We start from the raw sequence: 57,671 nt of genomic DNA, 5'->3' as shown, positions 1-57,671 counted from the left end.
GTGCTAACGCATTTACATATTCTTTTTTGTTGTAGAATGCAGGAAAGCTAGTTACTTTCATCTGAGGAAAATATTGTTTTCTCACCTCTTCTGCTAGTACATCTATAGTCTCTGTAGTAGCCATAGCAAATTGAGGATATAGAGGTATCATTAATACATCATCTATTCCTTTGTCCTTTAATTCCTGAAGTCCTGTTTTGATAGATGGTTCTCCATAGCGCATTGCTAGTGCTACAGGGATATCTACTTTAGCCTGTACTTTCTTTTGTTGGCGTTCTGAGATTACGATAAGAGGCGAACCTTCTTCCCACCATATTTTAGAGTAAGCTTCGGCAGATTTCTTAGGTCTTGTATTTAATATAATTCCTTTTACTAATAGATAACGCAGGATGTAAGGCATGTCGATTACTCTTTCATCCATTAGGAATTCACCTAAATATGGTTTTACATCTTTTGCTGTTGGGCTCTTTGGAGAACCTAGGTTTACTAATAATATACCTTGCATGAGTTTAGTTATTTGTGTTAAGGGACATTAGATATTTCTTTGGTGTAGTACCAAACTTCTTTTTAAAGGCTGCAATGAAGTGACTCGCCGAACTGTATCCGATCTTTAGTCCTACTTCGTTTACATTGTAGTTGCCATTATCTAGAAGTTTGCGTGCGTATTCCATCTTATAGTCGAATAAGAAACTGAATACAGAATCTCCATATATCTGTTTAAAGCCCAGTTTTAATTTTTTAATATTAATGCCTACTGTGTCTGCTAACTCCTGTAGCGTAGGTGGTTCTGCCATTTTACTAATAATAATGTCCTTAGCTTTCTTAATCTTTACTACATCGTCTTCATCAGATAAGAAAGGGCAGTTTTCTATGTTTTGGTCTTCGTTTTGATTAAATAGAAGACTTAATAGCTCATATGTTTTACCAGTATAATATAACTTCTTAATGGTTGGGTTCATATAGAAGTTAAACAGTTGGTTAAGAACTATAGCCATAGAAGGAGTGATGTCTTCTTCAGAGTAGTACTTCTTATCTCTGTTTTCTCCCATCAAGAAACCGATGAACTCAGCTTCTGTTGAGAATAAAGCGTGAAACTTTTTGATTGAGATAAGGATGCTTATGATCCAAGTATTAGGAGTTATCTCCAGATGAACGGGAAGTTGTTTTTGAGGATTGTATAGAATTAAGAACTTTTCTTCATTTAAAGGAAGAGAGTAGGCTCCTTCACTAAATAAGAATTTAGCCGAACCTTTTAATCCAAAGTAAAACTGAATAACATCAGTTCCCATTTCTCTTTGAAAAGTGATATTCTCATTAAGGTTATTCTCGAACCTTAACATCGAAAAGTTATCGTCAATTATAATTTCTTCCGTTGGACTCATAGCGTTATTTTTTGGTTCACATGGTTAAACTTATTTGGTTACTTTTTATTTAGAATTATTCTATATAAGCCATCTCTTAACCCTTGTGATTGTTGCAAATGTACTGTATTATAATGAAATGCAATGCTTTTTTTTTGAGAAATCATCTAGCGATATAAATAGTCCTTCTAGCGTTACTTTTGTCAATTCTTTAATCTTAAATTTGTTTACTTTTTTGAATTAACTCTGTGTATGGACAAAATAGATAAGACTAAACCTGCAACTTTTTATGCGGTAGGATTAAGTTATAAGAAAGCGGATGCTGAGATGCGAGGTAAGTTTAGTCTAAGTGATGAGGCCAAAGACAATCTATTAACTCAAGCTAAAAATGAGGGAATAGAAAGTTTGATTGTTATATCTACATGTAACAGAACTGAGATATTTGGTTTCGCACAACACCCTTTTGAGCTTATTAAGCTTCTTTGTGATAATAGTAATGGTACAGTGGATGATTTCCGCAATGTAGCCTATGTATATAAGACTAGAGAAGCTATCGAACATTTATTTAGAGTGGGTACAGGACTAGATAGTCAGATCTTAGGAGACTTTGAGATTATTAGTCAGATTAAGAATGCATTCTACTTAGCAAAAGAGAAAGGGTTGACTTCTAACTATTTTGAAAGACTTGTAAATGCTGTTATCCAGGCTAGTAAACGTATCAAGAATGAGACTGAGCTTAGTTCAGGGGCTACTTCTGTATCGTTTGCGTCTGTGCAGTATATTATGGATCACGTGGAGGATATCTCTAATAAGAATATCTTGTTGTTCGGAACTGGTAAAATAGGTAGAAATACATGTGAGAACCTAGTGAAGCACACTAAGAATGATCATATCACACTTATTAACCGTACTAAAGAAAGAGCTTTAGAAGTAGCAGGTAAGTTTAACCTTATTGTAAAAGATTATGCTGACTTGCAAACAGAGATACGCAAATCAGATGTACTTATCGTAGCGACAGGGGCACAGAAACCAACTGTTGATAAAGCACTTTTAAACCTTAATAAACCTCTAGTAATATTAGATTTATCTATTCCTAAGAATGTTAGTGAGAATGTAACTGAAATAGAAGGAGTGGAGTTAATCCATTTAGATTACTTGTCTCAAATGACTGATAAGACAATTGAGAGAAGAAGAGAGTTTATCCCTCAAGCAGAAGAAATCATTGAAGAAATTATGTCTGAGTTTATTGCTTGGACTAAAATGAGAAAGTTCGCACCTACTATACATGCTTTAAAAACTAAGTTAGAGCAGATAAAAGATGGAGAATTAGACTATCATAAGAAGAAATATGATAATTTTGATTCAGAGCAGGCTGAGTTAATCAGTATGCGCATCATACAAAAGATCACTACACAGTTTGCAAATCATCTTCGTCATGAAGATACTGTAGTGGATCAAAGTATAGAATGGATAGAAAAAGTGTTTCATATAGAATCAAATTAAAATGGATAGAATAATTCGTATTGGTACACGTGATAGTGAACTAGCAATGTGGCAAGCAAAGACTGTAGAACAATCTCTTCAGAAATTAGGATATAAAACAGAGTTAGTACCTGTAAAATCAACAGGAGACTTAGTGTTAGATAAGCCGCTTTATGAAATGGGTATCACAGGAATCTTTACTAAGACTCTAGATGTGGCAATGATTAAAAAAGAGGTAGATATCGCAGTGCATTCGATGAAAGATGTACCAACGGCTCTACCACAAGGTATTGTACAAGGAGCTGTTCTTAAGCGTGCTAATACAGTTGATATCTTATTACATAAAGGAGATACTTCATTTATGTCTGAAGACGCTGAAGCTGTAGTGGCTACAGGAAGTTTAAGACGTAAAGCACAGTGGTTAAACCGCTTCCCTAAACATACAACAGTGGACCTACGAGGAAATGTAAATACTCGTATGGAGAAACTTGAAAACAGCGACTGGAAAGGAGCAATCTTCGCTTCTGCTGGTTTAGATCGTATTAAAAAGAAACCATCTAATTTTATTAATCTTGACTGGATGATACCTGCACCTGCACAGGGAGCTATGGTAGTAGTAGTTAATGCTGATGATAACTTCGCATTAGACGCAGTAGCTCAGTTAAACGATTATGAAACAGAGATGACTACATATATCGAAAGACAATTCTTAAGAACACTTGAAGGAGGATGTACTGCACCTATTGGAGCATTAGCTACATATAATGATCACGACGATACTATTAACTTTAAAGGGGTATTGTTCTCTTTAGATGGTAAAGAGAAGTTTGAAGTGACTAAGGTAGTTGATATTGCAGAGTGGAAGAAGCTTGGTTTCTTCGCCGCTAAAGAAATTCTTGAGAACGGTGGTAGTGAATTAATGGAAACACTACGCCAACAATTAAAAAAATAAAATGTCTTTTAGTCCAACTGTTTTATCGACACGTAAGATTAAAGCGAGTGTGTTAGACGCTGTAGCTTTAGGGGAGGTGAAATTATTAGAGCAAGACTATATCTTGACAGAACACTTAGTATTTGATTTAGACGCAGTATATGACTATGTACTGTTTACAAGTCAGAATGCTGTAAAGAGTGTCATTAGTCAGGGATATAGAGATACTCTTAGTAATAAACCAGCTTTATGTGTAGGGATAAAGACAAAGGAGTTACTTGAAGAGAATGGTTGGGAAGTAGTTGCTTGGGCACATTATGCTAAAGAGCTGGCACCAATTATTATTCAAGACTTTAAAGACAAAGAGATAACATTCTTTAGCGGAAGTATCAGAAGAGACTTATTACCAGATGCATTTAGAGCGAATGGAGTTGTCTTTAATGAGTTTACAGTATATCAGACTGTACTTAATCCGATAAAGAATGAACAAAAGATAGAAGGATTGTGCTTTTACAGCCCTTCGGCTATAGAGAGTTATCTTCAGCAGAACAGCATTACTACAGAAGTGTGCTTCTGTATAGGAGAAACTACAGCAGAACCATTAAAAGGAGTTACACAGAATATTGTAATTGCGAAGCAACCTACTGTGGAGGCTACATTACAAGCTTGTGTGGATTATTATAAATAGAGTCAGCTAAAAATTGACGTACTAAAATCGAAAAGAAATGATTAAAAATGATTTATTCTTAAGAGCGTTAAAAGGTGAAACAGTAGAGAGACCACCTGTATGGATGATGCGTCAAGCAGGTAGATATTTACCAGAGTTTCGCGAATTAAGAGATAAGTATGATTTTTTTACACGTTGTAGAATGCCTGAAATCGCAGCTGAGATTACAGTACAACCTATTCGTATCGTAAAACCAGATGCTGCTATTTTATTCTCAGATATTTTAGTTGTACCTCAAGCTATGAACATTGATGTAGAAATGAGACCAGGAGTAGGACCATGGGTGCCTAATCCTATTCGTTCTGCTAAAGATGTAGAGCAAGTTATCGTACCTAATATCGAAGAGACATTAGGATACGTAATGGATGCTATTAAAGTAACGAAAGAAATGCTAAACGATGAAGTGCCATTGATCGGTTTTGCAGGTTCTCCTTGGACTATCTTTTGTTATGCAGTAGAAGGGAAAGGTTCTAAGAGCTTTGACTTAGCGAAAGGAATGTGTTTCTCTGATCCTATTGCAGCACACTCATTATTACAAAAAATTACAGATACTACTATTTTATACCTTAAAGAGAAGGTAAAAGCAGGAGTAAATGCTGTTCAAATATTTGACTCTTGGGGAGGAATGTTGTCTCCAACAGACTATCAAGAGTTCTCTTGGCAATATATCAACCAGATTGTAGAAGCATTAGCAGATATCACTCCAGTTATCGTATTCGGTAAAGGATGTTGGTTTGCATTGCCAGAAATGGCTAAATCAAAAGCTTCTGCATTAGGAGTAGATTGGACTTGTAGCCCACAAAACGCTCGTTTATTTACAGGAGGAAACATTACATTACAAGGTAACTTTGACCCAAGCCGTCTAATGTCTCCAATCCCAACTATCAAAAAGATGGTACATGAGATGATCGATTCATTCGGTAAGGATAAGTATATCGTTAACTTAGGTCACGGTATTTTACCTCATATTCCAGTAGATCACGCAAAAGCGTTTATCGAAGCAGTGAAAGAATACGAACACAAGTAAAATATTGACAGAAAGGCCTGCCGAATTATAACGTAGGCTTTTCTGTTTTTTTATATCATTTGGCCCATGTTAAACAAAGGAACAAAGAGTGAAGAAGATAGACGTATAGATTCTATCGTACAAAAGTTATCTTCTATAGGATTTACTCCAGAAGATGCATTATTCATAGAAAGTTTAGACGAAGAACTAAAGAAAATAGGACTTAATTATCAAGAACTATTAGCTATATCTGCAGAAGAATTACCTCTTCATATTCGTCGTTTTAACTTTGGATGGGATCACATGGAACAGTTCACAGATATTTTAGTGAAATGGTCAGCTACAGAACCATCATTTAAAGCAAAAGCAAAAGTACTATACCAGTTTATACAGAATGAGAGCAAAGCATTCTCATTTGATATTATGACTAAGATTAGTCGTTTATAATATATCCTTATATCGTCTATGGTAAGAAAAGGCTTGTTCATTCTATACAGCTGTATTAACCTATTAACAGTCTATGCAGTGTACACCTCTTTTTATTCTCAGAATAGAAGCGAGCATGTAGTGATGAATATACTTGCCTATTATCTTGCCCCTATATTCTTCTTGATTTATACCACAATAGCATATTTGCTGTTATTTATAATCAATAGAGTAGAGAAGACGACAAATACTTATCAGTTTAGTACGCTTACTAAGCTCGTAGGAATATCCTTAATTATTGCAGTCATACTTTATAGCCTTAGACCTTATTGGTAGACCTGTTGCTATTAAATTCACTTCAGTAGTATCAATTAATTATGAAAGAAAAGTTTTATCAATATATACAACAACTTCAAGATACCATTACTAAGGGACTTGAAGATATAGACGGAAAAGCAAAATTCCAACAAGACTTATGGGAACGCCCAGAAGGAGGAGGTGGTCGTACACGTGTTATCGAGAATGGTGATGTGTTCGAAAAAGGAGGAGTAAATATCTCTGCTGTACACGGACCACTACCAGTAGCAATGCAAAAGTACTTTAATGTAGGTGACGTAGATTTTTATGCTTGCGGACTTTCGCTTGTTCTTCATCCTGCTAACCCGATGGTACCGACAGTACATGCTAACTGGCGTTACTTCGAGATGTATGACAAAGAAGGAACAGTAGTTCGTTCTTGGTTTGGAGGTGGACAAGACTTAACTCCTTATTACCTATTTGATGAGGATGCTACTCATTTCCATACCGTGTGTAAAACAGCTTGTGATAAGCACAATGCTAACTTCTACCCACAGTATAAAAAACAGTGTGATGAATACTTCTGGAATGCACATAGAGACGAAGGGCGAGGTATTGGTGGACTATTCTTTGACCGTTTAGAAGCGACAGAAGAGATGTCTATGGAACAGTGGTACAACTTCGTAACAGAAGTAGGTAATAGCTTCTTAGATGCGTATTTACCTATTGTAGAGAGAAGAAAAGAGCTGCCTTATGGTGAAGCACATCGTACATGGCAAGAGATAAGAAGAGGTAGATACGTAGAGTTTAACCTTGTACATGATAAGGGAACTCTTTTTGGTCTAAAGACTAATGGACGTATGGAGTCTATCCTGATGAGCTTACCACCACACGTACAGTGGGTATATGACCATCACCCAGAAGAGGGTAGCTGGGAAGAGAAGCTGCTAAAGGTGTTAGCGAAACCAGTTGATTGGGTGAAATAGTTTACAGTTTACAGTTTCGTGCGTTAATAATAGACACGTAGTCTGTTACGTATAATATAATACAGTCACGGATTACAAATCCGCGACAACAGTAGAGACGTAATACTTTACGTCTACCACAATACATTACAATGATCGTGCGGACAACGATTGCGCGGATTTGTAATCCGTGCGTTATAACATATAAAACAATAATAATTATGTTTCCATTACAAAGAGGTAGAAGATTAAGAACAAATGAGTCTATTCGTAGTCTGGTAAGAGAGACTATTGTGACTCCACAAGATTTTATGTTCCCTATGTTTATAGCAGAAGGAACTAATATACAAGAAGCAATTCCTTCGATGCCAGGTATGTTCAGACGTTCTGTAGACTTGACAGTAAAGGAAGTAAAAGAATTGTACGCATTAGGTATTCGCGCAGTGAATATCTATGTAAAAGTAAGTGACCATTTAAAAGACAATGCAGGTACAGAAGCATGGAATCCTAACGGATTAATGCAGACAGCTATCAAAGCTATTAAAGATGCTTGTCCTCAGATGATCGTGATGCCAGACGTAGCTTTAGATCCTTATTCTATCTACGGACACGATGGTATTATTGAGAATGGAGTAGTAGTAAATGATCCAACTGTAGATGCACTTACTAAGATGAGTGTATCTCATGCAGAGGCAGGAGCAGACTTCGTAGCACCAAGTGATATGATGGATGGGCGTATCTTGCGTATGCGTGAGGCGTTAGATCAGTCAGGATTCACTAATGTAGGTATTATGAGTTATTCGGCTAAGTACGCATCTGCATTTTACGGACCATTCCGTGATGCATTAGATAGCGCACCAAGAGCTGATGTAGAGATCCCTAAAGACAAAAAGACTTACCAAATGGATTATGCTAACCGCATCGAAGCTGTGAAAGAAGCTTTATACGATGTAGAAGAAGGTGCAGATATCCTTATGGTAAAACCTGGTATGGCTTACTTAGATATCGTACGCGAAGTGAAAGACGCAGTGAATGTGCCTGTAGCTGTGTACCAAGTATCAGGTGAATACGCGATGGTAAAAGCAGCTTCAGAAAGAGGATGGCTTGACCACGATCAGATCATGATGGAACAATTAACGTGTATTAAACGTGCTGGAGCAAGTATTATTTCAACATACTTCGCTAAAGAAGCTGCGTTGTTATTGAATAAGTAATCGTTTAGTCGTTATATAAAGAAGCTCGAAGGTATGACTTTCGAGCTTTTTGTTTTTCGTATAAATATAATTGTCTATATCTTTGCAGCATACAGATTTAGTCAAGCCTCTTTCTTTTTATAGAAATGTAACTAAATAGAAGAAATTAAAAGAAGCTCAACCATTGGTTGGGCTTTTTTGTTTTAAATACCCTTTTATAGTAAACTACTTTACTATAACTACCTTATCTTTATTCTGTAAAATATATAGAGATGCCAAACTTTAAAAACAAAACTTATCGGCTAAGTGAGTTTATCGAGATAGTAAAGAATAAACAAGAGCGATCAGAGCAGTACAACCCATTGTACAACTACGCTATTTATGCTGTAGAAGCTGAGGTGACGGGTGACTTAGAGATATACGTAGGTGATCCCGTAGAGGTTACTGATAGCGATGAAGAGATCTATCCAGAGTACGCTTTGACTCATGATATGTGGTATTTCTGCTCAGATGAGAATATACAGGATGTAGTAGATTTGGCTCTCAGTCAAAGAGCAGATATTAGTATAAAACAATTAGTAGAGGCTTTAGGCTATTACTTAGAGCACGATGATTTTATGGATTTTTAATAGCAAATTAGAGATGAAGATAAATTGTTTTACATGGAGTGTATTGTTGCTGTTTTTGCCTTTTGTAGTTATGGGGCAAGTAAGCAAGGCTGAATTAGAAGCTTTCTCACATATCAAAAAGGAAGTACCCCAATTAAAAGAGACTGTACTTTCTCCTAAGGGTCAAATGATGGGACAGAAGGTCTTGTTAGAGATGTATTTCTTTAATATAGGTAGTCGATTAAGTAATATAGAGAGTAGTGCTTTTCCTGTAAATGCACAGGAGTTAATGCCTTTAAATTTAAAAGGAGTAAAGCAAATCGATTTAGAACTTAAGGTTCCACTTATGATAACTGAAGAAGAAATGACTACACATAAGTGGAAGTATAATTTTAATACTCAGGGCAATCTTGTGAATGTTTATCATACAGCTGATTTAGAGGAGGTGGAGCAGGGAGAGTCTGAGAGTATTGTAAGCTTTGTTTATAAAGACAATCTTTTGGTAGAAATAGATAAGTCTACTTTGAAACAGCCTGTCTATATCGGTAAAGACCACGTACTGTTAGACCTGACCACTTTTGCAGAAGATGGAGAAGAGATTAGCTATTTGGTGTATTGGGAATTTGATGACGATGGTAATATAGTGAAGAGAAGAATTAGTGGAGATATGCGTATGAGTATAGAGAATAAGTACGAGAATAGATATGCTAGTATCTACGATGCTAAATCCCAAACTTTAAATGGATATAATGTATATACTAGCTATAGTCAAGAAGGAAGTTACAGTAGTAAGAAGTTTACAAATAATAAACAGATCCCATTCGAAGTAATCGATGGTTATGAATATCCCGATTCAGCTACAGCTTGTTTTAGTGTGGAACAAAAAGACAATACTGTTCTAATTACTCAATTGCAATATGGAGTTAAGATTAAGGAATACAAGTTTGTTCTTAATGACAAGAAAAATATTCAAGAGATAGTAATCTCTAGTCTTGAACAGACGGTAACTGACACTTATAATGCCACAGTAGATATGAATTATAAGTACACTTACACGTATTATTAGCATTAAGAGTGCTTTTGTCCGATTATTACACTATTTCGCCTGATTTGTATATCATTTAGTTCAGATTGATTTTCTATTTTTGGAAAAACAAATAAACAACAACAATGAGCAAACTAATAAAATCAGGATTATTATTCCTTATAGCTATTAGCTCTATCGCTTGTGGAGGTAAAGATGCTAAAAGTGAATCTACTCCTAGTGGAGAAGAAATGACAGTAACTAGCGAAGCAGATAAAATAGCACAAGGAGAGAAGATATTTACAGGTAAAGGTAATTGTACTACTTGTCATATGGCAGATAAGAAACTTATTGGGCCAAGTATCCAAGATATCGTGAAAGGATATGATGCTAAAGGTGGTGATCTAACGGCTTTCTTAAGAGCTAAAGCCGATCCTATCATTGAGCCAGCCCAATTCCCAATGATGGAAGCTAACCTTAATATTACGAAGAAGCTAACTCCTTTAGAGATGGAGGCTCTTATTCTGTATATGCGTAGTCTATAGTAGTATTAATTTACTAAACATATATTGTAACAAGCTATCAAGATTCTCTTGGTAGCTTTTTTTATTGGTGCATAATGAGAATAAGTGCTTATTCGACTATCATCAACAGAAAAGTAGATATTTTTTTGATTTTCACCCTTTTTTTAAGGGTGATTTAGTCTCTATAGAACTCTTTTTCTACTCTTTTTGATTTAAAAGGTACTTAATCTGGCTGTTTTTGGCCTGTTTTTCAAAAAAAGTGAGTCACTTTTTTTAATCTCATTTTAGGATTTTTTCAATATAACTAATTGAATAATATGCTCTTGTGTGTTTTTGGTTTGTTTTATTGATTTACATACACATACCTTCAATGCCACTATTTACGGGTGTTGAGAGCAAATCCTTTTACAGTTCTCTTAGGATTCTCCCATTTTGCTCTTAATGAGGGCTGTTTTGTAAGAGAACTATAGAAGTATCGTAAAAGGATCATAGAGTAAAAGATATCCACTATGACAACTGTTTATTTTAAACGTCTTTGAAGGCTGATTGGGAGAGAGTGTAGATGCTGATATTGCTTAAGATTGGCAAAAATATTGTGTGATAAGTATTCTTATAAGATGATTTTTTAGAAATGAAAAGTCTATTGTTAAAAGAGGAGTATGAATACTGATGTCCGATAAACACTGGCTATTTAGAAGCATTCTAAGATTTTATAAGAAGTATAATTAGTAACTTTACTACACAAATTTAAACTAACAACTCAATGGACTTCATATATCAGGATCCGTATCCAATTCAGAAAGATGATACGACTTATAAAAAGATTTCTTCAGAATACGTAAAAGTTGAAAAACTAGGAGATCGCGAGATATTAGTAGTTGATCCTAAAGGAATTGAAATATTAGCGGAAGCTGCTATGACAGATGTATCTTTCATGTTAAGAACATCTCACTTAGAAAAATTAAAAGCAATACTAGACGATCCGGAAGCGACAGATAACGATCGTTTTGTAGCATATAACTTATTGCAGAATGCTGCAGTAGCTATCGATGGTCAGTTGCCTTCTTGTCAAGATACAGGTACTGCTATCGTGGTAGCAAAAAAAGGAGAGAACGTATACACTGGATCTAATGATGCAGAAAGTTTATCTAAAGGTATCTTCGAAACTTACCAAAAGAAAAACTTACGTTATTCTCAAATCGTTCCTATCAGTATGTTCGAAGAGAAAAACTCTGGGTCGAACTTACCTGCACAGATTGACATCTATGCTACGCAAGGAGCGAAATATGAGTTCTTATTCTTAGCTAAAGGTGGAGGGTCTGCTAACAAGACTTTCTTATACCAAAAAACAAAAGCCCTGTTAAATGAAAAGAACTTAACAGAGTTTATCAAAGAGAAAATCATGGATTTAGGTACTGCTGCATGTCCTCCATATCACTTAGCTTTAGTGATTGGTGGTACATCTGCTGAGGCTAACTTAGCAGCGGTGAAGAAAGCATCTGCAGGGTACTATGATAATCTTCCTACTTCAGGTAGTATCGGTGGACAAGCGTTCCGCGATCTAGAGTGGGAGAAAAAACTACAATTAATCTGCCAAGAGTCTAATATCGGTGCACAGTTCGGAGGTAAATACTTTACTCACGATGTACGTGTAATCCGTCTTCCTCGTCACGCTGCTTCATGTCCGGTAGGATTAGGAGTATCATGTTCGGCAGATAGAAATATCAAAGCTAAAATTACAGCAGAAGGTTTATTCGTAGAGCAGTTAGAGACTAACCCAGCTCGTTTATTACCAGCAGTAGCTCCTCACTTAGAAGAGCCTGTAGTAATCGACTTAGATCAACCTATGGCAGCTCAATTAGCTGAGTTAACTAAGCATCCTATCAAAACTCGTGTAATGTTAAACGGAACTGTTATCGTGGCGCGCGACATCGCTCACGCTAAGATCCAAGAGATGTTAGACAATGGACAAGAGATGCCTGAGTACTTTAAAAATCACCCAGTGTATTACGCAGGACCAGCTAAGACTCCAGAAGGTATGCCTTCAGGAAGTTTCGGACCTACTACTGCTGGACGTATGGATCCATACGTGGACGCATTCCAAGCGGTAGGTGGAAGTATGATTATGCTTGCTAAAGGTAACCGTAGTCAAGCTGTAACTGATGCATGTAAGAAACACGGTGGTTTCTATTTAGGTTCTATCGGAGGACCAGCTGCTATCCTAGCGAAAGAGAATATCTTAAGCGTTGAGGTGGTTGACTTCCCAGAATTAGGAATGGAAGCTGTACGTAAGATTAAGGTTAAGGATTTCCCTGCATTCATTATCACTGATGATAAAGGAAATGACTTCTTCCAAAATTTATAATACCAGAATAAACTAACAATTTATAGACGACAAGAAAAAGCCGTTGTTCATCAGAGCAACGGCTTTTTTAATGAAGAATTAGGAATGAGTGCCTTCAGTATGATGTAGGTATTGTATATCCACAACGGTAGGGACATAGTACTTTATGCTTAGCAATCTATGTGTGTTGTATTTAGGTATGCATTCAATTATTGAAGATATGTGTTATGACGTATTTTACATAAAATATGTATACAATGTGCGTCTTCTTGAAGATAGAGAGGAGATTATCTTATAAGTTAATACCGAAATCCATAGATTACTTACAATAGCATCTTGTTAATCATAAAATATATTTATTGTTTTTTGTATTTAATTAATAAATAGAGGCTTATTATAATCAAGATAGCAGAAAGAGCAAATGAAACACCAGGTAAATAAGGCAGATTATCACCTTGTGTGAATAAGTAAAAACCATATGTGAACACAGGTGGTGCTATTATTGTTGTTACCCCATTTAGGCTACCTAATACACCTTGTAATTCTCCTTGATGTTGTTGGTCTAAAGACTTGGATAACATGGACTGGAAAGCTGTCTGCTGAATACTACCAAGTAAGTAGAGGGTCATTCCTATCCATAATTGTATTGTTGAAGTACAATAACTCAATAGCATAAGCCCACTTAAACTAGTTAATAACCCTATATAGATTAATCTCTGATCAGATAACTTGTTTGATAAGAATTGTAGTAGGTAGGCTTGTACTAAGAATCCTATAATCCCTATAATAGTCAGTGATATTCCTACTTGCTGCTTGCTCCAATTGAATTCTAGCATTGTATAGAATGACCAAGTACTCTCCATACTATGTGAAGAAGCAGATAACAGAAAGAAAACCACTAATAGGATAGCAACGGTCTTAAAACGCTTGATACTCTTTAAAGATTGTAAAGGTGAGAAATCAGTTAGTGTGAGGCGTTGACTGGACAAAGTATGATTGGTTTCTGGAAAGAAGAAATAGCCATAGATTACATTTAGTAGACCTAGTACACTTGCAAAGTAGAATGGGTATGTCATCTGATATTCTCCTAGTAACCCTCCGACTAATGGGCCTATAATAAAACCAATATTAAAAGCGGCATTGAGATAACCGAAGTATTTTGTTCTATTGCCTTCTTCTGTAATGTCTGTGATAGCTGCTGAAGCTACGGCAAAGGTTGCTCCTGTAATACCAGCTAATAATCGACTAATAAATAGCAACCAATATGTATGTGCTATAGCCATGATAAAACAATCTATCGAAAAGCCTAATAGTGAGAGTAATAATACGCGTCTACGCCCATAACGATCACTAATAATCCCTAAAATAGGAGCAAAGATAAATTGCATAAAGGCATAGGCAAGTGTAAGTAAACCACCATACTTGGCAGCAGTACTTAAATCAGCTTGTAATACTTTCTCTAGTAATTCTGGTAGTACTGGGAAGATAATGCCAAATCCAGCACTATCTAATATAATGGTTATCGTAATGAATATTACGATATTGTTTGTTTTCTGTAAAGTCATAAATTAATACAATAAAATAACTGTACCCATAAGATTGGGTACTATAAAAAGTGAAGTTCCCTTGCGTGTACAAGCAAACTGGGATTCGAGATGTTATTTTATTATTGCTGCATAATGCACAAAGGTAATATGTAATAGGTTTATAATCAAAATATAAGTCTGTTTTTATACAAATACCAATTTGGTAAGAATAGTGTAGATGTGATTTATATCTATGAAAATTACTACCTTGCCTTATCATTGTGAATTACCATGAACGACTTATTATCATATATATACAATAATCCATCGGGCCTTACCAAAGGGAAGGGAGGGGATGAACTATTCTTAGCGAAGTACAGTGAGATACAGAAAAATACAGATGCTCCATGTTTCTTTTGGGGAAATGTGAAGAACCCATTTATTATGGCTCGATGCTTAATCACTTTGTCTAATGTGGTAAAGTCGAGTTTTAATCTATCTCCTACTGATTTAGCGAAACTAAAAGATCCTATCGCTACTGCTGGTGATGGTAGAGTGCGCTTTGAGGGATTTTCTCATTGTGCTGGAGTATATGCTCGAGTAGATGTATTACCTGATGGTTTGGATGGTGAGTTTTTAGAGAATGGTACTACTAATGTAGACTTTAATCAGTCCATGCTGACTGCCTTGAATAGTATTAAACAGAAAGAGAATGTGTTACTTTCTATCGGGCAGAAAGAAGTGAGTATTCAGACAGAGGAGAAGAAGATAGTAGAGCGCAAAGTACCTTTGCCTATCAAATGGATTAAGGGATTGAGTACAGTACAGATTTATTTGTCTAAGGCTGAGAGAACACATACGTTTAATAAAATACAGACACAGCAGTTGTTTAGAGGAATACCGAAAGGAGTGGTAAAGACAGATTATTATTTAGTAACTCGTGGTAATATGCCGATGTTTTCGCCTGTAAAATCTGCTAATGCGGTATGTGTAGGAGCTATACATAGATTGAGATTGTTAGAACCTTTATTGCCTTATATAGATAGTATGCAGGTATACCCTCATCCAGATATGCAGAGTACTACTTGGCAGTTATACTTTGGTGATATACGCTTCAGTTTGTCGTTGTCGAGAGAGGCTTTTAGAGGTTTTTCTGGAGAAGGAGCTGCACTGGAGTCACTGATAGAAGATGTAGACGATGAGTGGATAGACGCTATGGATAAATATGCGTATGCTAACCAACGCTTTAACCCTACATTATTAGCCGTAGAAGAAGGTTTTGGGTTTAAAGATGTAGATAGCTTGACTGCGCGTATGGCTTCTATGGGATTGTTGGGATTTGATTTGGATGATAACTCATTTTTCTACAGACGACTACCATTTAAGTTGGACCGTATTATGAGTTTAAACCCACGTCTAAAGAATGCTGAAAAGTTAATAGCTGATAATAAAGTAGAGATTATCAGTAATGCGAATGGTCGTGTAGAGGCTCGTGTAGATGGTACAGGAGGCGTTAGACATACTGTAATCTTAGATGGTGAACAACAACGTTGTACGTGTGAGTGGTATGGTAAATACCAAGGGGATAGAGGAATGTGTAAACACGTGCTGGCGGTGAATAAGTTGGTTGGTTAACAGTTTTTGGTTTACAGTTCACAGACTGACTGTAAAACAAAAACCGTAAACTATTCTTGACGAATTTGTACTTTGTCTTCTTCTGTGTAGTGACATAAAATAAGTCCAGAAAGACTATATTCTTCTAAGTTGTACTTTTGTTCTAAGGCTGTTAGCTCTTCTTGTGTCTCTTCTATGTTTTCGCTTGTTAATGCGCTAATAAGCTCTTGCTGTGGAATACTGCTGTCTACATCTAATAAGATGACTCCTTCGTCTTGCTTAAAGTAAGCAACTTGTTCGGTTGATATAGATAGTTGAATGTATTCTTTTTCTTCCCAATCTCGAATTGATAAATAAGGTTGCTTATCTGCATTGTATAAGATTTGTACATAGGCATCTGTACCCACTATGTAGAAAAAGCGTTCGTATTCTGACTCGTATTCGTATCCACTAAATTCTTTGCAGAAGGTTGTATAACCTTCTAATTGGTTATTAACTATTAGAAAGAGATTGTCTCCACGATTAATAATAAAGGCTGTGTGTTGCATAGGTACTGTTGTTTGCATCAAAATTACATTTTTTAAATAATTAATAATAGTGGTTTTTAATAAATTGGTGTGATAGTTGCTTGTATTAAAACAAGTTATTGAATGTAATATTCTTTATTCAATAATTTTTTTAGTGTAGAAGTGTAGTAAATGCAAAAAGCATTTCATAGTTAATATCTGATTGTTTAGGCTGGTAGAGATACCGGCTTTTTTTGTGTTTATATTTCGTGATAAATGAATTACCTTTGCGGCATGCAAATAGACAAAAAAGACATCAGAAGTTTATCTAAGGAACAATTAAGGGATTTCTTTGTTTCTCAGGGAGATAAAGCATTTAGAGGAAACCAAGTGTACGAGTGGTTATGGAGTAAAGGGGCTCATAGCTTTGAGGATATGAGTAACTTATCTTTGGCTACACGTGAGATGCTAGATGCTAACTTCGTAATTAATCACATCAAGGTAGATAGTATGCAGATTAGTACTGACGGTACGATCAAGAATGGTGTGAAGTTACACGATGGTCTTATTGTGGAGTCTGTATTGATCCCTACTGAGACGCGTACTACAGCGTGTGTTTCTTCTCAGGTAGGATGTAGCCTGGACTGTGAGTTCTGTGCTACAGCTCGTCTTAAACGTATGCGTAACTTAAATCCTGATGAGATCTATGACCAGGTATTGACTATCGATCAACAGAGTCGTCAGAATCACGGGCACCCTTTATCTAACATTGTGTTTATGGGAATGGGAGAACCATTAATGAACTATAACAATGTACAGGCAGCTATCGAAAAGATAACTTCTGAAGAGGGATTAGGTATGTCTCCTAAGCGTATCACTGTGTCAACATCTGGACTTCCTAAGATGATTAAGAAATTGGCAGATGATGGTGTGAAGTTTAAGTTGGCGGTGTCATTACACTCAGCTATTGAAGAGACACGTAATAGAATTATGCCATTCACGAAGAGCTTTCCTTTAACTGACTTACGTGATGCATTACAATATTGGTACAGTAAAACGAAGAGTCGCGTTACTTATGAGTATGTGATTTGGAGAGACATTAACGATGATAAGGCATCTATAGATGCTTTGGTTAAGTTCTGTAAATACGTACCGTGTAAAGTAAACCTAATCGAGTATAACCCTATCGATGATGGTGAGTTCCAGCAGGCAGATGAGCGTGCTACTAATAGTTATATCGCAGCTTTAGAAAAGAATGATATTACTGTAGTAGTTCGTAGAAGTCGTGGTAAAGATATCGATGCTGCGTGTGGACAGTTGGCTAATAAATCATAAGAATAGTATCGTTAGATTTTGTAAAGAATTGTTTAGCAATTCCTTAATCATTTCTATTTGATGGAAACTATTTAATGATATAAAAAAGTCGTATTTTTGGTTGCAATGAATATAGTACAGCAAATAAAACAGCCTATACAGAATGAGATGGAACTTTTTGAAAAGAAGTTCCGCAACTCAATGACTACTAAGGTAGCCTTACTAAATAGAATTACTTATTATATAGTGAATAGAAAGGGGAAGCAGATGCGTCCTATGTTTGTATTTCTAGTAGCTAAGATGGTAGATGGCGAGGTGAATGAGCGTACTTATAGAGGTGCTTCTGTTATAGAACTTATCCATACTGCTACACTAGTACATGATGATGTAGTAGATGATAGTAATAAACGTAGGGGATTCTTCTCACTTAATGCTTTGTGGAAAAATAAGATAGCTGTGTTAGTAGGTGACTACTTATTGGCTAAAGGTTTATTGTTGTCTATAGATAATGGTGACTTTGATTTGCTTCGTATTATCTCTGTAGCTGTACGTGAGATGAGTGAAGGAGAGTTACTACAAATAGAGAAAGCTAGACGATTAGATATCACAGAAGAGGTGTACTATGAGATTATTCGTCAGAAGACTGCTACACTTATAGCAGCGTGTTGTTCTTTAGGGGCGGCGGCTGTGAAGCCAGATGATGCAGAACTTATAGAGAAGATGCGTAAGTTCGGTGAGCTAATCGGTATGGCATTCCAAATAAAAGATGATTTATTTGACTATACAGATGGGCCTATCGGTAAACCAACTGGTATAGATATTAAAGAACAGAAGATGACTCTGCCTCTTATATATGCTTTAAATACATCTGAACCGAAAGAAAAAAAATGGTTGATAAACTCTGTTAAGAATCACAACGAGGATAAAAGACGTGTGAAAGAGGTTATCGCATTCGTTAAACAAAAAGGAGGCCTAGAGTACGCTACTGCTAAGATGGTAGAGTATCAACAAGAGGCTCTGAATATACTACGCGAGTTTCCTGAATCTACTTATAGAGAAGCTCTGTTCACGATGGTGAATTATGTTATAGAAAGAAAAAAATAATTTTCTTCACTTTCCTTACAACCTTTTTATTTAGAATTGCGTCTATGTATATAGATAAGCAATTCTAAGTATTATGAAAGGTATTATATTATTAATTACTTCATTTGTTGTTCAGTTTATACTGATGATTATTAACTTCTTTGGCTAAAGAGGGTTAATATTGTATTGAATTATTTGTATGAAATAAAACTGGTAATGAAGCTAATCCGATTACACAAAAAGAAATTAGAGGACTATATAGATGATCTGCGCACTCATAAAAGAGTAGCTCAGAAGGAAGTCTATGACCTTATCTCAGCTAAGATGCTCTCTGTGTGTAGGCAATACATTAGGGATATACACTATGCAGAGGATGTGATGATAGCGGGCTTTATGAAGGTATTTACTAATATAGATAAGTACGAGAATAAGGGCAACTTCGAGGGATGGATAAGACGTATTATGGTCAATGAGTCTATTTCTTTTTTACGTGCTCAGAAGGGATTTGATTACATAGATGAGATAGAGGTAAAAGAAGAGGTGATAGAAGATGATATCGAACTGTCTATGGAGGATATACAGATATTAATAGATCAGTTGCCCGAAGGATGCAGAACAGTGTTTAATCTCTATGTAGTGGAAGGTTATAAACACAGTGAGATAGCTAAGTTATTAACAATACAAGAGGGAACGTCTAAGTCTCAGTTAGCACAAGCAAGAAAATTACTACAACAGCAATTAGCAATCTTAAAACAACAAGGGGTATGGAATGGAATAAAATAGATAAGCAATGGAAAGAGGGATTAGAGGATAGAGAGATTACTCCATCTTCTAGTGCTTGGGATAAGCTGTCTAGTCAATTAGATAAGCAAGTTGAGGTTAAAGAGAAATCTAGTCTAAAGTTGTGGATAGGTATAGCAGCAAGTTTATTAATAGGAGGGTTTTCTGTTGTTCAATTTGTATTGCCTTCTACGGATTCTCAAGCAATACCTACTATCGAATTACCTACTGTAAATCAAATAGAGCGTGTAGTAGTGGAGAGTGAATCTACTGAAGCGATAACTGATACTATCAGTGCTAAACAGAATAAGACTGAGCATATCAATAATGCTATAAAACCTATGGATAGAGTAGGTAAACAAAGTACGACGCATAAGCAATTAGCTAAAAATAATATGGTGGAAGATACGATAAGCACATTAAAGCCAGAGAGTCTTAAGGAGGTATTCATAGAACCGGTAGTGAATAAGCCTTCTAAGAGAATCGTGGTGAGTAGTGATGATTTATTGAATCAAGTGGAGGGGGAAATAGAAATTGAGTACAGAGAGTCTGTAATCAAGAAGATATATGATAAAACCAAAAAGGTGATTGTAGAACGATCAAATTAGTCTGTTATGAAACAAAAAACTATATTAATTATGACTGTTGCCATGCTAGCCACTATGGGGATGTATGGACAAGTATTAAAATTTAATAAAGAGGTAAAGAGTATTGCTGTTAAGATTCAAAATAGCACAATAGAAGAGAAGGAATCTCTAAAGATTAAGGTGGATTCTCTGAATGTGTTGGTGGAAAATAAGAAACTGACAGAGGAAGAGGCACAAGAGGTGAAGAGTAAATTAGCTGCTGAATCGTCAACGCGATTAGAGGAAAGGATAAATCGCCTGAATGATAGCTTATCTCAGACGGTACAGAATCATGTGAAGTACTCTATTAAATCGGGAGAGTTATACGAAACTCCTGATGAGTCAGAGTATGGATCTGCTATTCTTATTGGACGTAAAAATTACATACAAAGAGGTACTAAAATAAAAGCAGATAGACGTAATCAGGTTCAACTTCAGTTTGCCTATGGAATGAGTAATCTAGCAACGGAAGGTTCTTTTGCAAATTCAGACATTAGCTATGTGCCGTCTAACTTTATTCAATGGGGATTTAATGTAAATAGCCGTTTATTAAAAGATAGTAACCTGTTACACCTTAGATATGGATTGTTATTAGAGTACAATAATTTAAAACCAACAGAGAACCGCTATTTCCAAAAACAACCTGATGGACAAGTAGCTATTGTGGATCATGATAAAGATTTGCGCAAGAATAGACTAGCGATACGATCTTTACAAATCCCTGTGTATTTAGAATTTGATCTAACTAAGCCTCAAGTAAATGAGAAAACAGGTAGAACGTATTTTAAAAGTCAGCAGACGTGGAGATTTGGTTTAGGTGGATTTATGAATATTAATCGCAAGGATACTTATCAAGTATATAGATATACTGATGAAGGTCATGAGTTTAGAACCAAAGAAAGAACTGCTTTAGATATCAATAAAGTAAGATATGGTGTAGGTGCTTATGTGGGTAATGGAGATTGGAGCTTATTCGCTCAATATGAGTTAACACCGATGTTTAAACACAATGATGTTAAACAGAATATGTGGTCATTCGGTGTAAGATTAGATTTGTAATAGGATTGGTATTTTACCATATATAAGTTATGTCTTTATAAGACTAGAACAGTTAGATTCTAAATTTAATTAGTTAATTATTACAATGAATTATTAGGTTATGGGAGTTGTTTTTAGATTATTTATTCTAAAACAACTCCCTTTTCTTTTACCTTTGCATCTGCCAGAAATATGTGTATATTACAAATTATAGTATAATCGAGGTATACATACATAGAACTAAACTTAATATATGATTTCCAAAAGTACCATAGATGCCGTCTTTGATGCCGCTCGTGTAGAGGAGGTAATAGGTGACTTTGTAACTCTGAAAAAGTCAGGGAGTAACTACAAAGGGCTTAGTCCTTTCGTTAACGAGAAAACACCGTCGTTTATGGTATCGCCTGTTAAACAGATTTGGAAAGATTTTAGTTCTGGTAAAGGAGGTAATGCAATTAGCTTTATTATGGAGCATGAGCATTTCTCTTATCCTGAGGCTATACGCTACTTGGCGAAGAAGTATGGTATCGAAATAGAGGAGACTGAACAGAGCGATGAGGAGAAAGAGCAACTGAATGAGAAGGAGAGTATGTTCATTGTGTCTGAGTTTGCGAAGAAATACTTTGAGGAGACCCTGTTTCAAGCTGAAGAAGGGAAAGCTATAGGGATGACTTACTTCAAAGAACGTGGTTTTACTCAAGAGACTATAAAAGAGTTTGGATTAGGGTATTCTCCTGATCAATGGAGTGCTTTTACAGATGCCGCTTTACAAAAGGGGTATTCACTAGAGTATCTAGAGAAGACAGGGCTTACTATTGTTAAGGAAGATCGCAAGTTTGACCGCTTTAAGGGAAGAGTGATGTTCCCAATACAGAGTATGTCTGGTAGGGTATTGGGATTCGGTGGACGTATCTTGATTACAGATAAGAAAGCTGCGAAATACCTTAACTCGCCTGAGAGTGATATCTATCACAAGAGTAAAGTACTTTATGGTATCTTTCATGCTAAACAAGAGATAGCTAAGCAGGATAACTGTTTCTTAGTAGAAGGGTATACGGATGTTATCCAAATGCATCAGACAGGTATTAAGAATGTGGTGGCTTCTTCTGGTACTGCATTGACACCTGATCAGATACGATTGATTAGTCGTTTGACTAAAAATATTACTATGCTATTTGATGGGGATGCTGCTGGTATTCGCGCTTCAATGAGAGGGGTTGATCTAATCCTTGAGGCAGGAATGAATGTTAGAGTATGTCCATTGCCAGATGGTGAGGATCCTGATAGTTTTGCTAGAAAACATTCGAAAGAACAGTTAGACGAGTACTTTAAGAATAACGCTACTGACTTTATTCGATTTAAGGCCAATATGTTAATGGGGGAGGCGAAGAGCGACCCTATTAAAAAAGCGGAGTTGATTAGAGATATGGTGCAGAGTATTTCTAAGATACCTGATCAGATACAGAAAGAAATATATGTGCAAGAGTGTGCACGTATTATGGATATCTCAGAGGATGTTATCTTTAATTCTCTAGCTCAGATTGGTAGAAAGGAATTAGCTGATGCAAATAAGAAGTATGTACAGGAGCGCAAGCAAATGGAGGTGGTTCACTCAGAACAGCAACCAAAGGAGGCTATTGATCCACAGTACAACCTAGAACGCAAGATTATAGAGATATTGTTGCTTTATGGAAATATGGAAGAGCAGTTTATCGAACTTCTATTAGATGTGAATGAGGATAATGAAGTAATAGAAGTAGAGCATAAGGTAGAACAAAAGGTATATGAGCGTATATATCTGAGTTTGCAAGAAGATGAAGTGCAGTTAACTAATCCTATGTTTAAAGTGATTTATAAGGATATCATGGATTACTTTAACCATAATGTTTGGGACTTAGAGAAGTACTTAAAGACTCTTAACCCAGAGATGGCTCAAGAGGTAACGAGTATCATCATGGAAGATGAGAAAGAAACTTTACACAACTGGGAGTCTCAGAATATCATAGTAAAACAAAAAGTACAAGGGGTATCTCAATATGTAACGGAGACTATATTAACACTGAGAATGTACTTGCTAAATACAATGATAGAGAAGTATAAAGTGAAGCTAAAGGACAGTGATGAAAAAAGGTCTTATGAGATGCTTACTTTAATCATGGACTATACTAGTCTGATGAATATGTTCTCTAAGCGATTAGGACAAGTTACATCAAGATTTAAAACTATAGAGGAATAAAAAAAGAGGCTATTGCCTCTTTTTTGTTTATCTAGATCTGTATCTAACAGTTGGTAGTACACTATAACGATCACTCTTCGTTCTAGGAACTACTGTGTGGTATACTATAAAATCTGTGTATAAATTTCCTCTGTTTACATTTATTTCTACTTCTAGCAAATTCTCACCTCCATACCCACAAGACTCTCTATACATAGGTGTGATATCTATAATAGAGTTAAAACCAGTAGCGTATGTTTGACCTATGATTAGTTCATCATATCTAAAGTCAATTACGCCCTTATAATATTGTGCTCCTCTTACTCTTTCTTGAAATTCTTGTTCACTTTTAATTACTGTGAATCTTTCACCTTTTAAACCATAAACACGGAAATCATTTGGATGGAAAGCATACACAGGAGCTAATTGTTTTGATCTATAAAAATCATTGCCACAATAATCATCATCTGATGAACATGAAGTCAGCGATACTGATAGTATTGCAATTAAAAACAATAAATACTTTTTCATAACATAACTTTTTAACAAAGGTACCTGTTTTTCAAATACAGTTGTTAAAAACACTGAGCAAAAAACGCTAATTATTTGAATTCTATAGGAATTAAACAAACAGGAATAGGATTTATCTTATGTTGGTTAATTCTGTTCAGTCTACTATATATTTCAAACACTTCTCTCTCTCTTCCCGTAAAGTCTTCTGCTTTAGCTCCTTTTTCGTGTGCAAGCATTGCTATTTCTAATTCGTCATAATTAGCTCCTAGTTGATCTTCATCTGAACGCTCATCACCGAATAAGCCATCAGTTGGTTTAGCTATAATAATGCTACTAGGAACGTTTAGGTATTCTCCAATAGCTCTTACTTCTGATTTCATTAAGTCTGCAATAGGGCTTACATCCACGCCACCATCACCGTATTTAGTAAAGAATCCTACTCCGAAGTCTTCTACCTTATTACCAGTACCAGCAACTAAACTTCTGTGTAGACCTGCATAATAGTATAGTGTTGTCATACGCAATCTAGCTCTTGTGTTAGCAAGTGTTAGGTTTAACGTAGCTTCGTCATCAGATGTAGGTACAGCTTCTTTTAATGTTTCGAATGTTGAGGTTAAGTCCGCTACAGCAGAAGTAACATTGCTAAACTTGTCTTTTAAGAAAGCGATGTGCTCTTTCGCTCTAGATACTTGTGAAGGATCTTGGTGTATTGGCATTTCCACACATACTAATGGCAATCCTGTCATCGCACATAACGTAGATGTTACAGCAGAGTCTATTCCTCCAGATATCCCTATTACATATCCATTTACTCTAGCACTTTGTGCATAGTCTTTTAACCAGTTTACAATGTGGTTAGTTACCGCTTCTGTATTCATTTTTGTTTTGTTTGTCATGACTTTGAATATTTATGGAATAGGTTGATATCTATCTTATTATATTTGTACTCTGAAAATAAAAAAAGATAAGATGACTTTTTCCAAATTTACTAATTTATCTAGTGTTGTTTTACTAGTTAGCTGTGTTTTTTGGTCTAGCTGTGGAGATAAGCAAAGTGAACTTGAAAAAGAGATCAGTGCTATTCCTATAGAAATGACTATAGCTCGTTTTGACGAAGAATTTAATAAGGCAGATATCTCTGAGTTGAATCAAGTTAAGAAGAAATACCCTTATTTCTTTAATGAGAACTTACCTGATGAATTCTGGATTGAAAAGAAAAAAGACACTTTGTTTGTTGAGTTGAATGAAGAAGTGGAGAAGAAGTTCGCTGACTTAGGAGATTTGCCAAAGCAGCTAGAAGATTTCTTTAAGTATGTGAAGTATTATTATCCACAAGAATCTTCTAAGAAAAAGGTGATTACCTTAATTTCTGAAGTAGATGTTACTGCCAAGGCTATTTATGCAGATTCTTTAGCACTAATTGCCTTAGATACTTACTTAGGAGAGAAGCATAGATTTTATGGAGGTTTTCCAGAGTACCTAAGAGGTACTTTTGAGTCTACTCAGATATTACCTGATTTAGCAGAGAGTTTTGTATTACAAAAAATGCCTGGTAATAAGGATAGAACTTTTTTAGCAGGAATAATTCAGCATGGAAAGGCTCTTTATGCTAAGAAATTGTTACTACCTAGTATTGATGATGCTTATATCATGGGGTATACACCTGAGCAGATAAAATGGTGCCAAGTGAATGAACAGTATATGTGGAGATACTTTATAGATAATAATTTATTATATGATACTGATCCTCGATTGACGAGTAGATTTATCACTCCTGCTCCATTCTCTAAGTACTATTTAGATATTGATTCTGATAGTCCTGGTAAAACTGGTGCATGGTTAGGTTGGCAGATTGTTAAGACTTATATGCAAAATAATAATGTAACTTTGCAAGACCTTTTTAATACAGAGGCAAAAGAAATATTTGAAAAATCAAAATACAAACCAAAGAAGTAATGAGTAAAAATCACGTTTCTGATATAAATATTAGAGTAGAGTTAGACGAAAATAAGGTACCAGATAAATTATTCTGGACTGCAGAAGATGGAGGAGTAAATGGTGCAGCTTCTAAAGCAATGCTTTTATCTATATGGGATCATAAAGCAAAAGAAACACTTCGTATTGATTTATGGACAAAAGATATGCCTGTAGATGAGATGAAGAAATTCTTTCACCAAACATTAGTTGCAATGTCTGATACATTTGAGAGAGCAACTGAAGATGAGAAAATGGCAGCTACGATGAAAGACTTCTGTGACTACTTTGCAGAAAAATTGGACTTAATCGAAAAGTAAGAACTACATAAAAGAAACGCCCCAATGAATAACTCATTGGGGCGTTTCTTTTATTGATGGAATTAGATTAAACGACCATAAGGTTACAACCTCTAATGTCTGAATGATCAAATCGTCCTAATATTTCGAAAGAACCGTCATTGTATTTTTTTCCTAGATCTTGGGTAGCAATAAACGAGCAAGAATTAATATTTGCTAAGTCAATTACATTAACTCCACCAGTCTTTCCTTCTTCTACATAACTTAAAGCATCTTCTGGATCACGAGTTAATATATCCATCCAAGGTGGACATTCGAATACACCATCGCCAAAAGAATACCCTTGAGATAGTAATTCTGTCATTCCATATTCAGAGTGTATTTTAGATACTCCAAAGCCGTCACATAGTACTTGGTGTAGTTCTTCGCGTATCATTTCTTTACGTCTTCCTTTCATACCACCAGTCTCCATAATGATCGTATTACTAAGATTGAACTTCTGCATTTCTATCATATCAAGTAAAGCATAAGTCACCCCTATTAATAACACGTTGCGACCTTGTTTATCTAGATCTACTAACATCTTAGCTAATTCTTCGTAATTATGCAAATAAAACCCGCTTTCAGGCTGATTAGAACCTTTTATTAAATCTTCTACCATGTAGATTAAGGAAGATCCCTCTCGTTCTAGATAAGCTGGTAAAAGAGCTAATACAACGTAATCTTCTATATTACCATAAAAGTGAGAGAATGCAGATCTAAAACTGTATTCGTAGTAAGCTAGATCAGTTACGTGATGCTTACTTGTAATCATTCCTGTAGTTCCACTACTAGTGAACGTAATCTGTATAGGATCTGTAGAGCTTAGTACATCTCGGCTCTTAAAAAATTCAATAGGTAAGAAAGGTACATCAGTAAGTGTCTTCACTTGCTCAGGTGTTTTATTAAGCAGGTTACAGAACTGTTGATATACAGGATTATGTTCATACTGGAATCTAAAGACCTTCATAGCTACTTTATGGAAGTCTTTTTTAGTTTGTATTTGTATGATTTCTTCAGGTCTAAACACGGTGTATTATATTTAATTGCAAAAATACAAATAAAAAAAGAGCATCACTTTTGGAGATGCTCTTTTTAGAATATAAAATCATTAAAATGTAATTCTTTACTTCACTACTATCTTTCTAGTAGCAGTTGCGTTGCTCTCTTTAATCTTCATAACGTAAATACCAGCATTTACACTATAAGGTAAGTTCAACTCTCTGTTATTTACAGTAGTTGTAAATACTTTCTTTCCTACAACATTGTATAACTCTACTTCCTTAGGTTCATTCTTAGTAGATTCAATGTACAATTTACCATTAGCCACAGCTGGGTTAGGGTAAATAGATAGCCCTTCGATACTCTGATTAGTAGAATATCTAGGTTCATTATTATAACGCAAACCACTTTGCGCAAATGCTGTGCTTCCGCCTAGCATTGCAATGAACATCGTAATATAAAAGTATTTTTTTGCCATCTAACTGAAATTATGGTATAAAAGTAATTATTTAAAATGATATAAAAAAACAAAAAAGTGCCTATTTTTTTAAATAAGCACTTTTTTTTAACATTTTTATCTTTGATTTACTATAGACCTACAGTCCAACCTTTAGCCCAGTCAGGAGTAGCAGTACCATTTCCGGCACCTTTATTCTCTCCAGCTGTAAATACTTTAGATACATCTACAGTATCACCTTTTGTATTTTTACCTTTAGTAGCTTTTGTTTTTGTGCTGATTAATTTCACATTGCTAACTAATAATGTTCCATTATTTACGTTAGTGATAGTTTCATCGTGTTCTACGTCAAATGCAGTTTCGTAATCACCGATTACTACATCAAACATTTTTCCTTTAGTACCTTCACGTAATTTCATTGCAGTACCTTTTCCATCTACAGCTGGTAATAATGTTATACCTTTGATTGTAGGGTTTGAAGTAGGATCTGCATTTCTGTTTTTAGCGTTGTTATCAGCTTCGAATCCTTTATCAGCAGTTCCTGATTGTTTAGAGAACCAGAAAGCGTTTTCTTGACCATTCCATCCTTCAGTCCAGTCAAATTGATCATCATCATTGTTAGAAGAAACTAAGTACTGAGCACTTACAGTTCCACCGAACCACTCAAATCCGTCATCTGAACCTTCGTGAGCTTGTACATATTGAATAGTAGTTCCGCTACCAACTCCGAATAATGAAAGACCATTAAATTCTTTCTCACTGTTGTAGTTAGCTCCAGAGTACTCAATTCTTAAGAATTTAATTGACCCAGAGTTATCATTTGCAACTTTACCTCCATAAGTTAAGTCAGATACTTCAGCAGTAGCAGTTTCTCCTTTGTTGATTGGTGCTCTACCACAGATAACTAAACCTCCCCAGCTACCTCTTTTTTTCTCAGCAGCAGTCATTACTACTGGTTTGTCTTTAGTACCTTCTACAAAGATTTGTCCTCCTTGAGCTACTGCGATATATGCAGAAGTACCACCTGTTCCGATAATTGTTGTACCTGCAGGGATTGTTAATGTACCACCTTCTTCTACAACTAATTTACCTGTTAAGTTATATACTTTAGTTCCGTCAAGTGAAAGTTTTTCACCTTTCTTAACTGTTCCTTTAATTTCGTTTGGTTTTGTTGGAGTTGTTGTTCCTCCATTGTTATCATCACTTGATGAACAACTTGCTAATGATAATGCTACTAATGCAATTCCGAATCCTGATCTTAATAATTTTTTCATGTGAAATATAGTTTTTTATTTGTTTGATACAAAGATGTCTAGAAAACAGAAAAAGGATGTTAAGTCATTGTCATTGAATAATTAACAGTATGTGATTTTAATATTAATTCAATGTTAACTACGTTAATTCAGTTGTTTTTAGCTGTAGAATATTAAGCAGTTGTAAACTGAGGTAAAAAGAGATGATATTATACTAGAAATAGTATGACTATTTATTATTTATTTGAGACAATAACTTATAAAGAAAGTGCAGGTATTGCATTGCATAAGGTGTAGTTATTTATTGAAGAGAATCACAAGTAAAGAAAGCAATGGTATTAGAATAGAAACAGTAGAAGTACTTAGTATTTATCAAAGAGAATAACACATAAAGCCAACAATGGTATTACAATAGATATCATATAGCCACCTATTCTATACTTATAGAAACAGTACATAAAAAAAGCGAGAATTAAATGACTTAATTCTCGCTTTTGTAAGTGGGGTTATGTTTGATCAGATGATCCTAGAAATTGTAGTTTAAGCTTAAGCTAAAGTTTCTACCTAATTTGTAAGATCTCACTAGAACGTCTTGAGTTAAGTTCTCTTGCATTCTTTCGATTTTTGGATCTAGTAAGTTTTTAGCATTTACTCCTATTCCGAAGTTTTTGTTGAACTTCAATTTAAAAGTGAAGTCTAACATACCGAATGCTTTATCTACTAAATCTCCACTTTGTTCTGTACCGATAGAATAAAGCTTATCAGAGAAATGAGCATAAGATAATGTTGCCATTAAGTTCTTTTCTCCCCATTCTTTGATGTACGATAAGTCAGCATTTAATAAGAAGTCAGATGCACCTGTGAAGCTTGAGTTTTCATGTGTAAAAGCAGAAGAGATATATTTATTTTCTCTTTTTACTTTTTCATTATCTAGCTTTTGGTAAGTCTTCATAATAGAAGCATTTAATCCTCCAGTAATCTTGTTCGTATTAACATCATCAAAACTGATTAAGTTTTTACGTAATTCAATCTCTAATCCTGCAGCATATCCATAATCACCTGTGTTTACATATCCGATATCATTAGATGAAGAAGCGGTTACAATTTCGTTGATTGGGTTTTTGATGTATTTACCAAAAACAGAAGCAGATACTACCTCGTCATTCGTAGGGAAAAACTCCCATTTTAAGTCAGCGTTATAATCATCAGAAGCATATAAATCTGGGTTACCAACCTTAATCTCTGTTACATCTTCGTAGATAAATCTAGCTCTCTCTTTGAATTGAGGTAAAGTATATGTTTTAGAAGCAGCGAAACGCAAGTTGTTTCTGTCATTAACTGCATACTTTAAGGACAAACTAGGTAAGAAAGCATTCTTTTCTAAAGTGTTAGATGTCTTTTCTGAATCTAACTGTGTTTGCCAAGTTACTTTTTGACTGATAGTTTCAAATCTAGCTCCAAAAGTAGCAGAGAATCTGTCTGAGAACTGATATTCTACATTAGCGAATCCAGAATGGATAGTCATATCACCGTCATACGTTTGTGGCAATAAAGCATCTGGAGTATTAGCTCCACCTCTAAACGTATATGTTTCGAAGTATCCATTGCTAAAGTTCTGTTGGTTAAAGAAATTATCTAAAGCATAAGGATTAATATCTTTATTGTAGTCAGCATTGATTTGGAACACATACTGAGTAGCTTTAAATTCTCTTTTCTTTTGGCGTAAGTTATACCCAACAGTTAATTTACCATTGTATAAGTTCTCACTGTTTTTACCGAATTTATAAGAAGCAGCGATATTAGCTCCCACTTCATTTTCGATTAAGTCTTCGAAGTATCTATTGTTATCAGATCTAGAGTTAGTCGAAAACTCGTAGCCATCCGAACCTTTTACTTTGTTTAAAGTGTACATCTGTCTGTCAGGAGTCTGAGCAGAGATGTTGTTAAGTGCTAATCCCCAGTTAAGATCTAATTGATCATTAAGCTTGTGATCTCCTAATAATTGGTTTACTAATAAACGATCTTGTTTATAGTTTTGTCTTGTCACTAAAGAGTTTTCGTAGTAATCTTTTCTATCAGTAATATCTCTGATATATCCAGTATATTCATCAAATTTCTCTTGAGAACCATTGATTAATAACACATTGTATTTAATGCTGTTTTTAGAGTTGATATTATAATCAGCATTTAACATTGCAGTAGTGTTCGTATTGTACTCATAAGACTTCATGTATAAGTCCTTAGTAAAGCTGTTTTGAGCTTGAGCAGTACGATTAACACCTTCTTTGAATTTATAGTTATTATCAAAAGACAATGTAGCGAATAAGTTTAAAGAAGATTCTTTTCCGAAGTAGAATGATTTACCACCATTTAATCCTAAGCTCATTCCATAAGGAGACTTGTTCTTAGTTTGTGTAGAGTTTTTAAAGCTAAAGCTATTTAAAGCGTTACTAGGTTGTTTTGTTTCTGAGAAACCTAAGAAGCTTCTATCAGATAAAGCTCTGAATTTATCTTCACCTACCGCATTTGAGTTAATATTAGAACCTACAGACACATTGAAGAATCCCTCACCGCTGTGTTTCTTAGAGATGATATCGATATTACCTCCAGCGAAGTCACCTGAATTTCTAGCGTTGTACGTTTTGTCGATAGAGATATACTCTACGATATCTGTAGAGAATAGGTTTAAGTCAATATTCTTTTTCTCAGGGTCATTAGACGCTAATGGCAGACCATTAAGAGAAGTACTATTATATCTGTCTCCTAATCCACGTACGAATATAGTTCCTGTACCCTCTTGTTTTGACACCCCAGTTGTCTTAGCTACAGCAGAGGCTACGTCGCTTACTCCTTTACGAGATAATTCTTGAGAACCGATTTGTTGTTTGATTTCACTAGAGCGTTGTTGTTCTATAAGCAGAGCAGACTCTCTAGATTTAGAACGCGTAGCTTCTACTACTACTCCTTCTAGTTCGATGTGCTCAGAAGCTAGAGCTACATTGATTGTTTTTGTTTCTTTTTTAGCTAGAGTAATTGTTTTTTCTTGAGTGATGTACCCCATGTATTGAAACTGTATTGTGTAAGTGCCAGCTTCGACAGAGATACTATAATTCCCATCTAGGTCAGTGTTAACTCCATTAGTAGAATTCTTAATTACCACAGTGGCATAAGCTAATGGGTCAAGTGTAGTCTCATCAGTTAATTTACCTTTGATTTCAGCTTTCTGTCCATAAAATGAGGCCGATACAAAAAGGAACATGATGATTAAATAATTTTTCATAGAATAAGTGTGTTGTATTATTGATGCAAAGAACCAAGTACAATGTATTCTAGATGTTATTCAAAGTTTAATTTTTTGTTTACTTTAGGTTACCAAATTGTTAATAGATTAAATAATTGTAAAGTGTATATTTACTTATGTATTAAATTTTATCTTTGAACAGTCAAAACACACAACTTAAACATGAAAAATTCTGAAATTAAAGTCCTTTTAGCAGACGATGAACAAGATATTATCGATATCATCGGATATAATTTGGAGCAAGAAGGATACCAACTATTCACTGCTAGCAATGGTAAACAGGCTGTAGAGTCTGCAGTTACTAATAAACCTCACCTTATTATTCTAGATGTTATGATGCCTGAGATGGATGGTATCGAGGCGTGTGAAGTAATAAGAAAAAAAGAAGGATTATCGAATAGCGTGATTACTTTCTTAACAGCACGTGGAGAAGACTATTCTCAAGTAGCAGGATTCGAAGCAGGAGCAGATGATTATATCACTAAACCTATCAAACCAAAAGTGTTAATGAGTAAAGTGAAAGCATTACTTAGAAGAGCACGTTTCTCTGATGAAACTAATGCAGATATTATCGAAGTAGGAGATATCAAGATTGATAGAGATGAATATAGAGTATTCGTTCGCAAAGAAGAGATACTTTTTCCACGCAAAGAATTCGAACTATTATATTTATTAGCTGCCAAACCTGGTAAAGTATTTACACGAGATGAAATCCTTGATGCTGTATGGGGTAATGAGGTAGTAGTAGGAGGAAGAACTATAGACGTTCACATTCGTAAGTTAAGAGAGAAGATAGGAGATAGCTATTTTAAAACAATAAAAGGAGTAGGATATAAATTCGACCACGAATAATAAATGGCTACAAAGTTTAAGAATTCTTATAAGTTCGCAGTAAAATCTTCTTTAGCGATTACGCTGATTAGTTTTATTGCTACATTTCCTATGGGTATATTTTACTTTAAGATACCAGTATGGATTTTACTAAGCAACCTTATTTTTTTATACACTATATCATTCTTTATTCTTCAGTATAGAGTAGAGCACTTTATCTACCGTCGTATCAAGAAGATTTATGACAATGTATCTCTGCTAGAGCACGCTGATCTTAGAAGTAAAGCGGTGACTACAGATATGCAAACCTTGACTGAAGAAATCCAAAAATTCGCTAAGAACAAGAAAATAGAGATTGAATCACTACAAGTTAGAGAGGAGTACAGACGTGAGTTTCTAGGCAACATCTCACATGAATTAAAGACTCCATTATTTACTATCCAGAGTTATTTAGAGACATTACAGGATGGGGCTATCGATGATCTGAAGGTAAGAGACAGATATATAGAGAGAGCGGCACAGAGTGTAGACCGCTTGATATATATAGTGAATGACTTAGACATGATCACTAAGTTAGAGTCTGGAGATTTGCACCTTAATATTGTTACCTTCGATATTGTAGAGACAATTAGACACGCATTTGACTTCCTAGATTATAAAGCGAAGAAGAGAAACATCTCTCTTATATTTGACCTTAATTATAATAAGCCTATCTATGTAGTAGGAGATAAAGAACGCATAGGACAGGTAATCACTAACCTTATTGATAACTCTATTAAGTATGGTAAGGAGAAAGGAACTACAGAGGTAAGTATAGAAGACCTAGTGAATAATAAATTGATTATCCGTGTTACAGATAATGGATTGGGGATTCAAAAGGAAAATGTATCTCGTCTATTTGAACGTTTTTATCGTATAGATAAGAGTGGCGCTCGTACAGTAGGTGGTTCAGGATTAGGTTTATCTATCGTGAAGCACATTGTAGAGGCACACGAAGAACATATTTATGTAGAAAGTAGCTTCGGTTATGGTTCTGAGTTTTCGTTTACTTTAGAGAAAGCATTAGTAGAACCATTAGATAATTAATTATCAACCAATCCCATAGTATATACTCAATGCGAAATTAAATAGGATAGTTTCACTATAATTACTTAATTTTGCCCAAATTTATAATGAAGTATATCACGTGGGAAGTAAAAATAAATTAAAGCGTTTTAGAGAGAACGAAACTTTTGATATTGTATATCAGCCGACTAGAGAAGATATGATAGGAGAATTACCACAAAAAGGTAATTGGAGAAAAGATGTGTTTAAGAATGACAATCCTATCGTTTTAGAACTTGGATGTGGAAAAGGAGAATACACAGTAGAACTAGCGAAGCGTTTTCCAGAGAAAAACTTTATCGGTATTGATATTAAAGGAGCACGTTTTTGGCGTGGTGCGAAGACGGCTGTAGAGTCAGGAATGACTAATGTGGCTTTCTTACGTACACAGATCGAACTTATCGAGTATGCTTTTGCATCAGGTGAGGTAAACGAAATATGGATTACTTTCCCAGACCCTCAGATTAAGTATAAGCGTACTAAACACCGCCTTACGAATAGCGAATTCTTAAAACGTTATAAGAACATTCTAGCTGCTGATGGAGTGATGAACCTAAAGACAGATAGCGAGTTTATGCACGGTTATACCTTAGGACTTCTACATGGAGAAGGACATGAAGTAATCTATGCTAATCACCATATCTATAAGAATGAAGGTGCACCTGCTGTAGTAACAGAGATCCAAACTTTTTACGAATCACAGTATTTAGAACAAAATAAACCTATAACTTACATTCAATTTAGAATTAAGTAGTATGGGAGTAGAAGTTATCACACTTTTATTTTTCGGTTTTGTAGCAGCTACCTTGGGAGTTTCTCTTCCAGGGCTGCTTAATATGACAGCTGTCAAAATATCTAAGGAACGAAGTAAGCGAGATGCTATTTCGTATACCTTTGGTGCTTTGACAGTTATTTTTATACAGACATTCGTCGCTATTTTTTTTGCTAAACTTATAGATTCTAGCCCAGGTATTACGGAAATACTACATGAGATAGGACTAGCTATATTCTCTATTCTAACCATCTATTTTTTCTTTTTTGCGAAGAAAAAAGAGAAGAAAAAAAAGAATAATTCAGGCAAAGAAACTTCACCTTTTATATATGGCTGTTTATTAGCAGCGATTAATGTATTCTTAATACCTTATTACGTATTCTTAAGTATTACATTAGCCTCTTATGACTATCCTATCTTCGAGATATTAAACACTACCTCATTTTCTTTAGGAGTAGTATTAGGCTCAGGGATGATGTTTTACATCTATGTAGCGTTGTTTAAGAAACCTTCGAGAGAGGATGCTTTTATTCTCCGCAATATTAACTATGTGATAGGATCTATCACAGGTATTATCTGTTTAATTACTATTTATAAACTGTTGTCATAATGGCTCTTCAGGATAACTTCTTTGAGAGAGTATACGCTGTAGTGAAGCAGATACCTGAAGGTAGGGTGACTACTTATGGGGCTATCGCTAGAGCTATAGGAGCAGCTCGTTCTGCTCGTATGGTAGGTTATGCTATGAATGCTTCTCATGACGACGATACTGTACCTGCTCATCGCGTGGTTAATCGCAATGGATTATTGACTGGTAAGTTTCACTTTGACGGAACTAATTTGATGCAACAACTCTTAGAGAATGAGGGAATAGAGGTTGTTGATAATAAAATAGTCAACTTTAAAGAGCTTCTTTGGGAACCTACAATTCAAGAAGGGGAGTAATTATCTATTTTCTTATTTTTTCAGTACTACATTTCTCAATTAGTAATATTTGTATCTCTTATTTGTTTTAGATACAGTTCATTTGTTGAATAAAGCTCAAATCTCTTTTTATTCTAAAAAAGTAGAGACTTTTTTTCTTTTTTTCTTCCTTTTTAGTTCTATTTAGTGCCCATTAAGCTCTTTTATAGGATCATTTTTTTTGATTTATACCTGTTTTCCTTTCTTTTTACCCTCTTTTTATAAAAAAGTAAACTGTTTTTTTCGTTTCATAGTGCGATTTTTAGTATTTAATGTATTGATAAATAGTCACTTGTGTTGTTGGTGTTTTGTTTCGGTAATAGCTTTATATGTACTCTTATGCTAGTAAGTATGGGCATTGCATTAGGTTTGTTCGACAATTCAAGGACAATACTTAGAGATTAGTTGGTAAAAGTGGTGTTTTGTCGAAGGAATCTCCTTGTATACTCCTCTCATTGTCCTTTATAGTGGTATGTATACTTCTATAGTCGATTACTATTGAGGCTTTTAGTTTTTATTAAGGAGAGCTTGTTTCGTGTTTTATAAAATAGATCATAACTATATTGGTATATTTACTTATTAAATTAATGGAATGAAAGAAGCGAAGCTATACTATTACGGGGCTAGCATGGGGAGAAGTACACTTATAGTCGGAAGTATAAGTGTAATTATGGGCTTATTACTGAGTTATTTTATCCTTAGAGATGTTTCGCTTAGTATTGAGTTGTTAATAGAGTTTTGGCAGATGTCGTTACTTCTATTGCTATTTATCGGCATGGGCATTAAATTAATTTATTCAGGGAGTATTCTGTTTAAGAAATATAAAAACAAGGTTGTATTACTTCGGTTGACACCTGACAGTATAATAAATTATGAACGCAATATTATCCTAAAGTGGATTGATATTGAAGATATAGTCTATATTGGATTTCGCAATAAACACGGTATAGGTGTTAAGATGATTAATGAAGAAATGTTGTTTAATCAGCTTCCTATACATAAGAGAGTATTTTATCGCATTTTTGGACTTGGATTATTAGATGTTCTTTCTGGTGAATATATTGAAGGAAACGGAAAATTGGTACAACAAGAAATAAAGGATTACCACGAGCAGACTAAATAAGCACCGTGTTAGTAGTTGTTTTTGATGTCAGAAAAGTATGTTTTTGTTTGTCCTATTATCTGTGTTTGTGATCGGAATGTATAGTTGTAATGAGAAAGGAAAAGCGAAAAAAGTGTACACCACTGACAATTTAATTGGAACAAGGGAGCTCGCTTGGACGAAGACTTACGACAGAGAAGTGAAATTCCTTGAAGATATTGTGCCTACAGATGATTATGAGTGTAGAGGAAGGAATGCTTATTACGAGTTTAAGCGATGAGGAATTAGTAGTTATGACTACACTACCTAACCCTGTTGAGGAGAACAAAATACAGTTAAGTATGTAGGATTAGGGTATAAGAGAGTGAAGTAGATTGCTTTTATGATAATGTGTCTGTACATTGATGTTTATTGAATATATGTGGTGTTAATTATATATGTTTTTTGTTAATAGACTTGTTTTGAATAAAATACATTAACTTTAATGTTAAAAAAACAGATGATTATGGAAGAAAAGAATTATAGAATCTACGGACAAACTTTTAAAGAAGAGCTGTTGATCAACTTTATTGGTTTAGCTATAGGTATAGTAGCTTTTATTGTTTTCTGTTTATTGTTTGGCGGTTTTGCTAAGACAATTGATAAGTTGGATGAAATGTTCATATTCTTTGCCGTTGCTTTGACTATTGGAGGATTGGTACTTAGCTATTACTTATTTAAGAAGAAGTATTGCGACTTTTGGGAAGTGAGTATTATGGGAGATAATTTGAGGATAAGTTATAAAGATCGTGTGATAAATTTGTCTCCTAGTGAGATTCGTAGAGTTAAATTAGTAGGTAATACTATGATTAGAGATATAGCGATAAGTGCTGGTGATAAATCAGTAAGGATTAGGCTGGGATTCTTTAGAGATAAAAAAGGAGTAGCACATAAGATAGAGGTGATGAAAGGGGCTTATAATCTGATGTTGGATTTATGCACTTTTTTTGAAGAGCATAACTTTAATAAGAGAGATAAGAAAAAATCTTTTCATCAAGCTGATGTAATGTTTATTGTTTATACCAATAAATAGAATTGATGATTTTGTAGTAAAGAGGAGTATTTAATAATATAAAGACGTCGATATGGCTATAAAGAAGATAGTATATTACAGCTTAGGTAAGATTATTAAGCTATTGCTAGCTAGTATCGTGTTTCTGTGGATAGGAGGATATTTTGACTATACCTTTTTTATTAAAGGAGATACTCCTTGGTCTGAGATAAGAAAGAGTGTGCCCTTACTGTTTGTTTTTATTTTTCTCAATATGTTTACTGTATATGGGGTTCTTTATCTAGTCGAATCCATTAAGGCGTTGAGTAGATATTTAGGAAATCATGCTTTGGCAGAAATAGATGATGTGAGATGTGTGAATGAGACATACGGTGTACTAGTAAAGTGGGAGGATATAAAGAGCCTTAGAATCGCTTATTCTTCAATGACTAAATCAGAAGAGATTAGAATTGTATTATTTGAACCTCATGATAATAGGACCAAACTATCTTTAATGTTAAAGATGGTTATTAATTTGTTCAGTAGAGATAATAGTGTGTTTCTCGATAATAGATTTATATCTAAGAATGAGTTAAGGGCAGTGTATGCTTTTATGATTAATATTGCAAAAGAAAAAGGTGCGTCTGTACTCTGATGTCAGTTGTGTTATGGGTGTAAAGTATTACACCTGTACTATCTATAGTTTGACACGCAAGGTATTGCGTCTGTACTTTGATGTTAATTGCCGATATACTGTAAACTGTTAACCAATCTAATACATTGGAAAGTTAAGACTGAACACAGTCTTGTCTTCTCGTCTGTGGTATGTCAGATATCCGTTATGCATCTCCACGATGTTCTTAGATAAGGGTAGTCCAATACCTGCACCTTCTTCTCGAGTGGTGTAAAATGGGATAAATATCTTTTCTTTAATCTCAGGTAAGATACCAGCTCCACTATCTTCTACATCTATACAGATACGGTTATTCTTTTCGTATAGATTGATATTAATCTCTCTTATTTCTTGTTTAGCAGTAGCGTGTATTGCATTAGTCAGTAGATTGATAAATACCTGTTCCATTTGTTTAGCATCCCATTCTACAGTAGTCTGTAGAGAGAAATCTGTGTGCACAGTGATTTTGTTCTGTTTAAAGAGAGGCATTAATGTCTCCACGCTTAACTGAAGTATGCGCTCTGGGGCTACTACCTGTTTTTTAGGAGAAGCTAACATAGTCAGTTTTCTATAGTTGTCTATAAACTGCTGTAAGTGATCTGTACGATTAACGATGGTGTTAATACTAAGTTTAATATCATCGATATCTTCTTCTGACAGGTGTTCTTCTTCCTCTAGGATTTGTTGTGTATTATGAGCTAGAGAGTGGATAGGAGTTAGAGAATTCATAATCTCGTGAGAGATAATCTTCATTAGATTTTCCCAAGTATCCTTTTCTTTTTTGTCTAATACCTTCTGTATAGAGTCTAGCAGTACAATGAAGTACTCTTGATTTTGACTAATGGTGTTAGAAGTCTGAAGGATGAAAGTCTGTTTCTCTTCCTCTTCTATCTTGATATCTATAGATTCTTTTGACTCTTTAAAGTTTAGTACCTCTAGATGGTGTGTCAGAGAAGGTAATAAGCGTTCTAGGTTCGTCCAAGACTTGATCTTAGGAATGTCAAATAGCCCGGAGAAATAATCATTGATAAAGAATATCTCCCATGTAGTGCCTTTCTTCTCTAAGATCAGAATACCAGTCTCTATATTGTTTAAGATATTGAGATATACGAGTTCTCGTATTTCGTTTTGTTGTTGTTGTGTCTGTAGTTTTTGGTATAGGCGTTGTAAGTTATTCATTGTCTCATTGGCCTGTACCTTAGTTGTTTTTAGAGAGTAATCATCATACATCATCGCTAATACGATGCGGTCAATAGCCGAATAATGAGCCTTCTGAAAAAAGTATAACTCAAAGAATAAAGCCACAACTAATAAACACACTAACAGAAACGAGTACGTTAACTCATGTTTTATTAAGTACATCGCTAGTAATCCTAATGCAAGGATAACTAAAATGCGCAGAAAGGCTTTAAAGTGAAATGATTGCATCTGATATAACTTAGTTTTTAATATTGTATTTTTCTAATCTTCTGTATAGTGCAGCTCTAGATAGTCCTAGCTCTTCTGCAGTTTGAGAGATATTACCATCGTATTTCTCTAATGCTTTTAGGATAGAGTTGCGCTCCATGTCTTGTAGTGTATTCTCCTCAGTAACATTGTCATTAATCATCGTTGGAGATATTCCGAAGTCACTCAGGTTTAGCTCATCTTCTTCTGTTAGAATTAGTGCACGTTCTACTCTATTTTGCATCTCACGTATATTACCCTTCCAGTCATAACACGTTAATGATTGTTGGGTAGACGAACTGATAGTAGGAGCAGAGCGCTCATACTTATCTGCATACTCTTCGATAAAGAAATGTAATAGAGGTAAGATATCTTCTTGACGTTCTCTAAGTGGAGGTAGCTGTAATGTCACTGTGTTGATACGGTAGTAAAGGTCTTCTCTAAATAGCTTATCGTTTACCTCTTGTTCTATATTAGCGTTAGTCGCAGTGATAATACGGATATCCACAGGACGTGACTTAGATTCTCCTAATCGGATAACACTTTTAGATTGGATCACCTGTAGCAACTTCGCCTGTAGATGAAGTGGTACATTACCTATCTCGTCTAAGAATATAGTTCCACCATTAGCAGCTTCGAAGCGACCTTCTGTATCTTGTTTTGCATCAGTAAATGCTCCTTTGGCATAACCGAATAACTCACTTTCAAATAAATTCTCGTTAAGAGACCCTAAGTCTACATGTATAAACGGTTGGTCTTTTCGAGGAGAGTTGTCATGGATATGTTTAGCTAATACATATTTACCTGTACCATTCTCTCCTAGGATTAATGCGTTTACATCAGTCTTAGCTACGCGGCTTGCCATCGTATATACCTTCTGTATGCTAGGAGCCTGACCGATGAATACATTGTCTTCTTTCTGTGGTCTGTCAGCTACAGTTTCTTTTTTACGAAGTTGTTTGACTACGCCTTTTACTGTTTCGATAAGGGATTCATTATTCCATGGCTTTAGGATATAGTCTACGGCTCCGAGTTTGATACCCTCTACAGCAGTCTCTACATTACCATACGAGGTCATTAAGATGATTTGTGTATTAGGAGATATCTTTTTGATCTCTTTAAACCAGAATATACCTTCTTTACCATCCTCAAAACCTACTCGGAAGTTCATGTCTAAAATAATAACATCTACTTCCTGTTGAGAAAGTATTTCAGCTAACTTTTTTGGGTTATTATTCGTAAATATGTTTTCGAAGTGTCTTTTTAGAAGCATTTTTGCAGCAATAAGTACTTCAGAATTGTCGTCTAATACAAGAATGGTAGCGTTAGTTTTTCTCATTGTGTAAGGGTTTATTTCAAAAGCGAACGATTTAGTGTCCGAAACTGAACAGTTATTTTTATAGCAGATTATTAAGTTGTTGATTTGTAGATGGTAATGTGTTTATTAATGATTGGCACATTATTGTTATTCTATCTATAAAACAGTCAGTAATGGATCGTACTATACCTCGTAAAAATAGAAAAAAAGTTAAGATAATACTCATATCAGTAGGTATTATCGCTTTGGGCTTCATTAGTTATTTTACCTTTTTTCAGAATATTGCTTTAAATGTTTCGAAGAAAGAGATTAGAATTAGAGCTGTTGAAGAGAACTATTTTGAAGAGTATATTTCATTTCAGTCTCAGGTAGAGCCACTGCATTCTCTATTAGTAAATATTACAGAAGGAGGAGCGGTATTAGAGCGATTAGTAGAGAATGGTAGTATAGTAGAGAAAGGGCAACCGCTAGTAAGACTTTATAATCCGAGTACTGAGTTTAGCTTTATGTCACAAGAAGCTTCTTTGATAGAACAAATGAATAATTTGAACGTGAATAAGATGAATATTCGCAATCAAGAACTAAATTTAACGAAGGATTTGATTAGTATAGAATACGACTATAAGAATGCAGAGTTACAATACGATCTAAATAAGAAGTTACACGATCAAGAGATATTATCAGAGAGTGATTGGAACAAGACGAAAGAGGCTTTAGCTTATCAAAAAAAGAGAAAAGCATTGATGGAAGAGAGTATCCAAAAGGAAAAACAGAGCAATGCTTTACAAGTGAAACAAATAGATCAGTCGCTAGCTGTAATCAACAGAAGCCTTGAACAACTGAGAGAGAACAAGCAAAACTTCTTACTTAAAGCTCCTGTGTCTGGCCGATTGTCTTCTTTTGAGGCAATATTAGGTAAGACGTATAATGCTGGAGAGAGTATCGGTAAGCTAGATGTGATGGAGGGATATAAGTTAGTCGCTCAGGTAGATGAGTTTTATCTAGATAAGATCTTACTAAAGCAAAGAGGACAGATCGATATGAAAGGAAAAATAGTGAATGTAGAAGTAATCAAAGTTTTGCCAGAGGTAAAGAGTGGAAGATTTGAAGTGCACTTAGCCTTTGATACAGAGGAAGAGTTAAAACTACAAGAAGGAACTACATACGGTGTGAAGTTGTTCTTATCAGGTAAAGAGAAAGCATTACTACTGCCTAAAGGAAACTTCTACCAAGATACTAAAGGAGAATGGGTGTATGTAGTGAAGAATAATAAAGCAGTAAGAAGAAATGTAGAAATAGGACGTGAGAACCCAGCTTACTATGAGATTATCTCAGGATTAGAAGTAGGAGAACAGGTGATCGTGTCGAGTTATAAAGATTATTTAAGAGTAGAACATTTAAACATAGAGGAATAATTATGGTAATAGCAATCAATCAAATGTCTCGTGTGTTTCAGACAGAGGAAATAGAGACAACGGCTTTAAATCAAGTTTCGTTAAATGTGAAGAAAGGAGAGTTTATTTCAGTGATGGGGCCTTCAGGATGTGGAAAGTCCACATTACTTAATATCATCGGACTGCTAGATAATGCTAGTAGTGGTAGTTACCTATTATTAGAGAAAGAGATGGTAGGGCTAACGGAGAGTCAACGTGCACAAATTAGAAAAGAAAATATCGGATTTATCTTCCAGAACTTTAATCTTATAGATGAGTTGTCAGTATATGATAATATAGAATTGCCTCTTATCTATAACAAAGTGCCAAGTAGCGAACGCAAAAAGCGTGTGATGGAAATCGCAGAACGATTAAATATCGTACACAGACTGAAACATTATCCACAACAACTATCAGGAGGGCAACAACAACGTGTAGCTGTAGGGCGTGCGTTAGTGACTAATCCTAAGATTATCTTAGCCGATGAGCCTACTGGTAACTTAGATAGTAAGAATGGAAATGAAGTAATGGAATTATTAACAGAACTGCATCAACAAGGAGCTACGATTATTATGGTGACTCACTCGAATCACGATGCATCGTACTCAGAACGCACGATATTAATGAAGGATGGTATGATCTTATCAGAGAAGATAAATACTAAAATCGTGGATGTTTTTGCAGAATAAAAACACAAAATTATGATACGCTTTTTAATAACATTAGTGGCTGCATTATTGTCTTTTATCTTACATGCACAAGACAAGCAATCAGTATTTATCTCTGGTAATGTACAGAGTATAGAGGCGTCTGCACAACTTATCGTAAATATAGATGCTAGTAAGGACTCTAATACAGTGGAGATTACTACAGAGAAAGATGGTATTGCTGAATTTGTACAAATCAGACAATCTGGGAGTAAGTTGATAGTTGACTTAAAATCACTGAATAGAGGTATAAGAAATTTAGGAAAAATCACAGTGAATGTATCTCAAAAAGGAATACTAAATTACTACGCAAGTGCAATGGGAAAAATAGTTGTGACAGGGCGAGTGACAGGTGAGGTAGCTAAGATTAATGTTGATGGTAGAGGATCTGTAAATGCTAATTTCTCTGTGACAGCGATAAATATCAATGTGGACTCAGCATCTAAATATGTAGGTAACGTAACAGCGAAGACGATGAAGGCTAATGTTGACTCTGCAGGTAGAGTAGAGGTGACAGGAGATGTAGAATCTTTAGTGGTCAATGTAGATAGCGCAGGATCATTTGCAGGGAAAGGATTAAAAGCAAAGAATGTAAAAGCAGAGGTTGACTCTATGGGTAAAGCAGAGGTATATCCGACAGAGAGTTTAAATGCTTATGCAGATTCAATGGGTAAAGTGGTGTACTATAACACACCGAAAGAATTAAAGAAATACACAGACTCAATGGGTTCTGTAAAGTCAGGTAATTAGTAGTATGCTAAAGAATTGGTTTAAAATATATATCAAAAATATCAGTAGCTCTAAGTTGTTCTTTTTGTGGAACATCATAGGGTTGGCTATAGGTATGGCTTCTGTGATCTTAGCAGTGACTTACTATAAGAGTGAGTATAGCTATAACAGATGGATACCAGAGGTAGATGAGATGTATGAGTTAAACCTAGAGATGGGTAAACAGGCCAATTCTATATTTATTCCTGCAGGAGTTGGCCCTTACTTAGTGGAGAATAAGCTAGCAGATGAATATTGCTACTACGCCTTAGAATATTTAGACTTCTATGGTGAAAGTAAGACAACACAAGGAATCGTAAATAAGATACTGAATACACAGGAAACGTTCTTTCAATTCTTTGCTTTTGATTTTAAGTATGGAGATAAAGAGAAGCTTTTCGTAAATGATTATTCGATTGCGATATCTTCTTCTTTGGCTACTCGTTTTTTTGGAGATAAGAATCCAGTAGGTGATACACTATCACTAGCTCACCAGAGATATGTGATTAGCGGGGTATACGAACTAGATAAGCGCGCTACGATTATGCCAGATGTAGTACTGGCTAATATAGAGTATGATACGGAAGATAGTAGTGAGCTATGGCAAGAAAACGTAGGAGGCTTAGTATTTAAAAAGAATAAAGGAACACTTCAGTTAGATGTCTTAAGACAGTTAGAGGAGGTTTATTACACAAAGAAAAAGCGCAATAAGTTCTTTGAAGACAAAGGAGATGAGGTAATCTCTAGATTAGTGCCTTTAGCAGAAGCGCGCTTTGAGTCTAAGCAAACTTCTTTATTAGAAGGGAATACGAAGAAAGATACTATAGGACTGATTACAGGGTGTTCGTTCTTGATATTCCTGTTAACTGTGGTGAATTATATCAGTCTTAACCAGGCTAACGTATTGAGTAGAGCGAAGGAGTTTACACTGAGACGTATAATAGGTGCTTCTAGAGTGCAATTGGTTCTACAGCTTCTATTTGAGACAGTGCTAAACGTATTGATAGCATTGAGTATTGCCTTGGTTTTAGTAGAATTGAGTTTGCCGATTTACAATAGCTTCTTACACCAGAGACTTGTATTCTCGTGGGGAGCAATGAGTACTGTTATTCTATTAGTTGTAGGGTGTATTATCTGTGTGGGTGGATTACTGCCAGCTCTTTTTGCTAGTGTTATCTCTAGACAAAATACAAAAGGAGGACAGGTGCAACTTAGCACTAAGATATCTAAGTGGAGGATGGCTTTTGTAGGGGTGCAGTTAGTGATTGCTTTCTTCTTTTTGATCGCGGGTTGGCTAGTATATAACCAGGTAGATTATATGCAGAATAAGGAACTTGGGTTTAAAGGGGAGAATGTATATCAAGTCAAATTATATACTCAGCAGATTAGACGTAAGCTGTATAGAACACCGAAGATAGTAGAACAGATAGAGCAAATAAAAGGTATAGAGCGTGTAGGTCTATCGACTATCTCCTTTAAAGGAAATAGTATAAATACAAATCACACAGCATATTATAAGCAGCAGAAGATTACTGACTTTATTATGGATGGTGTAGATGAATCTTATATCTCTATGATGGGGTTCAATATCCTTGCATCTAAAGACGATATAGATGCTGACTTACCTACGATATATGTCAATAAAAAGTTTGTAGATCAACTAGGTAAAAATGTTGAAGATATAGTAGGAGAGGTTATCGCTTATGATGGGAGTACATTTATTATTAAGGGAGTTTTAGACGATTTTAATAGAGATGGTTTTGAAGAGAGTGTTAAGCCAATGCTTTTGTTTCACTGGAGAGATGTAGAGTTTTTGCCATACGGTATAGAGTCTCTATCTGTGCAGATAGATCCAAAGGTAAAGGAAGAAACATTGGAGAGATTACAGGCTTTCTGGATAGTAAATGTGGATTACGAATATCCATTTGAGGTAATAGGAGCAAAACAACAATTTGCTCAGACCTATCAGAAGACTTTATCGCAACGCAATATGTTTATGTTGTGGAACGGAGCTGTAGTATTAATCGCCTTGTTTGGGTTATATGCAGTGATGTCTTTTGCGGTAGAACAGCGCCTTAAAGAAATTGTTATCAGAAAGGTATTAGGAGCAAGTAATAAAGAGTTGTTCGTCAATCTGATTAGACCATTTATTGTGACTACTATATTGGCTTATTTGGTAGTTATCTATCCGATCTATTGGTTGATGAATAAGTGGTTAGAGAAGTTTATAGATCACACGGGTATAACTGTGTTTCCCTTTGTGTTGTCTTTTGTCGTTTTGACAGGATTGGTATTTACAGTATTAGTAAACAAGATGTATAAGGCAGTACAAATCAATATTATTAATTATATCAAATACGAATAAAAATGCTTAAGAACTGGCTGAAAATATATTGGTACAATGCGATGAAACACAAGATGTACTTCTTGTTGACTGTAGTAGGATTGGCTATAGGTATTGCATCAGTTGTGTTGGCATCATTATATTACTTAGAAGAGTCTAGCTATGATCAATGGAATCCGAATAAGGATGAGGTGTATATAGTTGAGACTGTTGCTCCGAACTTTTCGATGACTGATCAGTTTCGCCCTATGGGAAGATATTTAAAGGATAATTATAAAGAACTAGATGATTATATGTACTATGGATATAATGGTTCTTTAGATTTTATTTATAATGAGAAAAAAGTAGATGCTGTAAAAGAGATTTACGCTGTACAAGATAACTACTTTGAATTTTTTCCATTTGAGTTTGTGTATGGCAATGCTGAAAAAGCATTGGTTAATCCTAATGATGTAGCCATAGATATTAAAATATCTGAAGCATTGTTCGGGGAAGGAGTAAACCCAATAGGTAAGATAATAGAAGCTATTGATCCTGAATATGATGAAAAGGGTAATACCAAATTTGTTATTTCAGGTGTATATAAAATAGGGGATCTACGCAGTTCTTTTGCTCCTAATGCAGTTATGAATAATTTATCTATAAAGCCTAGTGATAGTGATGACTGGGGGAGTTTTGGATTAATTCTATGTGTGAAGACTAAACATCCTGATAAAATTAAAAAAGCTATAGAGGAACTTAGGGATAAATACGTTGCTATTCCTAATGCAGAGAAAGATGGTCTAACATTAGAACAATATAAAGAAGAAGAGCCTTTTAAATACTATACGGGAGATATTGTATTAAATAAACTTGCAGATTCTCGTATGCTACCGAATAAAAGGTTGTTCCCAGTGGGTAGTGCCAATGTACAAATGATAAATATTAGTATTTTTTTATCTATTACGATACTCTTGCTTTCTATTTTTAATTATGTCAATCTATCATTAACGCAAGTAGTGAGTAGAGGAAAAGAAATAGGAATGAGAAGAGTAGTTGGTGCAGGTAAGAAAAATTTTTATCAACAGAATATTTTTGAAACTGCTATTGTAGTTATTATTTCTCTGGTATTAGCTATTTGTATTATTGAACTCATTCTACCTTATATTAATGCGTATTTAGAGACGAATATCACATTTTCGTTTATAAATGATTTAGCTGTTCTTATCGTTATTGCTGCTTTAATGATTCTGATGTGTGGTAGTATCCCTGCTTTTCTTGTTTCAAGATTTGAGACTGTCAAACTATTAAAAGGAAATATAATAGGGACTAAAGGAGGTAAATGGCTTAGTAATGGATTTTTAGTTCTTCAATTTACAATAGCTTGTTTCTTTATTATTGGTTCTATCATCGTAAATGAACAAGTAAACTATATGCTCAATAAAAGTCTTGGTTTTAAAGGAGATCAAGTTATTAATATAGAGTTTCTAAGTAGTAGTAAGTATACAGGAAAGCGTGCTATTAAGTATGCAAGCTTTAAATCAGAACTAGAGAAAATAGCAGGAGTAGAGTTAGTATCTACTAGTAATGTAAGTTTCGTAGGTAATCGAGGAGGTGTATTTGGTACTTATCATAATAATGGAATTGAGAATGTGATGATTAATAATGCTATGATAGACTATAATTTCTTTGATGTATTAGAGATTAAATTAAAAGAAGGGAGGATGCTATCTGCTAAATTATCTTCAGATAGTTTAGATAATGTACTGGTGAATGAGACTTTTGTTCGTACAATGAATTTAGCTAAACCTCTTGATACTCCAATAGAACTTCTCGGCAAGAAGAAAACAATAGTAGGAATAATTAAAGACTTTAATGTTGAGGGACTTGAAGAGAAAATATTGCCATTTGTATATTCTTATATGCCTGAGACTAAGCATAGCTATGGAATGTATTCTGTTATATACATAAAGGTTTCCCCAGAATATTTTAGCAAGACTATTGTAGATATCGAAAAGCTGTGGAAGAAATATAATATAGAAGAAAGAGATGTGTTTAAATACAAATTTGTAGATAAGCAATTCGCAGAGACCTTTAATAAGGTACAGATGGAGAAGAGGATATTTAATATTCTAAGTATTGTAGTTGTATTCATTGCTCTATTTGGATTGTTTGCAGTATCGTCTTTCACAATAGGAACGAAGTTAAAAGAAGTAGCTATCCGCAAGGTATTGGGAGCAAATACTTTTGGATTGTTGAAGCTGTTGTCAATACAGTATTTTGTTTATTGTTTGATAGGCTTTGGTATTGCTGTGTTTCCGAGTTATTACTTTTTAAATAAATGGTTGACTAACTATGCTTATCGCATAGATATAGGATGGGATGTATATGTGTATAGTTTGTTGTTGATAGTGGTATTGACCTTATCAATAGTATTGAGTAGAGCATATAGAGCGACAAAAATAGATGTGTTGAAGTATATCAAATACGAATAGATATGTTAAAGAACTGGTTGAAAATATATTGGTACAATGCAAAGAGAAATAAGTTTTATTTCTTGTTGAATGTATTAGGGTTAGCGATAGGCCTATCTGCTGTGATTATCTCGTATTTGTATTATGCAGAAGAGAAGTCTTACGATAAGTGGCATCCTTATAGTGATCGTGTTTTTTCGATAGAGACTAAGTTTTCTGTAGCAGATAATGATAGCTGGGCTACATTGTCTTATCCTTATGGGGCGGCTTTAATGGATATCTCTGATGAGGTAGAGGACTATGCTTATTCAGACGGATATTATCAAGGAGGGATGTTATCTGTAAATGGGAAATATAAAAGCTTCGAAAGAGCTTGTTATAGTCAATCAGACTTCTTTAAAATATTTCCCTTTGAAATATTAAATGGAAATAAACAAAAGCCTTTTGATGGACCAGATCAGGTACTTATTAAAGATACTTATGTGGAGTACTTGTTTAATGATAAAGATCCTATAGGTCAAACAATTGAATTATGGGGAAAAGTATTTACTGTAAAAGGGATTTATAAGGGGGCAGAGACGCTAAGCTCTATGGATCCTAATATGGTGTTTAATAATTTAGATGAACGAGTAAAAGAAGCTATTGCTAGTAATGGTTGGGGGAATTATAGTTCTGCACTTTGGTTAAAATTAAAAACTCCTGAATCAAAAGGAATTGTTGAGAAACAATTATTAGATATCTATAACGAGAAAGTAATTGCTCCTGTGGCTAAAAGTAGAGGTATATCTGCAGCAGAATTTAAAAAAGAGAATGGGTATGAAGATTTGACGTTTTACTTACATAGTTTAAGTACACAACGATTAATGAAGGAGGCTTATAAGAATGCCACACCTGAAGGAATTGCAAATGTCAATAGAATTTATATTGCCTTAGGCCTATCTGTTATGATCATGTTATTGTCTGTATTTAATTATATCAATATAACTACTGTACAGGTAATGAATCGAGGTAAAGAGGTGGGGATGCGCAAGACATTAGGAGCTAGTAGAGGAGGAATGATGATGCAGAATTACTTTGAGTCAGGGCTTACAGTTTTGATATCTATTATAATTTCTTTTGTCATAGTAGAATATTCACTTCCTAGTCTTAGGGTATTCTTTAAAGCGAAACTCTTGTTTAATATTTTAGAGTATATACCTCAAGTGTTACTGTTCTTAGTGATGGTGGTATTCTTAGTAGGTACGATACCGGCATTGTATATCTCAAGTTTTAGAACGATAGAAGTATTAAAAGGAACGGTAAAACGAAGTAAGAAGGGGATATGGTTTAAGAATACATTATTGACTGTTCAGTTTGTAGTGGCATGTTTCTTTATTATAGGTTCTCTTATTGTTAATCAACAGGTAAACTATATGTTGAATAAAGATCTGGGGTATAAGGCAGATCAGATAGTGGGAGTGTCTTATAATCTTAAAAAAGATCTAAGAAAGAATACTTTGCCAATCTATCAACGATTAAAAGAAGATATTCTTAAGATAAATGGTGTCGAAGGAGCGAGTGCTTGGTCATTAGCTATGGGAGGTAAAAGCTATGCTTCTGTAGGATATTCTTATCAAGGTAATCAAATACAAGCAGGTGTGGCAGCAATGGATTATGACTTCTTCGATTTGTTTGATATTAAGTTAAAAGAGGGAAGAGCTTTATCTAGAGAATTCGCTTCAGATAGTATTAATAATGTATTGCTAAATGAGAAAGCTATTTCGATGATGGGACTTAAAGATCCTATAGGTAAAAGCTTTGATTGGAATGAGAATAAAGTAACGATAGTAGGGGTGGTAAAAGATTTTAATCTATTTGGGTTAAATGAGGATTACCGTCCAATGATATTCCTGTCTTTAGATTTAGAAGAGGGATGGGGGAGTAATATGAGTGAGATGTCGATTAAGATAAATGCAGAGAATGCAAAGGAGACAATGGATGCGATAGAACAAGTGTGGAAAAAACACGATATCTCTGACCTACCATTTACTTATGAATTCGTAGATAAGCGTTTTGCAAAGAGTTTTGACAAGACAATCCAAGAACGCAATGTATTTATGGTATTAAATGGGCTAGTGGTGTTTATCGCTTTGTTTGGATTGTTTAGTTTGGCTTCGTTTTCGATAAATTCTAGATTAAAAGAAGTAGCTATACGCAAAGTTTTAGGGGCAAGTGCAGAAAGTCTAATCAAGCAGTTGACAGCGCAGTATATTATTTATTGCTTGCTAGGTTTTGGATTGGCTGTATTTCCGAGTTATTACTTACTAAACAAGTGGCTTAGTGATTATGCGTTTAGGATAGAGATAGGGGTGTTACCTTTTATTATTTGCTTTCTGATTATAGTTGTTTTGACTTTGTTAATAGTATTTTCAAGGGCTTATAAAGCTACTAAGATTAATGTGTTGAAGTACATTAAATACGAATAGTATGATAAAGAACTGGTTGAAAATATATTGGTTTAATGTGCTGAAGAGTAAAGTGTATTTTATTCTTACACTGCTTAGTTTAGGTATTGGATTTGCGTCAGTTATTCTGTCTTTTGTACATTATAGAGAGGAGGCGTCTTATGATCAGGACAATCCTAATAAGGATATTATGTTCACAGTAGAATCTAAGATGAATGCCGATACGAGCTGGATGAAATTGCCCTATCCCTTCGGTGCAAAACTAAAAGAGGAGTCCTCTCATGTCATTGATTATACATACATGGATAATTATTATGAAGAAGATATTCTTTTTGTTAATGGGGAGAAAAAAGAGATAGAAGGAATAGTAGAAGTTAACTCTAATTTCTTTGAGTTCTTCCCTTTTGAGATTGTAAAAGGAGATAAGAAAAAACCATTTAGTGGACCGAATACTATAGTGGTAACTAATGAATATGCTAAGTTCTTATTCGGGGATAAAGAGCCTATAGGTCAGACTGTCGTTTATCAACAAAAACCTCATGTAGTTAGTGCTGTTTATAAACTGGGAAATGAACGAAACTCTGTGATGGCAAATGTATTAGTGAATACGATGGATAGGATGGAGCGTCAGTTTTTTGATGATTGGGGGAATTATAATTCCACAATTTGGTTAAAATTAGATAGTTCTAACTCTATAACAAGTGTAGAGAAGAAGATAAAAGATATCTTAGTTAGAAATGTATATACAGATTTAGCTAAAGATGCTGGAATGAGTTTAGAAGAATATGTGAAGAAGGAAGAAGGAGGGACTGTAGAAGAGTTTATGAATAGCGAGGAGAGGACTTTTAAATTACATGTCTTAGCGGATCAGAGGATGCAAAAAGATATATGGTTAAATGGGACTCCTGAAGGTGGAGCAAATGTAGGAAGGCTGTATATTATGATAGGATTATCTCTTTTGATCTTGATCTTATCAGTATTTAATTATATCAATCTAAGTACTGCACAGGCTATTAGTCGTACTCGTGAAATAGGAATTAGAAAAACACTTGGAGCAACAAGAGGTAATCTGATATTACAAGGATTATTTGAAGCATTAGTAACGTCAATGTTGGCATGTATAGTAGCATTAGTTATTATAGAGTTTGTAATACCTTGGTTAAAGGTGTTTTTAAATTCAAGAATGGAGATAGAGTTCACTTTTATACTGCCTTGGTTACTGCTTTTTATGGTTCTTATTGTATTGCTTGTAGGTACTATACCAGCCCTTTTTACTTCAAGTTTTAAAACATTAGAAGTACTAAAGGGAGAGGTAAATAAGAGTAAAAAAGGAAAGACGCTTAAGAACGTAATGCTAACGGTGCAGTTTACAGTTGCCTGTTTCTTTATGATTGGAAGTTATATTGTGTATCAGCAAGTGAATTATATGTTGAACAAAGACCTTGGTTTTAAAGGAGATCAAGTAATCTTAGTATCTTATTTTGTGAAAATTCCATATACAGAGAAGGTGAAAACATATTATTCTTTAAAAGAGGAGATTTTAAATATTGATGGAGTTGAAGAGGTATCAGGAGCTTCTATTATGATAGCGAGTAATAATGGTAGTTCAACAGGTTTTACTTACAATAGGAATAAGATACAGGGAATTAATGTGGGGATGGATTTTAACTATCTAGATGTGTTCGATATTAAAATGAAAGAAGGGAGAGTATTATCTCCAGACTATGCGACAGATACTATATCTAATATTATGATTAGTGAGCGTACAGCTTATGAGATGAAAGAACCTAATCCTGTTGGTAAAGTAATAGAATGGAATGGAGAGAAACTAACTGTCATAGGTGTTGTAAAGGACTTTAATCTTTATGGGTTAAAGGCAGATTATGCTCCTTTAATTTATTTTCATCTAAAGACGATTCCTTGGGTAGGAAATAATATGAGACAATTATCAATCAAAGTCAAAAGCAATGAAGTAGACAATGTCATGACTAAGATAGCTAAGATATGGGAGAGACGAGATTTATCAGATACGTCTTTTAGTTATGAGTTTGCAGATAAGCGTTTTGCAGAAACTTTTGAAGGGGTGAAGAAAGAGAGAGATGTATTTATGACACTGAATGCTGTGGTTGTGTTTGTTGCTCTTTTTGGTTTGTATAGCCTAGCTTCATTTAATATCAACAATAGATTGCGTGAAGTGGCTATCAGAAAAGTATTGGGGGCTAGTGCAGGAAGCCTTTTAAAACAGCTATCAATACAGTATTTCATAATGTGTGTGACAGGATTTGTTTTTGCTGTATTTCCAAGTTATTACTTCTTGAATAAATGGCTTAATGACTATGCTTTTAGAATAGAAATTAGTGCCTTGCCTTTTGTAGTTTGCTTTATTGGTATAGTGATATTAACAGGAGTAGTAGTGTTTATAAAAGCGTGGTCTGCAACTAAGATTAATGTGTTGAAGTATATTAAATACGAATAGATTAACCATAAAAACTAAAACATTAAATATGAAAAAATTAGTAATGTTCTTCCTATTAGTAGGAGGAAGTGTGTTCGCACAATCAAAAGAGACTCGTCAAGTGAGTGACTTTAGTACAATTAAATCTTCTCAAAGTATAGAAGTAAACTTTACTTATGGAGGAACTAAGAGTGTAGTAGTAGAAGTAGAGAAGTCTGAGCATATGAAAGATGTGAAGACAGAAGTGTCTGGAGGTCAGTTGAGAATTTATATTGATCAAGAAAAGAAAAAAAACTGGGGCTTTAATTCTAATGATTTCGGTAAAGTAAAAGTGACTGTTAGTAACCCAACACTAGAGGGGGTTGCACTATCGTCATCTTCTAAGTTTAACCTTTTAAACAAGGCAAAAGCGAAGTCTTTTGATGTTAAGGTAAGTAGTTCTGCTAGATATAATGGGGAATTAGTACAAGCAGATAACCTTTCTTTGGAGGCAAGTTCTTCTGCTAGTATCGATGGAAAGTTTGAAGTTATGAATAATGCTTCTTTAAGTGCAAGTTCTTCTGCTAAAGTAGAGGCTTCTCTAAAAGCAAAGAGCGCTTCATTAGGAGTAAGTAGTTCAGCAAGAATTAATGTGTCAGGTAGTGCTACTACAGCTGATGCGTCTGCATCAAGTAGTGGAAGTATAAAAGGAAGTGATTTTACAGTTAAGACTTTAGATGGTAAGGCTAGTTCATCTGGTTCTATGTTGTTTAATGTGACTGATGAGGTATCTGGAAGAGCTAGTTCTTCAGGTAAAGTTACGTATACAGGTGGAGCTAAAATTATTAGTTCTAATACATCATCATCTGGAAAAGTAAGTAAAGTAGATTAATAAAAAATAATATTGGATTCCAATGATCGGTAATTGGTTTAAGTTATACTTAGCGAATTTTGGAAAGAATAAATTCTTTTCTCTTTTAAATATATTCGGATTATCTGTAGGGATAACAGCTATGCTATTGGCTATTCTTTACTGGAAGTATGAGAAAAGCTATGATCAATGGAATCCATATAAAAATAGAATTTATGAAGTCTATCGCGATTATAATGGAACACCTATGCCTTGGGTATCTGCTCCATTTGCGAAACAGTTAGATAAATTAAATGACATAATTGAAGAATATAATTTTAGTTATAACAATGATTGGAAACAAGCGAGTGTAGAGATTGATAATAAAAAGGAATTTCTATATGATATAAAGGCAACTCAAGCTTCTTTTTTTAGATTTTTTCCATATAAAGCTATTTATGGAAAAGCTGAAGATTATGAGGAGAATTGGGAAGATGCTATTGCTTTGGAGTTGGGACAATCTGAACGATTGTTTGGCAAAGAAGTTAACCCAATAGGAAAAGGAATTACTTTAAGCAGTGGAAAAACGTACTACGTTCGATTCGTCTATCAAATACAAGGGAACTCTTCTTTTGCTCCTAAAGGAATTGCTTCTTTAGAGGCAGAACAAATGATAGCTGAGAATGTAGATAGCAATTGGTCTGATGCTAATTATACTTTACTGATTAAATTTAAGTCAGGCGTTGTATTAAAAGATGTGCAGAGCAAGATCATAAGAGAAATGTATGATCCATTAATTATACGAGCAGCTAAAGAGGAGGGAGTAAGTAAAGAGCAATATGTAAAAGAAAATATAAGTAGTTCAGAACTGCTGTTTTTTGTTTTAGATGGTGCTCATTTAAATCCTGATTCAACAGTTTTGGGTGCTGGCCCTACAGCATCTAAGGTACTTTATATGTTAGTTGGAGCTGCGGTTTTATTATTGATATTGTCTATTCTTAATACAGTTAATCTGTCTTTAGTAAATGGGTTTAATAGAGCTAAGGAAGTAGGAATACGTAAAACATTAGGAAGTACGAGAAGTCAGTTAGTATGTCAGTACATTTTTGAATCAGCTATAACGGTTGGGATTAGTATGATCTTAGCAATGGTATTAGTTGAGTTAGTATTGCCTTATTTTAATGTGTTAGTTAATAGGAGTATTTATTTTGATCTATTGTTAACTCTGCCCTTATTACTCTTGATTCTGTTGATCTTAATATTGGCTTCTGGAATCTTACCAGCGTTATTTATTTCTTCTTTTGATACTCTGAAAGTGCTGAAAGGAAACTTTATGAGAAGTAGATCGGGTGTGGTTATTCGAAATACTCTGTTAGTAATTCAGTTCTTTATAGCTTTCTTTTTTCTAACAGTGACTATAGTTGTAAATCAACAGATCAACTATATGTTGGATCAAGACTTAGGTTTTAAAGGAGAACAAGTCATTAATATAGACTTCGCTATTGATAATGTAGAAAATAGAGATGTACTTTTTAAGAAAGTAGTTAATGACTTTAAGAAAGTAAAAGGAGTTATAGCTGTATCTGAACACTCTTTATTGTTTGGGCCTGGCTTTAATAGTAGTTCTAGCAACCATATCGGAGATGTTTCTATTAGGAGTGAAAATCTTATTATTGATACAGGTTTTAAAGATGTATTTGATATTGAAATTAAAGAAGGACGTTTTTTTGACTCTCGTATAAATAGTGAAGGAACGGGTAGTGTATTAGTTAATGAGTCTTATGCTAGAACATTTAATTTTAAAGAGAGTATTGTTGGAAAAGAGGTTAATTGGAACAATCGATATTTCAAAATTATAGGAGTTGTAAAGGATATGAAGAACCTTGGTTTTTCTACAGAAGTATTGCCTTGTACTTATTTTACGACAGATGGAGCAAGTTGGTTGCACAATTTGTTGAGAACAGTATCTGTGAAGATTGATCCTACAGATGTTCAAGGAACATTAGAAAGAATAGAACAGTTCTGGAAAAAACGAGTTGATAGCACTTATCCTATTAAGTACAATTTTGCTAATAAAGACTTTGAGAATAGCTATAGGGAGACGTTGAATCAGCGTACATTATTAACGATATTAACGATTGTTTCCGTCTTTATCGCCTTATTTGGGTTGATTGCCGTAGTAGCATTTAGTATTCAGAATAGATTAAAAGAAATCGCGATACGCAAGGTGTTAGGTGCAGATACAAGAGTATTGATTTATGGGCTAACTAGAACGTATTTTGTGTATTGTATGTTAGGGTTTGCCATATCCGTATACCCTGTTGTTTATTTAATGAAAGTATGGTTAGCTGGTTTTGCATACCACATAGAATTAAGTTGGTTAGCATTTTTATTAGCAGGAAGTTTGTTGACTTTGTTTTCATTAGTTCTCGTAGTGTTTAAAGCTTGGAAAGCTACACGTATTGATGTTTTAAAATATATTAAGTATGAGTAAGAGTTGGTGTTTATTATTGGGTGTATTGCTTAGTACAGTTTGTTTTTCGCAAGAGAAATGGACGTTGGACGATTGTG

At 34.7% G+C, this 57,671-nt stretch carries 50 protein-coding genes (2 of these 50 cut by a window edge); 38 read left to right on the top strand and 12 right to left on the bottom strand.

Going from position 1 to position 57,671, the window contains the following annotated elements; all coding sequences use genetic code 11:
• Both hemH and BMX53_RS01840 read right to left on the bottom strand, forming a co-directional pair.
• A protein-coding gene (gene hemH, locus BMX53_RS01845; RefSeq protein WP_063175107.1) for a ferrochelatase crosses the window boundary here: on the bottom strand, positions 1 to 505 show its 5' portion. Its footprint begins 512 nt before the window's first position; only the first 505 of its 1,017 coding nucleotides appear in the window; its start codon is at positions 503 to 505; its stop codon lies off the left edge, out of view.
• A 4-nt stretch (positions 506 to 509) separates the two neighbouring features.
• Positions 510 to 1,382 (bottom strand): helix-turn-helix transcriptional regulator, encoded by an 873-nt coding sequence (locus BMX53_RS01840; protein ID WP_063175108.1) that lies wholly within the window; start codon positions 1,380 to 1,382, stop codon positions 510 to 512.
• Between the two features lie 231 nt (positions 1,383 to 1,613).
• Here BMX53_RS01840 and hemA point away from each other — a divergent pair, with 231 nt between their 5' ends.
• From hemA to BMX53_RS01785, 11 genes are all read left to right on the top strand, one after another.
• Positions 1,614 to 2,864, top strand: coding sequence for a glutamyl-tRNA reductase (gene hemA, locus BMX53_RS01835; RefSeq protein WP_063175109.1), 1,251 nt, complete (start codon positions 1,614 to 1,616; stop codon positions 2,862 to 2,864).
• 1 nt (position 2,865) lies between these two features.
• Positions 2,866 to 3,795 (top strand): hydroxymethylbilane synthase, encoded by a 930-nt coding sequence (gene hemC / locus BMX53_RS01830; RefSeq protein WP_038985089.1) that lies wholly within the window; start codon positions 2,866 to 2,868, stop codon positions 3,793 to 3,795.
• Between the two features lies 1 nt (position 3,796).
• Positions 3,797 to 4,462, top strand: a complete 666-nt coding sequence (locus BMX53_RS01825; protein WP_074744332.1) for a uroporphyrinogen-III synthase — start codon at positions 3,797 to 3,799, stop codon at positions 4,460 to 4,462.
• Positions 4,463 to 4,499: 37 nt separating this feature from the next.
• Positions 4,500 to 5,528, top strand: a complete 1,029-nt coding sequence (hemE, locus tag BMX53_RS01820) for a uroporphyrinogen decarboxylase (RefSeq protein ID WP_038985087.1) — start codon at positions 4,500 to 4,502, stop codon at positions 5,526 to 5,528.
• A 66-nt stretch (positions 5,529 to 5,594) separates the two neighbouring features.
• Complete coding sequence (locus BMX53_RS01815; protein ID WP_063175111.1) at positions 5,595 to 5,954, top strand: hypothetical protein; 360 nt, start codon at positions 5,595 to 5,597, stop codon at positions 5,952 to 5,954.
• 356 nt (positions 5,955 to 6,310) lie between these two features.
• Positions 6,311 to 7,216, top strand: a complete 906-nt coding sequence (gene hemF / locus BMX53_RS01810; RefSeq protein ID WP_063175112.1) for an oxygen-dependent coproporphyrinogen oxidase — start codon at positions 6,311 to 6,313, stop codon at positions 7,214 to 7,216.
• A gap of 200 nt (positions 7,217 to 7,416) precedes the next feature.
• A complete protein-coding gene (hemB, locus tag BMX53_RS01805) occupies positions 7,417 to 8,409 on the top strand; it encodes a porphobilinogen synthase (protein WP_063175113.1) in 993 nt (330 codons plus the stop codon).
• A 251-nt stretch (positions 8,410 to 8,660) separates the two neighbouring features.
• Positions 8,661 to 9,017, top strand: a complete 357-nt coding sequence (locus tag BMX53_RS01800) for a DUF7716 domain-containing protein (protein WP_063175114.1) — start codon at positions 8,661 to 8,663, stop codon at positions 9,015 to 9,017.
• A gap of 13 nt (positions 9,018 to 9,030) precedes the next feature.
• Positions 9,031 to 10,062 (top strand): hypothetical protein, encoded by a 1,032-nt coding sequence (locus BMX53_RS01795; protein WP_133145881.1) that lies wholly within the window; start codon positions 9,031 to 9,033, stop codon positions 10,060 to 10,062.
• A 104-nt stretch (positions 10,063 to 10,166) separates the two neighbouring features.
• Positions 10,167 to 10,565: a c-type cytochrome gene (locus BMX53_RS01790; protein WP_063175116.1), complete on the top strand. Its 399-nt coding sequence runs from the start codon at positions 10,167 to 10,169 to the stop codon at positions 10,563 to 10,565.
• A 742-nt stretch (positions 10,566 to 11,307) separates the two neighbouring features.
• Positions 11,308 to 12,909: a fumarate hydratase gene (locus BMX53_RS01785; RefSeq protein ID WP_038985072.1), complete on the top strand. Its 1,602-nt coding sequence runs from the start codon at positions 11,308 to 11,310 to the stop codon at positions 12,907 to 12,909.
• Between the two features lie 335 nt (positions 12,910 to 13,244).
• Here the strand turns inward: BMX53_RS01785 and BMX53_RS01780 are convergent, their stop codons facing one another.
• Positions 13,245 to 14,453, bottom strand: a complete 1,209-nt coding sequence (locus BMX53_RS01780; protein WP_063175117.1) for a TCR/Tet family MFS transporter — start codon at positions 14,451 to 14,453, stop codon at positions 13,245 to 13,247.
• Positions 14,454 to 14,705: 252 nt separating this feature from the next.
• On the opposite strand from BMX53_RS01780, the gene BMX53_RS01775 reads away from it, so the two are divergent.
• Positions 14,706 to 16,049: an SWIM zinc finger family protein gene (locus BMX53_RS01775; protein ID WP_063175118.1), complete on the top strand. Its 1,344-nt coding sequence runs from the start codon at positions 14,706 to 14,708 to the stop codon at positions 16,047 to 16,049.
• Positions 16,050 to 16,099: 50 nt separating this feature from the next.
• Here the strand turns inward: BMX53_RS01775 and BMX53_RS01770 are convergent, their stop codons facing one another.
• Positions 16,100 to 16,594, bottom strand: a complete 495-nt coding sequence (locus tag BMX53_RS01770) for a hypothetical protein (RefSeq protein WP_063175119.1) — start codon at positions 16,592 to 16,594, stop codon at positions 16,100 to 16,102.
• Positions 16,595 to 16,828: 234 nt separating this feature from the next.
• On the opposite strand from BMX53_RS01770, the gene rlmN reads away from it, so the two are divergent.
• The 6 genes from rlmN to dnaG all read left to right on the top strand — a co-directional run bounded on the left by rlmN (position 16,829) and on the right by dnaG (position 23,611).
• A complete protein-coding gene (gene rlmN, locus BMX53_RS01765) occupies positions 16,829 to 17,869 on the top strand; it encodes a dual-specificity RNA methyltransferase RlmN (RefSeq protein ID WP_063175120.1) in 1,041 nt (346 codons plus the stop codon).
• Positions 17,870 to 17,974: 105 nt separating this feature from the next.
• Entirely contained in the window at positions 17,975 to 18,952 is a 978-nt protein-coding gene (locus BMX53_RS01760; protein WP_038985064.1) for a polyprenyl synthetase family protein, read from the top strand.
• Between the two features lie 195 nt (positions 18,953 to 19,147).
• Complete coding sequence (locus BMX53_RS01755; RefSeq protein WP_038985062.1) at positions 19,148 to 19,714, top strand: RNA polymerase sigma factor; 567 nt, start codon at positions 19,148 to 19,150, stop codon at positions 19,712 to 19,714.
• Positions 19,696 to 20,319, top strand: a complete 624-nt coding sequence (locus BMX53_RS01750) for a hypothetical protein (protein ID WP_063175121.1) — start codon at positions 19,696 to 19,698, stop codon at positions 20,317 to 20,319. The genes BMX53_RS01755 and BMX53_RS01750 overlap by 19 nt, the downstream gene beginning before the upstream one ends.
• Before the next feature lie 6 nt (positions 20,320 to 20,325).
• Positions 20,326 to 21,396: a hypothetical protein gene (locus tag BMX53_RS01745; RefSeq protein WP_242651178.1), complete on the top strand. Its 1,071-nt coding sequence runs from the start codon at positions 20,326 to 20,328 to the stop codon at positions 21,394 to 21,396.
• 232 nt (positions 21,397 to 21,628) lie between these two features.
• Positions 21,629 to 23,611, top strand: coding sequence for a DNA primase (gene dnaG, locus BMX53_RS01740; protein ID WP_063175123.1), 1,983 nt, complete (start codon positions 21,629 to 21,631; stop codon positions 23,609 to 23,611).
• Positions 23,612 to 23,638: 27 nt separating this feature from the next.
• On the opposite strand, the gene BMX53_RS01735 is transcribed toward dnaG, so the two are convergent.
• Both BMX53_RS01735 and nadE read right to left on the bottom strand, forming a co-directional pair.
• Positions 23,639 to 24,121 (bottom strand): hypothetical protein, encoded by a 483-nt coding sequence (locus BMX53_RS01735; RefSeq protein WP_063175124.1) that lies wholly within the window; start codon positions 24,119 to 24,121, stop codon positions 23,639 to 23,641.
• 71 nt (positions 24,122 to 24,192) lie between these two features.
• Positions 24,193 to 24,999: an NAD(+) synthase gene (gene nadE, locus BMX53_RS01730; RefSeq protein ID WP_063175125.1), complete on the bottom strand. Its 807-nt coding sequence runs from the start codon at positions 24,997 to 24,999 to the stop codon at positions 24,193 to 24,195.
• A 73-nt stretch (positions 25,000 to 25,072) separates the two neighbouring features.
• On the opposite strand from nadE, the gene gldB reads away from it, so the two are divergent.
• Positions 25,073 to 26,059, top strand: coding sequence for a gliding motility lipoprotein GldB (gldB, locus tag BMX53_RS01725; RefSeq protein WP_063175126.1), 987 nt, complete (start codon positions 25,073 to 25,075; stop codon positions 26,057 to 26,059).
• A complete protein-coding gene (gldC, locus tag BMX53_RS01720) occupies positions 26,059 to 26,397 on the top strand; it encodes a gliding motility protein GldC (RefSeq protein WP_038985051.1) in 339 nt (112 codons plus the stop codon). Before gldB ends, gldC begins: the two co-directional genes overlap by 1 nt.
• 67 nt (positions 26,398 to 26,464) lie before the next feature.
• Here the strand turns inward: gldC and BMX53_RS01715 are convergent, their stop codons facing one another.
• The 4 genes from BMX53_RS01715 to BMX53_RS01700 form a co-directional block, all read right to left on the bottom strand.
• Entirely contained in the window at positions 26,465 to 27,445 is a 981-nt protein-coding gene (locus tag BMX53_RS01715; RefSeq protein ID WP_063175127.1) for a LuxE/PaaK family acyltransferase, read from the bottom strand.
• 96 nt (positions 27,446 to 27,541) lie between these two features.
• Positions 27,542 to 27,895: a T9SS type A sorting domain-containing protein gene (locus BMX53_RS01710; RefSeq protein ID WP_240485451.1), complete on the bottom strand. Its 354-nt coding sequence runs from the start codon at positions 27,893 to 27,895 to the stop codon at positions 27,542 to 27,544.
• Between the two features lie 110 nt (positions 27,896 to 28,005).
• Positions 28,006 to 29,148 carry a hypothetical protein gene (locus BMX53_RS01705; protein ID WP_063175128.1) on the bottom strand — a complete coding sequence of 381 codons (1,143 nt, stop codon included), beginning with the start codon at positions 29,146 to 29,148 and terminating at the stop codon, positions 28,006 to 28,008.
• A gap of 505 nt (positions 29,149 to 29,653) precedes the next feature.
• Complete coding sequence (locus BMX53_RS01700) at positions 29,654 to 32,407, bottom strand: TonB-dependent receptor (RefSeq protein WP_063175129.1); 2,754 nt, start codon at positions 32,405 to 32,407, stop codon at positions 29,654 to 29,656.
• A 183-nt stretch (positions 32,408 to 32,590) separates the two neighbouring features.
• Here BMX53_RS01700 and BMX53_RS01695 point away from each other — a divergent pair, with 183 nt between their 5' ends.
• From BMX53_RS01695 to BMX53_RS01655, 8 genes are all read left to right on the top strand, one after another.
• Positions 32,591 to 33,280 (top strand): response regulator, encoded by a 690-nt coding sequence (locus BMX53_RS01695; protein ID WP_038985044.1) that lies wholly within the window; start codon positions 32,591 to 32,593, stop codon positions 33,278 to 33,280.
• 3 nt (positions 33,281 to 33,283) lie between these two features.
• Complete coding sequence (locus BMX53_RS01690) at positions 33,284 to 34,345, top strand: sensor histidine kinase (protein ID WP_038985043.1); 1,062 nt, start codon at positions 33,284 to 33,286, stop codon at positions 34,343 to 34,345.
• A gap of 100 nt (positions 34,346 to 34,445) precedes the next feature.
• Positions 34,446 to 35,117, top strand: coding sequence for a tRNA (guanosine(46)-N7)-methyltransferase TrmB (trmB, locus tag BMX53_RS01685; RefSeq protein ID WP_038985041.1), 672 nt, complete (start codon positions 34,446 to 34,448; stop codon positions 35,115 to 35,117).
• A gap of 1 nt (position 35,118) precedes the next feature.
• On the top strand, positions 35,119 to 35,745 hold the full coding sequence (locus BMX53_RS01680; protein ID WP_063175130.1) for a hypothetical protein: 627 nt from the start codon (positions 35,119 to 35,121) through the stop codon (positions 35,743 to 35,745).
• A complete protein-coding gene (locus BMX53_RS01675; RefSeq protein ID WP_063175131.1) occupies positions 35,745 to 36,080 on the top strand; it encodes an MGMT family protein in 336 nt (111 codons plus the stop codon). The genes BMX53_RS01680 and BMX53_RS01675 overlap by 1 nt, the downstream gene beginning before the upstream one ends.
• 610 nt (positions 36,081 to 36,690) lie before the next feature.
• Positions 36,691 to 37,221 carry a hypothetical protein gene (locus BMX53_RS01670; RefSeq protein ID WP_063175132.1) on the top strand — a complete coding sequence of 177 codons (531 nt, stop codon included), beginning with the start codon at positions 36,691 to 36,693 and terminating at the stop codon, positions 37,219 to 37,221.
• Between the two features lie 484 nt (positions 37,222 to 37,705).
• Positions 37,706 to 38,272 (top strand): hypothetical protein, encoded by a 567-nt coding sequence (locus tag BMX53_RS01660; protein ID WP_133145882.1) that lies wholly within the window; start codon positions 37,706 to 37,708, stop codon positions 38,270 to 38,272.
• 52 nt (positions 38,273 to 38,324) lie between these two features.
• Complete coding sequence (locus BMX53_RS01655) at positions 38,325 to 38,885, top strand: hypothetical protein (protein ID WP_063175135.1); 561 nt, start codon at positions 38,325 to 38,327, stop codon at positions 38,883 to 38,885.
• A 117-nt stretch (positions 38,886 to 39,002) separates the two neighbouring features.
• Here the strand turns inward: BMX53_RS01655 and BMX53_RS01650 are convergent, their stop codons facing one another.
• Positions 39,003 to 40,331, bottom strand: a complete 1,329-nt coding sequence (locus tag BMX53_RS01650) for a sensor histidine kinase (protein WP_063175136.1) — start codon at positions 40,329 to 40,331, stop codon at positions 39,003 to 39,005.
• A gap of 10 nt (positions 40,332 to 40,341) precedes the next feature.
• Positions 40,342 to 41,688, bottom strand: a complete 1,347-nt coding sequence (locus BMX53_RS01645) for a sigma-54-dependent transcriptional regulator (RefSeq protein ID WP_074744330.1) — start codon at positions 41,686 to 41,688, stop codon at positions 40,342 to 40,344.
• A 152-nt stretch (positions 41,689 to 41,840) separates the two neighbouring features.
• Here BMX53_RS01645 and BMX53_RS01640 point away from each other — a divergent pair, with 152 nt between their 5' ends.
• The 10 genes in view from BMX53_RS01640 to BMX53_RS01595 are tightly spaced (at most 28 nt apart) and all read left to right on the top strand, a layout consistent with a single transcriptional unit that may run on beyond the window.
• Complete coding sequence (locus BMX53_RS01640) at positions 41,841 to 43,082, top strand: efflux RND transporter periplasmic adaptor subunit (protein WP_167357234.1); 1,242 nt, start codon at positions 41,841 to 41,843, stop codon at positions 43,080 to 43,082.
• A 23-nt stretch (positions 43,083 to 43,105) separates the two neighbouring features.
• Positions 43,106 to 43,789, top strand: a complete 684-nt coding sequence (locus BMX53_RS01635) for an ABC transporter ATP-binding protein (RefSeq protein WP_205627536.1) — start codon at positions 43,106 to 43,108, stop codon at positions 43,787 to 43,789.
• A gap of 12 nt (positions 43,790 to 43,801) precedes the next feature.
• On the top strand, positions 43,802 to 44,557 hold the full coding sequence (locus BMX53_RS01630) for a GIN domain-containing protein (RefSeq protein WP_074744326.1): 756 nt from the start codon (positions 43,802 to 43,804) through the stop codon (positions 44,555 to 44,557).
• Between the two features lie 4 nt (positions 44,558 to 44,561).
• The gene (locus BMX53_RS01625; protein ID WP_074744325.1) at positions 44,562 to 46,940 is read left to right on the top strand and encodes an ABC transporter permease; all 2,379 of its coding nucleotides are present in this window, start codon (positions 44,562 to 44,564) and stop codon (positions 46,938 to 46,940) included.
• Between the two features lie 2 nt (positions 46,941 to 46,942).
• Positions 46,943 to 49,393: an ABC transporter permease gene (locus tag BMX53_RS01620; RefSeq protein ID WP_074744322.1), complete on the top strand. Its 2,451-nt coding sequence runs from the start codon at positions 46,943 to 46,945 to the stop codon at positions 49,391 to 49,393.
• Between the two features lie 2 nt (positions 49,394 to 49,395).
• A complete protein-coding gene (locus BMX53_RS01615; RefSeq protein ID WP_074744320.1) occupies positions 49,396 to 51,837 on the top strand; it encodes an ABC transporter permease in 2,442 nt (813 codons plus the stop codon).
• Between the two features lies 1 nt (position 51,838).
• Positions 51,839 to 54,292 (top strand): ABC transporter permease, encoded by a 2,454-nt coding sequence (locus BMX53_RS01610; protein WP_074744318.1) that lies wholly within the window; start codon positions 51,839 to 51,841, stop codon positions 54,290 to 54,292.
• A gap of 28 nt (positions 54,293 to 54,320) precedes the next feature.
• Positions 54,321 to 55,142, top strand: coding sequence for a GIN domain-containing protein (locus BMX53_RS01605; protein WP_074744316.1), 822 nt, complete (start codon positions 54,321 to 54,323; stop codon positions 55,140 to 55,142).
• A gap of 22 nt (positions 55,143 to 55,164) precedes the next feature.
• Positions 55,165 to 57,594 (top strand): ABC transporter permease, encoded by a 2,430-nt coding sequence (locus tag BMX53_RS01600; RefSeq protein WP_074744314.1) that lies wholly within the window; start codon positions 55,165 to 55,167, stop codon positions 57,592 to 57,594.
• A protein-coding gene (locus tag BMX53_RS01595; RefSeq protein WP_074744312.1) for a TolC family protein crosses the window boundary here: on the top strand, positions 57,587 to 57,671 show its 5' end (the start). Its footprint extends 1,211 nt past the window's final position; the window shows 85 of its 1,296 coding nt (coding positions 1-85); it begins with the start codon at positions 57,587 to 57,589; its stop codon lies off the right edge, out of view. The genes BMX53_RS01600 and BMX53_RS01595 overlap by 8 nt, the downstream gene beginning before the upstream one ends.

The sequence above is a fragment of the Myroides marinus genome, assembly GCF_900109075.1.
Classification (GTDB): domain Bacteria; phylum Bacteroidota; class Bacteroidia; order Flavobacteriales; family Flavobacteriaceae; genus Flavobacterium; species Flavobacterium marinum_A.
This window is presented reverse-complemented; position numbering and strand designations above follow the sequence as displayed.

Coding starts and splice junctions, on each gene's coding strand:
- BMX53_RS01840 (WP_063175108.1), bottom strand. CDS start 1,382: ATGAGTCCAACGGAAGAAATTATAATTGACGATAACTTTTCGATGTTA.
- hemA (WP_063175109.1), top strand. CDS start 1,614: ATGGACAAAATAGATAAGACTAAACCTGCAACTTTTTATGCGGTAGGA.
- hemC (WP_038985089.1), top strand. CDS start 2,866: ATGGATAGAATAATTCGTATTGGTACACGTGATAGTGAACTAGCAATG.
- BMX53_RS01825 (WP_074744332.1), top strand. CDS start 3,797: ATGTCTTTTAGTCCAACTGTTTTATCGACACGTAAGATTAAAGCGAGT.
- hemE (WP_038985087.1), top strand. CDS start 4,500: ATGATTAAAAATGATTTATTCTTAAGAGCGTTAAAAGGTGAAACAGTA.
- BMX53_RS01815 (WP_063175111.1), top strand. CDS start 5,595: ATGTTAAACAAAGGAACAAAGAGTGAAGAAGATAGACGTATAGATTCT.
- hemF (WP_063175112.1), top strand. CDS start 6,311: ATGAAAGAAAAGTTTTATCAATATATACAACAACTTCAAGATACCATT.
- hemB (WP_063175113.1), top strand. CDS start 7,417: ATGTTTCCATTACAAAGAGGTAGAAGATTAAGAACAAATGAGTCTATT.
- BMX53_RS01800 (WP_063175114.1), top strand. CDS start 8,661: ATGCCAAACTTTAAAAACAAAACTTATCGGCTAAGTGAGTTTATCGAG.
- BMX53_RS01795 (WP_133145881.1), top strand. CDS start 9,031: ATGAAGATAAATTGTTTTACATGGAGTGTATTGTTGCTGTTTTTGCCT.
- BMX53_RS01790 (WP_063175116.1), top strand. CDS start 10,167: ATGAGCAAACTAATAAAATCAGGATTATTATTCCTTATAGCTATTAGC.
- BMX53_RS01785 (WP_038985072.1), top strand. CDS start 11,308: ATGGACTTCATATATCAGGATCCGTATCCAATTCAGAAAGATGATACG.
- BMX53_RS01780 (WP_063175117.1), bottom strand. CDS start 14,453: ATGACTTTACAGAAAACAAACAATATCGTAATATTCATTACGATAACC.
- BMX53_RS01775 (WP_063175118.1), top strand. CDS start 14,706: ATGAACGACTTATTATCATATATATACAATAATCCATCGGGCCTTACC.
- BMX53_RS01770 (WP_063175119.1), bottom strand. CDS start 16,594: ATGCAAACAACAGTACCTATGCAACACACAGCCTTTATTATTAATCGT.
- rlmN (WP_063175120.1), top strand. CDS start 16,829: ATGCAAATAGACAAAAAAGACATCAGAAGTTTATCTAAGGAACAATTA.
- BMX53_RS01760 (WP_038985064.1), top strand. CDS start 17,975: ATGAATATAGTACAGCAAATAAAACAGCCTATACAGAATGAGATGGAA.
- BMX53_RS01755 (WP_038985062.1), top strand. CDS start 19,148: ATGAAGCTAATCCGATTACACAAAAAGAAATTAGAGGACTATATAGAT.
- BMX53_RS01750 (WP_063175121.1), top strand. CDS start 19,696: ATGGAATGGAATAAAATAGATAAGCAATGGAAAGAGGGATTAGAGGAT.
- BMX53_RS01745 (WP_242651178.1), top strand. CDS start 20,326: ATGAAACAAAAAACTATATTAATTATGACTGTTGCCATGCTAGCCACT.
- dnaG (WP_063175123.1), top strand. CDS start 21,629: ATGATTTCCAAAAGTACCATAGATGCCGTCTTTGATGCCGCTCGTGTA.
- BMX53_RS01735 (WP_063175124.1), bottom strand. CDS start 24,121: ATGAAAAAGTATTTATTGTTTTTAATTGCAATACTATCAGTATCGCTG.
- nadE (WP_063175125.1), bottom strand. CDS start 24,999: ATGACAAACAAAACAAAAATGAATACAGAAGCGGTAACTAACCACATT.
- gldB (WP_063175126.1), top strand. CDS start 25,073: ATGACTTTTTCCAAATTTACTAATTTATCTAGTGTTGTTTTACTAGTT.
- gldC (WP_038985051.1), top strand. CDS start 26,059: ATGAGTAAAAATCACGTTTCTGATATAAATATTAGAGTAGAGTTAGAC.
- BMX53_RS01710 (WP_240485451.1), bottom strand. CDS start 27,895: ATGGCAAAAAAATACTTTTATATTACGATGTTCATTGCAATGCTAGGC.
- BMX53_RS01705 (WP_063175128.1), bottom strand. CDS start 29,148: ATGAAAAAATTATTAAGATCAGGATTCGGAATTGCATTAGTAGCATTA.
- BMX53_RS01700 (WP_063175129.1), bottom strand. CDS start 32,407: ATGAAAAATTATTTAATCATCATGTTCCTTTTTGTATCGGCCTCATTT.
- BMX53_RS01695 (WP_038985044.1), top strand. CDS start 32,591: ATGAAAAATTCTGAAATTAAAGTCCTTTTAGCAGACGATGAACAAGAT.
- BMX53_RS01690 (WP_038985043.1), top strand. CDS start 33,284: ATGGCTACAAAGTTTAAGAATTCTTATAAGTTCGCAGTAAAATCTTCT.
- BMX53_RS01680 (WP_063175130.1), top strand. CDS start 35,119: ATGGGAGTAGAAGTTATCACACTTTTATTTTTCGGTTTTGTAGCAGCT.
- BMX53_RS01675 (WP_063175131.1), top strand. CDS start 35,745: ATGGCTCTTCAGGATAACTTCTTTGAGAGAGTATACGCTGTAGTGAAG.
- BMX53_RS01670 (WP_063175132.1), top strand. CDS start 36,691: ATGAAAGAAGCGAAGCTATACTATTACGGGGCTAGCATGGGGAGAAGT.
- BMX53_RS01660 (WP_133145882.1), top strand. CDS start 37,706: ATGGAAGAAAAGAATTATAGAATCTACGGACAAACTTTTAAAGAAGAG.
- BMX53_RS01655 (WP_063175135.1), top strand. CDS start 38,325: ATGGCTATAAAGAAGATAGTATATTACAGCTTAGGTAAGATTATTAAG.
- BMX53_RS01650 (WP_063175136.1), bottom strand. CDS start 40,331: ATGCAATCATTTCACTTTAAAGCCTTTCTGCGCATTTTAGTTATCCTT.
- BMX53_RS01645 (WP_074744330.1), bottom strand. CDS start 41,688: ATGAGAAAAACTAACGCTACCATTCTTGTATTAGACGACAATTCTGAA.
- BMX53_RS01640 (WP_167357234.1), top strand. CDS start 41,841: ATGGATCGTACTATACCTCGTAAAAATAGAAAAAAAGTTAAGATAATA.
- BMX53_RS01635 (WP_205627536.1), top strand. CDS start 43,106: ATGTCTCGTGTGTTTCAGACAGAGGAAATAGAGACAACGGCTTTAAAT.
- BMX53_RS01630 (WP_074744326.1), top strand. CDS start 43,802: ATGATACGCTTTTTAATAACATTAGTGGCTGCATTATTGTCTTTTATC.
- BMX53_RS01625 (WP_074744325.1), top strand. CDS start 44,562: ATGCTAAAGAATTGGTTTAAAATATATATCAAAAATATCAGTAGCTCT.
- BMX53_RS01620 (WP_074744322.1), top strand. CDS start 46,943: ATGCTTAAGAACTGGCTGAAAATATATTGGTACAATGCGATGAAACAC.
- BMX53_RS01615 (WP_074744320.1), top strand. CDS start 49,396: ATGTTAAAGAACTGGTTGAAAATATATTGGTACAATGCAAAGAGAAAT.
- BMX53_RS01610 (WP_074744318.1), top strand. CDS start 51,839: ATGATAAAGAACTGGTTGAAAATATATTGGTTTAATGTGCTGAAGAGT.
- BMX53_RS01605 (WP_074744316.1), top strand. CDS start 54,321: ATGAAAAAATTAGTAATGTTCTTCCTATTAGTAGGAGGAAGTGTGTTC.
- BMX53_RS01600 (WP_074744314.1), top strand. CDS start 55,165: ATGATCGGTAATTGGTTTAAGTTATACTTAGCGAATTTTGGAAAGAAT.